The organism is Marichromatium sp. AB31 (assembly GCF_003718685.1).
Classification (GTDB): domain Bacteria; phylum Pseudomonadota; class Gammaproteobacteria; order Chromatiales; family Chromatiaceae; genus Marichromatium; species Marichromatium gracile.
This window is the reverse complement of record NZ_RHFI01000024.1, coordinates 1-50,861: the sequence shown is the minus strand read 5'-3', so window position 1 is coordinate 50,861 and position 50,861 is coordinate 1. Positions and strand designations below refer to the sequence as shown.

The following is a 50,861-nucleotide window of genomic DNA, read 5'->3' as shown; positions in this document are numbered from 1 at the left end:
ATCTCCGAGGCGTCGATCGGGCGATCCTCGCGCCCCAGGACCTCCGTTGCCCCGACCCCGGTCGGCGGCGTGCGGACCTCAGGATATTCCGGCGCCCCGGCGCCGTTGCGGTTTCGAAAATCTATGGCTAAAGGCATCGAAATAAGAACATCGCCGCACCTCAAGAAGGTGTTGACGGTTGATCAGATCATGCGCTCGGTGGTGCTCGCGCTGCTGCCGGTGAGCGCCTTCGCCGTTTATCAGTTCGGCCTCAGCGTGCTGCTGCTGCTCATCACCACCACGGTGGTCGCGGTGGCCACCGAGTGGCTGTTTGCGCGTCTCTCGGGGCAGGGCAACACCGTCTCCGACTGGTCGGCGGTGATCACCGGGCTGCTGCTCGGTCTCACCCTGCCGCCGGGCTTCCCGTTGTGGATGGCCGCGGTTGCCGCCTTCGTCGGCATCGCCCTCGGCAAGGCGCTGTTCGGCGGACTCGGCTACAACGTGATGAATCCGGCGCTGGTCGGGCGTGCCTTCGTGCAGGCCGCCTTTCCGGTGGCGATCACCACCTGGACCCCGGCCTTCGCCCCGGAGCGTTTCGCCGAGCTGATCCCCTCGACCCTGACCCTGCCGTTCATGCAGCCGGTGCCGATCGACGACTGGGTCGCCGGGCTCGGGCTCGACGCCTGGAGCGGGGCGACGCCGCTGGCGTTGCAGAAGTTCCAGCAGATCGAGCTGCCGCTCAGCGACGTGTTCTCCGGCACCATCGCCGGTTCCGCGGGCGAGACCTCGGCGATCCTGATCCTGGTCTGCGGGCTGTGGCTGGCGTGGCGGCGGATGCTCGACTGGCGCATCCCGGCCTCGGTGATGGCCGGCGCCGTGCTCACCGCGCTGCCCTTCTGGCTGCTCGATCCCACGCTCTATCCCTCGCCCTGGTTCGTGCTCTGCTCGGGCGGGTTGATGCTCGGCGCCTGGTTCATGGCCAGCGACATGGTCGCCTCGCCGGTGACCGCGCGCGGGGCCATCATCTACGGCCTGTTCATCGGCGTGCTGACGGTGATCATCCGGCTCTTTGGCGGCCTCGTCGAAGGGGTGATGTACGCCATCCTGCTCGCCAATGCCCTCGGTCCGCTGATCTCGGGCTGGACCCAGCCGCGCGTCTACGGCGCCGGCTCGCGGCCCAAGGCATGAATCGCCGGCTCCAACCTCTATCGGGCATTGACTCATGACGATCGAACAACAGATCCAAACCCCGGCGCCGAGCACCCCGGCCTGGGCGATGCTGCGCACCCTCGGCGGCATCGCCATGCTTTCCGGGTTGCTGGTGGTGCTGGTCTATCAGTTCACCCTGCCGATCATCGCCGAGAACCAGCGGCGGATGACCGAGAAGGCGGTGTTCCACGTCCTCGACGGTGCGGTGGCCAAGCGCGACTTCGTGCTCACCGCCGAGGATGCGCTGGTGCCGGCGGGCGAGGGCGCCGAGGGCGTCCATCTCTATGCCGGCTACGATGATGACGGCGCGCTGGTGGGCGTGGCCTTCCCGGGTGCCGCGCGCGGCTACCAGGACGTCATCCAGTTCCTCTTCGGCTACGACCCCGCCTGCCAGTGCGTGATCGGCAGCAAGGTGCTGAAGTCGACCGAGACCCCGGGGCTCGGCGACAAGATCTCCACCGACGCCGAGTATCTGAAGAACTTCGAGGCGCTCGATGCGCGGCTTGACGCCACCGGGACGGCGCTCGCCAACCCCATCGTCCCGGTCAAGCACGGCACCAAGACCCAACCCTGGCAGGTCGATGCCATCTCCGGTGCGACCATCACCTCCAACGCCATGGCGCGCGCGGTCAACGACGCCGCCCAGCGGGTGGTGCCGGTGCTGCAGCGCGAGCTGGCGCTCCTCTCCGAACCGAACCGTAGCGAGGGCCGATGAATGGCTGAACTGCCCAACCAACAAGAGAGCCTGTCGCTCGACACCTTCGTGCGCGGGCTGTGGGAAGAGAACCCGGTGTTCGTGATGCTGCTGGGCATGTGCCCGGTGCTGGCGGTGACCAACACCACGGTCAACGCCATCGCCATGGGCCTGGCCACCACCTTCGTGCTGGTGTGCTCGAGCCTGCTGGTGTCGCTGCTGCGCAACTGGATCCCCAAGCAGGTGCGCATCGCCAGCTACATCGTCATCATCGCCACCTTCGTCACCATCGTCGACTACGCCATCCAGGCCATCAGCCTCGAGCTCTATGCCGCGCTCGGCGCCTTCATCCAGCTGATCGTGGCCAACTGCGTGATCCTCGGTCGCGCCGAGGCCTACGCCTCCAAGCAACGCCTGCACACCACCCTGATCAACAGTCTCGGCATGGGCGCGGGCTTCACCCTGGCGCTGCTCAGCCTCGGCACGGTGCGCGAGGTCCTCGGCAGCGGCACCATCCTCGGCATCCCGCTGTTCGGTGCCGACTTCCAGCCCTGGGTGGTGATGATCCTGCCCCCGGGTGGCTTCTTCGTCCTCGGTGCCTGGCTGTTGTTGTTCAACTGGCTGCGGTTGCGCAAGGAGCGCAGACTGCAGGCCGCCGCCGCGGAGAGCGCATATGCACGCTGAACCCCTGTCGCTGATCTTCCTCAACGCCGCGGTCGTCAACAACTTCGTACTGGCGCTGTTTCTCGGCATCTGTCCCTTCCTCGGCGTCTCGGCGAAGAAGGAGACGGCCTGGAACATGGGCCTGGCGACCATGTTCGTGATGCTGGTGAGCTCGGCCGCGGCCTATGGCATCAACTGGGTGCTCGGCGAGCTGCAGCTCGAGTTCCTGCGCCTGATCTGCTACATCGCGGTGATCGCCTCGGCGGTGCAGCTGGTGGAGATGTTCGTCAAGCGTTTCAGCCCGGCGCTGTTCCGCTCGCTCGGCATCTTCCTGCCGCTGATCACCACCAACTGCGCGATCCTCGGTCTGGCGCTGTTCCAGACCGCCAAGGAGTACGACTTCGTGCAGAGCCTGGTCTATGCCGTCGGCGCCGGCACCGGCTTCACCCTGGCGCTGATGCTGATGGCCGGGCTGCGCGAGAAGCTCGCCCTGGCGCGGGTGCCCCGGGTCAGCGAGGGCGCGGCGATGAGCCTGATGCTCGCCGGGCTGCTCTCGCTCGCCTTCATGGGTTTCGCCGGGTTGGGTGGCAGCCATGGCTAGGCTGTTGCTGGTCCCGGTGATCATCTTCGTCGTGCTCGCCGGCTGGGTCGGGGTCCAGCAGCTGTACGCACGCTTCGCGCGGCGTCATCCGCAGCTCGGCCCCTACCGCCCCGAGGGCGGTGGCTGCTCCTGTGGTAGCGGTCACTGCGAGGTCGAGGTGGCCGTGCCCGGTCCCGTGCACGGCGAGTGCAACGCCGATCGCCACTGATCGGCGTCCCTCTCGCGGCCCCCAGGGGCCGCAGGACAGCGTTTAAGGAGCTGACATGAGTGAATCACAGGCCGCTGGCGGCCCGCAGACCGAGGCCCTGATCAAGGCCTCGCGGCGCATTACCCCGGAGGACACCGAGGAGGTCCGCCACCTCACCCTCGAGGTGCTCGATCCGGCCTTCCAGTTCGTCGAGGGCCAGAGCATCGGGGTGCTGGTGCCGGGTCCGCATCCCTTCGGCAACGCCGTGCACCTGCGTCGCTACTCGATCGCCAACGCCCGCCCCATGCCGCTCGACGAGGGGGTGGTGATCGAGCTGCTGGTGCGTCGTTGCTTCTATCTCGACGAGGTCAGCGGCGAGCGTTATCCGGGCATCGCCTCGAACTATCTGTGCGATGCCCAGCCCGGCGACAAGATCACCATCACCGGCCCCTATGCGAGCGCCTTCCGCATGCCGCTCGACAACCGGGCCAACCTGTTGATGATCGGTACCGGCACCGGGATCGCGCCCTTCCGCGCCTTCGCCCAGCACATCTACGAGCGTCGCGGCGACTGGAACGGTCAGGTGCGCCTGTTCTACGGCGGTCGCACCGGTCTCGACCTGATGTATGCCAACGACGAGACCTCGGATCTCGCCAACTACTACGACGAGAAGACCTTCAAGGCCTTCCGCGCGCTCGGCACCCGGCCGCTGATGCGCTCCTCCGAGGCGCTGGCGCAGGGGCTCGAGGCCCATGCCGAGGAGACCCTGCGGCTGATGCGTGAGCCCAACACCCAGGTGTTCATCTCGGGTCTGCGCAAGACCGCCGAGGCGTTCAACCGGGTGATGGCCGAGCAGGCCGGCGGCGAGGAGGCGTGGGAGACGCTCAAGCAGTCGCTGATCGACGATCAGCGCTGGTCCGAGCTGTTCTACGACTGAGGCCTGTCGTGGTCGGGGCGGGAGGCCCCGATCGACGACAGGCTTGAACCCGACCGCGGCGCTTGTCAGGCTGGCGGTCGGATCCAGCCCCATGTCGTCACCCGGCCAGGAGGCCGACGCCATGTCCGTCGTACCCCCCGTTCCGTCCACGCCTCATCATCTGTGGTCAGTGACGCGCCGTCTCTCGGCGCTGCTGTTGCTGGCGGCGCTGATCCCCTTCCTGCTGCGCTTCCCCGCCATCGCCCCCTGGTTGGCGCTGGGGCTGGCGCTCTACCTGCTGGTGCTGTTGCGCGACCCCGATGCCTGGCTGGTGGTGGTGCCGGTGGCGCTGCCGCTGCTCCAGCTCGCGCCCTGGAGCGGCTGGCTGTTCGTCGACGCCTTCGACGCGCTGCTGCTCTGCACCCTCGCCGCCGGACTGTGGCACGGTGGTGGCGGGGGCAGGGTGCGCCCGAGCGCCGGCGCCCGGTTGCTCCTGCTGCTGCTGCTGGTGCTCGCCGCGATCGGCTGCTGGCGCGGGCTCGGTGGCGCCTGGCCGCAGCTCGATGCCAACGCGCTGGTCTCCTACTACAGCCCGCTCAACGCCCTGCGTCTGACCAAGGGGCTGGTCTGGGCGCTGCTGCTCTATCCGCTGTGGCTGGCCGCGCGCGGTCGCGATCCGGTACGCGCCGAGCGGCGCTTCATCGCCGGGGTGCTGATCGGACTGCTCGGGGTCGCGCTGGTGGTGGTGTGGGAGCGCGGGGTGCTGCACCAGCTGATCTTCTTCGAGGGTCCCTATGCGCTGCTCGGCACCCTGCTCGACTTCTCCACCGCCTATCGCGTCACCGCACTCTTCGCCGACATGCACGTCGGTGGCGGCGCGATCGACGGCTATCTCAGCCTCGCCTGGCCGTTCGCGGTGCTCGCCCTGCTGATGGCGCGTTCGCGCTGGTGGGGGGGGCTGGCCGCCATCGTCCTGCTCGGCGCCTGTTACGCGATGGTGGTGACCTTCTCGCGCGGGGTCTATCTCGGGTTCCTGGCGGTGGTGGCGGCGGCCTTGCTGCTCGGCTACTGGCGCCAGCGTCGGGTGTTGTCGCGCGGGGCGGCGCTGCTCACCCTGGCGGCGCTGGCGGGCTCGGCGGCGATGGCGCTGTGGTCGTTCCGCTCCGGCGGCATGCTGGCGATGAGCTGCGCGCTGCTCGCCCTGGTGGTCGCGGCGCTGCCGGGCTGGCTCGCCGGTCTCGGGGTGTCCGTGCGCCGTCTCGCCTGGCTGAGTGGTGCGGTGGTGCTGGCGCTGGCCGGGCTGGCCGCTCACGGCGCGGCGACCAGCAAGTGGACCAGCCTGCCGCTGCCGCTGGCGATGGCGATCGTCGTCGCCGGCGTGGCGCTGCTGGCGGTGATCGGCTGGCGGCTCGAACGCGACTGGGGCGCGCGGCTGGCGCCGCGCCATCGCATCCTCGCGATGATGCTCTGGTGCGTGGTCCTCGGGGCCTTCATCCCGAGTCTCTTCGGCAGTCGCATGGAGGCGCGCTTCGCCGAGGCCGGGAGCGATCTGCAGGCGCGGCTGACGCACTGGCAGGAGGCGCTCGCGGTCGTGCCGGCGGACTGGCCGGACCGGTTGCTCGGGATCGGCGCCGGGCGTTTCCCCGAACGCTATCTGTGGACGCGGCGCGATCCCCAGGCGTTCGGTACCCTGGGGATCGGCAGCGAGGCGGGCAATCGTTATCTGCGTCTCTCCGGGGCGCGCGGCATGCGGCTCGGACAACGGGTGCGGCTGCGGCCGAATACCGCCTATCGGCTGCGCCTGACGGTGCGTACCGAGGCCCCCGAACTCAAGCTGCAGCTGCGTTTGTGTCACCGTCAGATGATCGCGCCGAGCGAGTGGAACCCACGCTGTGTCACCTTCTCCCCGATGGTGACCGACACCGAGGGCGCCTGGCGAGCGCTGGAGTTCGTCTTCGACAGCGCCAACCTCGGCTCCTTCGAGCAGGCACTGCGCGCGCCGCTGCTGCTGACCCTCGCCAATCGCCGCGAGTACCGCCTGCTCGAGCAGCCGCAGACCCTGGTCGACATCGACGACGTCTCGTTGCAACGGCTCGAAGGCGGACGCGAACTGGTGCGCAACGGCGACTTCGGTGCGGGGATCGACCATTGGCTGAGCTATTCCGACTTCGACCACCAGCGTTGGCACACCGATAACCTCTGGGTCCATCTGCTGGTCGAGCGCGGCCTGCTCGGTCTCGCCGTGCTGCTGCTGTTGTTGCTCGTCGCCAGCCGAGGTCTGCTCGCCGGGCGGGTCGTCTCGCCGGCCTTCGGGGTCACGGTCTGGCTGGCCCTGCTCGGCTTCCTTGCGGTGGGGACCTTCGGCACCCTGCTCGATGCCCCGAGGGTGGCGCTGCTGTTCTATCTGCTGGCCTTGATGGGACTGCCGCTGCAGGTCGAGACGCCGCCGTCACGTCGACGCAGCGTGGCTGTCGAGGGTTGATTCCGCTTGCCTCGGCGGGAGTCGAGCCTCTACCCTAGTTGGCCGAGTCCCACCGACTTGAGGAGTCGTGTTCGCTATGTCGATCGCCACGGAATATTTCGCCTTCCATCGGCAGTTGCAGGAACGCGGGGTGGTGTTCTCCTTCGCCGGTTATCTCTCCGAGGGGATCCTGTTCTCGCTGGGCGAGGCGCTCAAGCAGAAGATGAGTCTGGAGGATGCCGACTCGCGGGTGATCAAGCGGGTGTTCTCGATCTTCGTCGAGCAGGTGCAGAACATCATCCGCTACTCGGCCGAACGGGTCGAGGGCAACCTCGGCAAGCCGGTCGAACTCAGCTCGGGTATGGTCGTGGTCGGTCGCGAGCGCGACCGCTTCTTCGTCGTCTGCGGCAACATGGTGTGTCGTGACGAGGCCGCCGAGCTGCAACGCCGGCTCGAGCAACTCGCGTCGATGGACAAGGACTCGCTCAAGTCCTATTACCGCGAGCGGTTGCGCGCCCCGGTGGAGGACGATAGTCGGGGGGGCAACATCGGTCTGATCGAGATCGCGCGTCGTTCGACCGATCCGATCGAGTTCGGCTTCGTGGAAGTCACCGAGGATCGCTCCTTCTTCTGTCTTAAGGCCTATATCTGAGTGAAGGATGGAGACGTTGGAGACGCTGTATCGCGCACCGACCGAACGCTCGCCGCTGCTTGAGTTCGATTTCGCCAATCGCCGTCTGCGCATCGAGGGTGAGTCCTACCCCGAGGATGCTGCTGCTTTCTTCGGTCCGGTGATCCAGGCGCTCGACGCCTTTCTCGCCACCGACTCGACTCAGCCCCCCGCGCTGCTGGTCGAGCTGCGCATGTCCTACTTCAACAGCAGCAGCGCCAAGGCATTGATGAACATCTTCCAGCGCCTGGAGCGGGCCGCCGGCGCCGGGCGCGGGGTGCGCATCCGCTGGCACTACCATGTCGAGGACGACACCATGCAGGAATTCGGCGAGGACTTCAGCGAGGACTTCGAGCACGCCGTGTTCGAGCTCTGCGAATTCGATGATGACTGACCGGCACCGATCATGAGCGCCGATGAGCCCGAGGAAGAGTTCTCGCTCTATGCCCACGAGCAGGCGGTGATCCGTCAGGCCGAGGCGATGCTCGAGCGTCTCGACGAGGTCGCCGACGGGGTGCGCCAGCTCGCCCGCGCCTATCAGGACGGCTATCACGAGTCGCGTCGGCTGGTGCGCATCAGCGATCGCATGCAGCTCGACCTGCACGACGCCAACCGCACCCTGTCGCTGCAGGCGCGCGAGCTCAACACCCTCAACGCCACCCTGGTCAAGGAGATCGAGCGGCGCGAGCAGCTCGAGCAGGAGCTGCGCCGGATCGCCTCGGTCGACGAGCTGACCGGGCTGCACACCCGTCGTCACCTGCTCGAACTCGGCGAGCACGAGCTCAAGCGCATGGCCCGTCATCGGCGCGGTCTGTCGGTGCTGTTGCTCGACCTCGATCACTTCAAGCGGGTCAACGACGCCCACGGTCATGTCGCCGGCGACCGGGTGCTCGAGCACTTCGGCACCCTGTTTCGCAGCGCGCTGCGCGAGGATGACGTCCCCGGGCGTTTCGGCGGCGAGGAGTTCATGGCGGTGCTCCCGGAGATCCGCCTGGAGGCCGCCGCCGAGGTCGCCGAGCGGCTGCGCGTGCGGGTGGCCGAGGCCGAGACCCAGTGGAAGGGCGCGCGGCTGCGCGTGACCGTCAGTATCGGCGTCGCCGAGGTCGCCATCGACGAGTCGCTGGAACGGGCGATCGCGCGCGCCGACCGGGCGCTCTACGCGGCCAAGCGCAACGGTCGCAACCGCGTCGAGTTGGCCGAGGCCGAGTTGCCCGGTGCGACCGAGCAGGGCGTTCCAGACGCATGATCGCGCGGCTGGTCGCACTGCTGCTGATCCTGCTCCCGGGGGGCGCGCAGGCCGCCGGGGAGCGTTATGTGATCGGGGTCGAGAACATCGACTATCTGCCCTATCACGCCGCGCATACCGGACGCTTCGAGGGGTTCGCCCGCGAGCTGTTCGACGCCTTCGCCGCCGCCGCCGGGATCGAGTTCGACTACAAGCCGCTGCCGGTGCCGCGGATGGTCGTCAGCCTGCTGCGCGACGAGGTCGATTTCATCTATCCCGACGACCCCGACTGGCGCAGTGCGGCGCGCAACGGTGAGCGCTTCCACTTCAGCACTCCGGTGGTCTCCTACACCGACGCCACCCTGGTACGCCCGGACCAGTTGGGTGCGGGCCCCGAACGGGTGCAGCGGCTCGGGATCGTCGTCGGTTTCACCCCCTGTGCCTGGCAGTCGCGCCTGGAGACCGGCACGCCGGTGCTGCGCGAGAATGCCGGCTTTGCCGCGCTGCTCAATCAGCTGCACAGCGGCCGGATCGATGCCGCCTATGCCAATGTCGCGGTCGCCGCCGAGCAGTCGCGCCGGCTGTTCGGTCGCGCCGATGCCCTGGCCTTCGATCCCGGGCTGCCGCTGGCACAGGGTGAGTACCGTCTCTCCACCCGGGCGCACACCGGGTTGCTGGCGCGCTTCGATCGCTGGTTGGCGACCGAGTCGGTACGGGTCGAGGCGATCAGACGCGCCCATGGTGTCGGCACCGTCGCCCTGGAGGCCCATTGAACACGTCCCTGCAACAGGGCGCAGCCCCGCCCGAAATCCCGTTCTGGCGCGGGCTGACCTTCCGCCAGGCGGCCGTCACCCTGGCGGTGGTGTTGCTGCTGGGGATGCTGGTGGGGCTGCTCGAGCTCTTCCTCGACTGGCGCGGGATGCGCGCCGATGTCGAGCGCGACCTGCGCGAGACCCTGACCCTGGTCGAGGGCTCGGCCTCCGAGGCGCTCTATCAGCTCCATCCCGAACTCGGTCGCCAGCTCGTCGACGGACTCTTCGCCCGCGCCTCGATGCGTCGCGCCGAGCTGCGCGACGACTTCGGTCGGGTGCTCGCCGAACGGGTGCGCGAACCGACGGCAAGCGCGCTGGCCGAGGACTGGTCGTGGCTGTTCGCCGATGTCACCCGGATGCGTCTGCCGCTCGACTACGGCTTTGCCGGGGCCGATGCGGAGCCGGTCGGGGTCCTCGAGGTCGAACTCTCGGCGGCGGTGTTGACCCAGCGCTTCCTCGCCCAGGCCGGTCGCGATGCGCTGCTCGGGCTGGCGCGCGCGCTGGTGATCTCGGCGCTGGTCGCGCTGCTCTTCTATCTGATGATCACCCGCCCGCTGGTGCGCCTGGCCGGGGCCATCGCGGCGGTCGACCCGGCGTGTCCGGGGGCGTGGACGCCGCCGCACCTGCCCCATCATCGCGGCGACGAGCTCGGGTTGCTGCGCGCGCGTCTCGGTGAGCTGTTCGCCGCCTCGCAGCGGGGGCTCGATCAGCGCGATCGGGCACAGGCCGAGCTGACCGCGCTCACCCAAGAGCTCGAGGCGCGGGTGCGGTTGCGTACCCGGGAGCTCGAGCAGCAGCGCGATGCCCTCGAGCAGGCCTTCGCCGAGCTCGACGCCGCCCACCAGGAGTTGGGCAAGGCCAATCGCATGGTGCTCGAGAGCATCCAGTACGCGCGGCGCATCCAGACGGCGATGTTGCCCGACAAGGGCGCGCTGGGCGACGGGGTGCGCGAGATCCAGGTGTGCTGGGAGCCGCTGCACCTGGTCGGCGGCGACTGGTTCTGGCTCGAGCGGCTCGACGACGAGCGTTATCTGATCCTGATCGCCGACTGTACCGGGCACGGTGTGCCGGGGGCCTTCATCACCCTGGTGCTGGCCTCGGCGATGGCCGATATCCTGCGCGATCATGCCAGCGCCGACCCGGCGACCATCCTGTGCGCGATCGACGCCGTGGTGCGTACGCGACTGCGTCAGGATCATCCAGAGGCCGAGTCGGACGACGGTCTGGAGGCGGCGGTGGCGATCTGGGAGCCGGCGCGCGCCGAGCTGAGCTTCGCCGGTGCGGGCATCCCGCTGCTGTGCATGGATCCTGCCGGACGGGTGGAGACGATCCGCGGCGCGCGCGCGCATCTCGGCTATCGCAGTCTGCCGAGCCCAGGCGAGATCCCGGTGCACCGCATCGCGGTGGCGCCGGGGGCGCGCTTCTATCTGCTCACCGACGGCATCTCCGATCACATGGGCGGGCAGCCGCGGCGGCTGCTCGGTCGCCGCCGTCTGGCGGGTTGGCTGGAGCGCCACGCCGAACTCGGTCTGGCCGAGCAGCTCGCCGCCGTCGAGCAACTGCTTGAGGACTATCGGGGCGACGAGCCGCGGCGCGATGACATGACCTTGATCGGCTTCCAGCCGCGCTGAGTCGGACGACCCGGTTCAGCGATCCGGTTCAGCGGATGATGTCGGTGATCCGCCACTCGCGCCCCTCGAGTTCGAGACGCACATGGGTCGGCGCCTTGCCGAGTTGGCCGATACGCACCAGGAAGCGGTCGTAGGACTCGAAGAAGGCGTAGTCGATGCCGGCGAGCAGATAGGGCGGGGTCTGCGAGGTGGCGCGCCCGACCGCCTCGCGCAGCGTCTGCCGCGCCCAGGGCAGGGTGATGGCCTGTTCGAGCGCGGCGTCGCCGAGTTCGCCGACGTTCTGGCGCAGCCAGTGCATCCCCCCGCCGGCCTCGCCCGCCGGCAGCATGCCCTCGACGCCCGCGGCGATCCGCGCCTTGTAGTTGGCGCGGATCGCCGGCAGGTCGACCAGGGCCGCCAGCTCGGTGGTGTCCTCCTGGTTGATGGCGTCGTCGAGCTGGTAGACGGCATAGTAGGGCCACAGCCCGTAGCCGAGCAGGGCGAGCAGGATCAGATAGCCGAGAAAACGCATCGTCGCTCCTTCATCAGGTCAGGGCGGGGAATCGATGGGGCATTCTAACCGCAAGCATCGCCCCGATATAATCACCCATCCGAGACCAGCCCGAGGTGACCGTGGACGACCCGACCCCCAATCCGAGCCTGCAACCCGACCCCGCGACCGCCGGGCTCCGTGTCTATCTGGTCGGTGGCGCGGTGCGCGACCGGCTGCTCGGGCGGGTGGTGCGCGAGCGCGACTACGTGGTGGTGGGCGCGCGCGCCGAGACCCTGCGCGCGCGCGGCTTCCAGCAGGTCGGCAAGGACTTCCCGGTGTTCCTGCATCCGCTCACCAAGGACGAGTACGCGCTCGCCCGCACCGAGCGCAAGACCGCCCCCGGCTATCACGGCTTCACCGTGCACGCCGACCCCGAGGTCACCCTCGAGCAGGACCTGTTGCGGCGTGATCTCACCGTCAACGCCCTGGCCGAGGACGCCGAGGGCGGCATCGTCGATCCCTATGGCGGGCTCGCCGATCTCGAGGCGCGGGTGCTGCGTCACGTCTCCCCGGCCTTCGCCGAGGACCCGGTGCGCATCCTCCGCCTGGCGCGCTTCGCCGCGCGCTTCGCCGATCTCGGCTTCACCGTCGCCGCCGAGACCCAGACGCTGATGCGCGAGATGGTCGCCGCCGGCGAGGTCGACGCCCTGGTCCCCGAGCGGGTGTGGCAGGAGCTCTCGCGCGCGCTCTGCGAGCCCCGGCCCTCGCGCTTCTTCGAGGTGTTGCGCGAGTGCGGCGCGCTGGCGCGGCTGCTGCCCGAGCTCGATCGGCTGTGGGGGGTGGCGCAGCCGCTCAAGTGGCACCCCGAGGTCGATACCGGGGTGCACGCGATGCTGGTGCTCGACATGGCCGCGCGGCTCTCGCCGCTGCTCGAGGTGCGCTTCGCCGCGCTCTGTCACGACCTCGGCAAGGGCACCACGCCGGCGGAGATCCTGCCCAGCCACCACGGTCACGAGGCGCGCAGCGTCGAGCTGCTCGAGGCGGTCTGCGACCGCTTCCGGGTGCCCAACCGCTGTCGCGAGCTGGCGCGCATCACCGCCGGGCAGCATGGGTTGGTGCACAAGGTCGAGGAGCTGCGCGACACCACGGTGCTCGATCTGCTCGAGCGCACCGATGCGCTGCGCCGGCCCGAGCGTTTCGAGCAGATGCTGATCGCCTGCGAGGCCGACTTCCGCGGTCGCACCGGCTATGCCGAGCGCGACTACCCGCAGGCGGCGTTGCTGCGCCGATTGCAGGCGGCGGTCGCCGCGCTCGACGTCGGTGCCATCGCCCGCGCCGCCCCCGAACCGCGGTTGATCGCCGGGCGCATCCGCGAGGCGCGACTGGCGGCGATCAGGACGGCGCGACAGGGGTGAGTCCCCTGGTTTGTCCTCGGCGCCGCCTTGGCGCATCATGATGGGTTTCCTTGCGTGTCGACCCCTGACGTATCGAGAATCATGAGCGAGACCATCAGCTATTCCGCCGAGGGCCTGGAGCAGCGCCCACTCAAGGCCTTCACCGAGAAGGCGTATCTGGACTATTCCATGTACGTCATCCTCGATCGCGCCTTGCCCCATGTCGGCGACGGTCTCAAGCCGGTACAGCGGCGCATCCTCTATGCGATGTCCGAGCTGGGGCTGTCGGCGACGGCCAAGTTCAAGAAGTCGGCGCGCACCGTCGGCGACGTGCTCGGCAAGTTCCACCCGCACGGTGACTCGGCCTGCTACGAGGCGATGGTGCTGATGGCGCAGTCCTTCACCTATCGCTATCCGCTGGTCGACGGCCAGGGCAACTGGGGCTCGCCCGACGATCCCAAGTCGTTCGCGGCGATGCGCTATACCGAGTCGCGTCTTGCGCCCTATGCCGAGGTGCTGCTCGACGAGGTGGGGCAGGGCACGGTCGACTGGCAGCCGAACTTCGACGGCACCCTGGAGGAGCCGCGTCTGCTGCCGGCGCGTCTGCCCAACCTGCTGCTCAACGGCGCCACCGGCATCGCCGTCGGCATGGCCACCGACATCCCGCCGCACAACCTCTGTGAGCTGGCGCGCGCCTGCACCCATCTGCTCGAGCACCCCGAGGCCGATGTCGACGCGCTGATGCGTTTCGTCCCCGCGCCCGACTATCCCACCGAGGCCGAGATCGTCACCCCCGCCGCCGACCTGCGCAAGCTCTACCACAGCGGTGGCGGCAGCGTGCGGCTGCGCGCGCGCTACGAGGTCGAGCGCGGCGACATCGTCATCACCGCGCTGCCGCACCTGGTCTCGGGCAGTCGCGTGCTCGAGCAGATCGCCCAGCAGTTCAATGCCAAGAAGCTGCCGATGATCGAGGACTTCCGCGACGAGTCCGATCACGAGTTCCCGACCCGGCTGGTGATCGTGCCGCGCTCCAACCGGGTCGATATCGCGCGGCTGATGTCGCACCTGTTCGCCACCACCGATCTCGAGCGCAGCTATCGCGTCAACATGAACATGATCGCGCTCGACGGTCGCCCGCGGGTGATGAACCTGCGCGAGATCCTCGTCGAGTGGCTCGCCTACCGCACCGAGACGGTCCGCCGCCGCCTCAACCACCGGCTCGACAAGGTGCTCGAGCGCCTGCATCTGCTCGACGGGCTGCTGATCGCCTTCCTCAACCTCGACGAGGTGATCGCCATCATCCGCACCGAGGACGAGCCCAAGGCGGTGCTGATGGCGCGCTTCGCGCTCACCGAGACCCAGGCCGACTACATCCTCAACACCCGACTGCGCCAGCTCGCGCGGCTCGAGGAGATGAAGATCCGCGCCGATCAGGAGACGCTGAGTGCCGAGCGCGATGAGTTGCGCGCCATCCTCGACGACCCCGCGGCGCTGCGCCGGCTGCTCGCCGCGGAGTTCGCCGCCGACGCCGAGCGCTACGGCGACGCGCGGCGCTCGCCGCTGGTCGAGCGCGCCGCGGCGAACGCCATCGACGAGACCGAGCTGGCGCCGAGCGAGCCGGTGACCGTGGTGCTCTCGGAGAAGGGCTGGGCGCGCGCGGCCAAGGGGCACGACGTCGATCCGGCCGGGTTCAACTATCGCTCGGGGGATCGCTTCCTCGCCGCGGCGCGCGCGCGCAGCAATCAGGCGGTGGCCTTCCTCGACTCGCGTGGACGCAGCTACAGCCTGCAGGCCCACACCCTGCCTTCGGCACGCGGCCAGGGCGAGCCGCTCACCGGGCGTTTCGACCCGCCCTCGGGGGCGCGTTTCGTGGCGGTGCTGGCCGCCGTCGAGGGGCGCTATCTGCTCGCCTCGGATGCCGGTTACGGCTTCCTCGCCCGCGCCGCCGACCTGGTGGCCAAGCCCAAGGGCGGCAAGGCGGTGCTGACCTTGCCCAAGGGTGCCGAGGTGCTCGACCCGGTGGCGGTCCCGGCGGTCGAGGGCGCGCTGGTGGCGGTGGCCAGTAGCAGCGGTCATCTGCTGCTCTTCCCCCTCGAGGAGCTGCCGGAGATGAGCCGGGGCAAGGGCAACAAGCTGATCGCCATCCCCACTGCCCGCGCCGCCGCGCGCGAGGAGCTGATGGTGGCGATGGCGGTGGTCGCGCCCGAGGGTGTGCTGCGGGTGCGCGCCGGCAAGCGCGAGCTGACGCTCAAGGCGCGTGATCTGGAGGCCTATCGCGGTGATCGCGGTCGTCGCGGTCGGTTGTTGCCGCGCGGCTTCCAGCGGGTCGAGGCGCTGAGCGCCGAGCGCTGATCGCACACGGGGTGCGGCGCACTCGCCGAGTGCGCCGGGCAGGGTGAGGCCCTGCCGGTGATGCGTCGCGTCGAGGCCGGTGGCAGGCAAAAGGAGGTGACGATGCTCGATGGAAACCGCTCGACGATCCTGCTCGTCGATGACTCGCCCGAGAACCTGGTGGTGCTCAGCGAGCTGCTGCAGCCGGAGTTCCGGGTGCGCGTGGCCATCTCCGGCGAGAAGGCGTTGCGCGTGGTCAGTCGCGCGCCGCTCCCCGATCTGGTGCTGCTCGATGTGATGATGCCGGACATGGACGGCTATGCGGTGTTCGAGCGGCTGCGCGCCGATCCGCTGACCGCCGACACCCCGGTGATCTTCGTCACCGCGATGGACAGCGACGAGGCCGAGACCCGCGGACTCGACGTCGGTGCGGTCGACTATATCGCCAAGCCGGTCAATCCGCGCATCCTGCTCGCCCGTGTCCGTACCCAGCTCGAACTCAAGCGCGCGCGTGATCTGTTGCGTGACCACAACGCCCAGCTCGAGCTGGAGATCAGGCGGCGGATGCGCGACAACGTGCTGACCGAGCAGGTCAGCATCCTCGCCCTAGCGCACCTGGCCGAGATCCGCGATCCCGAGACCGGTAACCATCTGCGCCGCACCCAGCGCTATGTCCACGCCCTGGCCAGGCAGCTACGCGAACACCCGCGTTTCGAGACCTTCCTCGCCGGGCGTACCATCGAGGAGCTGGCGCGCTCGGCACCGCTGCACGATATCGGCAAGGTCGGTATCCCCGATCACATCCTGCGCAAACCCGGTCGTCTGTCGGCCGATGAGTGGGAGGTGATGAAGACCCATGCCAAACTCGGCAGCCTCGCCATCGAGCAGGCCGAGCGCGATGCCGAGCGTCCGGTCGAGTTTCTCGCACTCGCCAAGGACATCGCCCACTATCATCATGAGAAGTGGGACGGCAGCGGTTATCCCGAGGGGCTCGCCGGGGATGCCATCCCGATCGCCGCGCGACTGATGGCGCTCGCCGATGTCTTCGACGCCCTGATCTCGCGCCGGGTCTACAAGGCGCCGATGGGATTTGCGGAGGCGCGCGACATCATCCTCGCCGGTCGGGGCACGCACTTCGACCCGGATGTCACCGATGCCTTCATGGCGCGCTTCGATGAGTTCTGCGAGATCGCCACGCGATTCGGCGAGATCGAGGCATGAGTCCGCGACAGTCGTGACGGCGGGTCAGTGATTCGCGGCGCCCGCTCCAGTGCAGCCCAATCAAGCATTCAGATGGAGGTGAAGGCGATGGCGCGATCATGGGATAGCGGCTCCGCAGCGGGTCATCACGCCAGGGCTTTCCGGGTGAACGCCCGTCGATGAAGACCGATCAGGGGCGCGCCACCGCCGGGGGGCAGGGACATGCCGGGCGCCGGTGGCCGATCGGATATGTCATCGTCGCCGGGTTGTGGGTGCTGTTCTCCGACCTGTTGCTGGTTGCGCTGGGTGGTGGGCCGCCCTGGCTGGTGATGGCGAGCGTGCTCTCCGGCGCCCTGCTGGTCGCCGCCAGCGCGCTGCTGTTGCTCGTCGCCGCGGACCGGGCGCTGGAACCGGCTCCACCGTCCAGGTTGCCGCGTGCGCAATGGCCGCCGGTGCTGTTGATGCTCACGGCGATCGTGTCGCTGGCGATCACCGGGGGCTGGTTCTCCTACGAGCACCAGCGCACGACACTCGCCGAGACCCTGCAGACCATCGCCGAGCTCAAGGTGCGCCAGGTCGAGCACTGGCTCGACGAGCGCCTCGGTGACGCGCGGATGATCCAGACCAGCCGGCTGTATGCCGGGCTCTATCGCGACTGGCGGGCCGGTGACGCCGCCGTGGGCGAGGTGTTGTGCGCACGGATCCTCGAGTATGCCCGTTTCAACAATTTCGGCGAGGCGCGCTTGGTCGGCCCCGAGGGTGATCAACTCTGTGGTGCCGGCGGTCCCGGGGCACCGCTGCCAGGGTTGCTCAGCGAGGCGGTGGCTCAGGCCGTCGCCGTGCGGCAGGTCGTGGTGCAGGGGCCCTATCGCGATGCCGGCGACCGTCTTCATGTCGACTTCCTGGTGCCGCTGCCGCTCGATCAGCAGGAGTCGCCGCCGGTGGCGGTGCTGCACAACGATCCCACCGAGAACCTCTATCCGCTGCTCTCCTTCTGGCCGCTGCCGAACTCCTCGGGCGAATCGCTGCTGTTTCGGCGCGAGGGCGATGCCGTGGTGTCGCTCAACGCCTTTCGCTATCGCCCGGACAGCGCCGCGCGGTCGCGGACCCCGCTGACTGCCGAGCGGGTGATCGCAGTGCAGGCGATGCTCGCCCCGGAATTGCTCGGCACCCTGGTCGAGGGGGTGGATTATCGCGGGGTGCCCTCGCTCGGCGTGGTGCTGTCGGTTCCCGGGGTGGACTGGTTCCTGGTCGCCAAGGTCGATCGTCGCGAGCTGTGGGCCGGGGTGGTGCGCGATGTGCGTTGGATCGTGCTGGCGGCGCTGCTGGCGGCGCTGATGGTCCTGGCCGGCGCGGCGCTGTTGCGCCAGCGTCAGCGCCTGCTCTATGCCGAGCGGCTGCGTCATTCGCACGACGAGCGGTTACGCGCGCTGAACCTGCTCGGGGCGATCGCCGAGGCCTCGCCCGATGCCATCTTCGCCAAGGATCTCGAAGGGCGTTATCTGCTCTTCAATCGCGCCGCCACCACCCTGGTGGGATATCGCGCCGAAGAGGTGCTGGGTCAGGACGACCGGCTGCTGTTCCCGCCCGATCAGGCCGCTCAGGTCATGGCCAGGGACCATGACACCGTCGCCCGCGGGGTCAACACGACCTTTCTCGAACACCTGAGCTGCGCCGCCGGCGAGCGCATCATGCAGACCACCAAGGGGCCGCTGCGCAACGGGGATGGCGAGGTCATCGGGGTGTTCGGGATCGCGCGCGACATCACCGAGATCCACCGTGCCGAGCAGGCCCAGGCCGACGAGGCGCTGATGCGCAAGATCCTGATCGAGCAGTCGCGCGATGCGATCGTGATACTCGACCAGGACGGCGGTGTGCTCGAGGCCAACGAGAGCTTTGCCGGGATGCTCGGCTGTTCGCTCGAGGCGGCGCTGCAGCTGCGGCTCTGGGAGTGGGATCCGGACTGGTCGCGTGAGCGGACGCTGGAGGTGCTGCAGCGCTTCGAACTCGGCTCGGGCATCCTCGAGACCAAGTGGCGGCGCAGCGATGGCCAATGCATCGATGTCGAGGTCGCCTTCAATCAGATCGAGCATCGCGAGGTCCGGCTGGTGTTCTGTGTCTGTCGCGACATCACCGTACGCAAGCGTGCCCAGGAGGAGGTGACACGGCTCTCGCGGGTGATCGAGCAGACCCAGGAGAGCATCGTCATCACCAACCTCGAGGGTCGTATCGAGTTCGTCAACGACTCCTTCCTGCGGACCTCGGGCTACACCGAGGCGGAGGTGCTCGGCAAGAACCCGCGGCTGCTGCGCTCGGGCAAGACCTCGCACGAGACCTATGTCGAGCTGTGGCGGACGATCACCGGCGGGCGTTCGTGGAGCGGTGAGTTCGTCAATCGACGCAAGGACGGCGAGGAGTTCATCGAGTTCGCCATCATCAGCCCGATCCGCCAGCCCGACGGCCGCATCAGCCATTACGCGGCGATCAAGACCGATGTCACCGAGCGGCGCCATATCGAGCGCGAGCTCGCCGAGCACCGCGATCATCTCGAGGAGCTGGTGGCCGACCGGACGGTGGAACTCGAACGCGCGCGCGAGAGCGCCGAGGCGGCCACCCGTGCCAAGAGTGCCTTCCTCGCCAACATGAGCCACGAGATCCGCACCCCGATGAACGCCATCCTCGGGCTCACCTATCTGCTCCAGCGCGACGAGCTGGCTCCCTCGCAGAGCGAACGGCTCGACAAGATCAGCGGCGCGGCACGTCACCTGCTGTCGATCATCGACGACATCCTCGATCTCTCCAAGATCGAGGCCGGACGGATGGAGCTGCACCAGCTCGACTTCTCGCTGCTCGCGATCCTCGATCACGTACGCTCGCTGATCGCCGATCAGGCGCGGGTCAAGGGGCTGGCCGTGGAGATCGATTGCGACGATGTGCCGCACTGGCTGTACGGCGATCCGACGCGGCTGCGCCAGGCGCTGCTCAACTATGCCGCCAATGCCGTCAAGTTCACCGAGCACGGTCGCATCGCGCTGCGTGCGCGGCTGCTCGAGCAGCATGCCGATGAGGTACTGGTGCGTTTCGAGGTCAGTGATACCGGTATCGGCATTACGCCGGAGCAGCGCGTGCGCCTGTTCACCGCCTTCGAGCAGGCCGACGCCTCCACGACCCGTCGTCACGGTGGGACCGGGTTGGGGCTGGCGATCACCCGACGTCTGGCCGAGCTGATGGGCGGCGCGGTCGGGGTCGATAGTCAGCCCGGTCACGGTAGCACCTTCTGGTTCACCGCCCGGTTGCAGCGCGGGCGTGGCAAGGTGCCGCCGCAGCTCGATGTCGTCGCGCCGTCCCAGGAGGCGGAGCTGCGCGAGCGCTTCTCCGGGACCCGCTTGCTGCTGGTCGAGGACAATGTGGTCAATCGCGAGGTGGCGCTCGACCTGCTGCAGTCGGTCGGGCTCCGGGTCGATATCGCAAACAATGGCGCCGAGGCGGTGGCCAAGGTCGGGGTGGAACGTTATGCGCTGGTGTTGATGGATGTGCAGATGCCGGAGATGGACGGTCTGGAGGCGACCCGCCGGATCCGCGCCCTGGAGCTGGAGCAGCAGCCGGCGATCCTGGCGATGAGCGCCAATGTCTTCGACGAGGACCGGCAGCAGTGTCTGCGGGCCGGCATGAACGACTTCGTCGCCAAGCCGGTCGATCCCGACACCCTCTACGGCATCCTGCTCAAGTGGCTCTCGAATGGTGCGCCGTCCATCGAGTCGGCCCGCCCCCCGCTGCCCGAGATCGTGCCCGACGATACCGCGTTGGCCGCACGGCTGGCGGCGCTTCCGGGCATCGACGGGCTGCGCGGGTTGAGCGCGGTGCGCGGCCGCACCCAGTCCTACCTGCGGCTGTTGCGGCTCTTCCTGCGTGATCATGGCCGGGAGCCGGAGCGCATCGCCGAGGCCTTGGCCCGTGATCAGCTGGCTCACGCCCGTCAATTGGTGCATGCCTGCAAGGGTGCCGCCGCGACGGTGGCCGTCGATGCCGTGACCGAACCGCTGATCCGGCTGCTCCCGCTGATCGAGCGCGACAGCGAAAAGACGCGCCAGCGGCGTGCCGAGCTGCTGGTCGAACTCGAACGGGGGCTGCGCCTGGTCGAGCGTGGGCTGGATGAACTGGCGGCCGAAGGGCAGGATGAGCGCGTTGCGATCGATGATGCGGTTGACCCCGGTCACTTCACCTCGACCCTCGACGAACTCGAACGCCTGCTGCGTGAGGATGACGCCGCCGCGTTGCACTTGCTCGAGGAGGCCGAGCCCTTGTTGCGTGCGGCGTTGGGGGATCGATTGCGCGCGCTCGCCCACGAGATCGAGCGCTTCGACTTCGATGCGGCCCTGGTGACGCTGGGTGCGGCGCGCGCTCGGATGACCCCGGGGGAGCGCTGAGTCTCGGGATGCGCCGGCGCCGGGCGGGGAGGGGGCTCGATGGAGGCTGACTCCAAGGGGGCAATGGGGCGGATGATTCAAATGGGCTTGACACGATCGGACTGAAGCCTTAAAGTTCCAGTCCTCGCCAGGGAGCGAAGGGCCAGGTCCCATCATCCCGACCCTCATGCCGAGGTGGCGGAATTGGTAGACGCGCATGGTTCAGGTCCATGTGGGCGAAAGCTCGTGGAGGTTCAAGTCCTCTCCTCGGCACCATATTCCAAGCTCATGTCCCAGTGACGTGACTGAAGCGAAAGAAGCAAACCGACCCAATGGTCGGTTTTTTCGTTTCTGCGTCCCGGCAAGGCGCTCCAGCGATCGCATTCATCGTCTCGGTGAGGCGTGGTCGACGCGCGATCGGTATGATGGGCGCACCGTTGCGCCGCCGTCGGCGCGCATGTCCGATCATCCCGCCGTCACGGCCTCAGCGCTCTGGACCCATGACCCGTATCGACTTCTACACCCTTGCCGCGGACAGCAGCGGCGACCGCTTCATCTTCACCTGTCGCCTGCTCGAGCGCATCCGTGCCGAAGGGTTGCGCGTGCTGGTGTATTGTCCGGAGAGCGAGTGGGCGCGCCATCTCGACCGGCTGCTGTGGACCTTCCGCGAGGACGGTTTTCTGCCTCATGGGCTGGTCGGGCAGGTCGATGCCGAGTTCACCCCGGTGCTGATCGGCGCCGATCCGCGCCCGCCGGTGCCGACCGATGTGCTGGTCAATCTTGCGCTGACGCCGCCGGACGACCTCTCGCCCTTCGCGCGGGTCTGCGAGCCGCTCGACCAGACGCCGAGCGTGCTCGAGGCGGGGCGGGCGCGCTATCGTCACTACCGCCAGCTCGGTCATCCGCTGGAGCATCATCAGGTGCGGCTCTGACGGGTTGCGGCGCGGCGCGACCCTGTAGTGGCGCGCGCAAAACCGTCGTCTCGACCGATCCTGGCGATGAGGCTCGGACAGCTCGCAAGCGAAGCGGCGACTTTTCGGCTAACATAGGGGTGCGACTCGATCGCTGCAGCGTCATTGGAATGACTCTGTGGTCGAGCGACTCGACGGATGCGATCGGGGAAGGGGGATCTCGGAGAGGAGATGGTGCCGAGGAGAGGACTTGAACCTCCACGAGCTTTCGCCCACATGGACCTGAACCATGCGCGTCTACCAATTCCGCCACCTCGGCATGAGGGTCGGGATGATGGGCCTTGGCCCGTCGCTCCCTAGCGAGGCGGCAAATAATAGTGAGACAAGCCGACCCTGTCAACGCTAAACTGGATTTTTTTCCGACAGACTGGATTCACGTGCCAAAAAGAAGACCCTCATCGACCGCGCGACACGCGGACCCGCATCGCCAGCGCGAGGCGAAGAAGTACGCAAACCCCATCCCCAGCCGCGAGTTCATCCTCAAACGCATGGAGGAAGCGGGCGCGCCGCAGTCCTTCGAGGAGCTTACCGGCGTGCTCGGGCTCGACGACGAGCAGGACCTGATCGCGCTCGAGCGCCGTCTCGGCGCCATGGTGCGCGACGGTCAGCTGGTGCGTAACCGCAACGACGCCTTCTGTCTGGTCAACAAGCGTGACCTGATCGCCGGACGGGTGATCGGCCATCCCGACGGGTTCGGCTTCCTGCGTCCCGACGCCGGTGGCGACGACCTCTATCTCTACAACAAGGAGATGCGCACGCTGTTCCACGGCGACCGCGCGGTGGTCCGGGTCAGCGGCCGGGATCGTCGCGGGCGGCTCGAGGGCGCGGTGGTCGAGATCCTCGAGCGCAACACCCGCTCGGTGGTGGGGCGGCTCTACAAGGAGAGCGGTGTCGGTTTCGTGATGCCCGACAACAAGCGTCTGGCCCACGACGTCATCATCCCCAGCGACCGCTATGCCGGCGCCGACCAGGGGCAGATCGTGGTCGCCGAGATCACCGACCAGCCGACCCGTCGCACTCAGCCGATCGGTCGTGTCGTCGAGGTGCTCGGCGACAACATGGCCGCCGGGATGGAGACCGACATCGCCATCCGTACCCACGACCTGCCGGTGGAGTGGCCGGTCGAGGTCGAGGCCGAGATCGCCGGGCTCTCCGCGGAGGTGCCGCAAGAGGCGAAGGCGGGGCGTGTCGACCTGCGCAAGCTGCCGCTGGTGACCATCGACGGGGCCGACGCGCGCGACTTCGACGACGCCGTCTACTGCCAGCGCACCCCCAAGGGCTGGAAGCTGCTGGTCTGTATCGCCGACGTCTCGAGCTATGTCCGCCCCGGCACCGCGCTCGACAAGGAGGCCTATGCCCGCGGCAACTCGGTCTATTTCCCCGACCGGGTGATCCCGATGCTCCCGGAGGTGCTCTCCAACGGGCTGTGCTCGCTCAACCCCCACGTCGATCGGCTGTGCATGACCGCCGAGCTCTATCTCAACGACGAGGGCAAGATGATCCGCAGCCGCTTCTACGAGGCGGTGATGCGCTCGCACGCGCGTCTGACCTACGATGAGGTCTGGGCGATGCTCGACGCCGGCGATGCCGAGCTCTGTGAGCAGCATGCCGAGGTGCTGCCCCATCTCCACGAGCTCTACCAGCTCTTTCTGGTGCTGCAGCGCTCGCGCGCCGAGCGCGGTGCGATCGACTTCGACACCACCGAGAGCAAGTTCGAGTTCAACGACCAGGGCCGCATCTCCGGCGTGGTCCCGGTGATCCGCAACGATGCCCATCGCATCATCGAGGAGTGCATGCTCGCGGCCAACGTCGCCGCCGCACGCTTCTTCGAGCGTCGCCGCATCCCGGCGATCTTCCGTATCCACGACACCCCCAGCGAGGAGAAGCTCAGCGACCTGCGCGAGTTCCTCGGTCAGCTCGGGCTGCGTCTGCCCGGCGGCGCCAAGCCGACTGCGGCCGACTACGCCGAGCTGCTCGACTACGTCAAGGACCGCCCCGATCGCCACCTGATCCAGACCGTGCTGCTGCGCTCGATGCAGCAGGCGATGTACAGCTCCGACAACGCCGGGCACTTCGGCCTCGCCTTCGACGCCTATACCCACTTCACCTCGCCGATCCGCCGTTACCCCGACCTCATCGTCCATCGCATCATCAAGCAGGTGCTGGCAGGCGCCACCGCGGCCGATCTCGACTACTCCAAGACCGAGCTGCAGCAGGCCGGCGAGCACTGCTCGGGCACCGAGCGGCGCGCCGACGAGGCCACCCGCGACGCCTCCGACTGGCTCAAGTGCGAGTTCATGCGCGACAAGCTCGGTCAGGAGTTCGACGGCACCATCACCAGCGTCAACTCCTTCGGCCTGTTCGTCGAGCTCGACGAGGTCCATATCGACGGTCTGGTGCACATCACCGCGCTCGACAACGACTTCTACCACTTCGATCCCATCGGGCACCGGCTCGACGGCGAGCGCACCGGCACCGTCTACCGGCTCGGCGATCGGCTGCGGGTGCAGCTCGCGGCGGTCAACCTCGACGATCGCAAGATCGACTTCGTGCTCGCCGAGTCGACGCGTCCCAAGCGCGCGCCCAAGCCCGGTGCCTCGCGCAACAGCCGCAAGCGCAACGGTCGCAGCCGCAAGCAGCGCGCCGAGGGTCAACCGCAGCAGCCGATCGAGTCGGTCGAGCAGCCGGTCGTCGAACACTCGCCCGCGCCCGAGCTCGCCGCCGAGGAGACGCCGAAGCCGCGCAAGTCGCGCCGCAAGCCCAAGGGCGCGCGCCAACCCGCCGCGTCCGAGCAGACGCAGCAGGTGCAGCAGGTGCAGCAGGTGCAGCCGGAGCCCGCGGCCGAGCCCGCTCCCCAGGGTGAGCAGGGCGGGGATGCCCCCACGCCGGCGAAGAAGCGTCCGCGCAAGCGCAAGCCGAAGAAGACGACGCCCGAGTCCGTCGCCGCACCCGTGCAGCAGCCGGTGGCGCCGTCGGGTGACGAGGCCCCGAAGGCTGAGACCAAGGCGCGCAAGCCGCGCTCGCGCAACCGGCGCAAGCGCAACAAGAGCGGCAACGGTAACGGCAATGGCAACGGGGCCCCGCAGGCATGAAGGACTGTGCCGCAGTCGCCGGGATCCACAGCGCCCGCGCGGCGCTGAAGTTCGGCGCCGAGGGGGTCGGCGCGCTCTGGCTCGAGCGCAGCCGGCGCGACCGTCGTCTCGGTGAGCTCGCCGAGCTGGCGCGCGCCGCCGGCGTCGAGGTCCGTCAGGTCGACCGCGACACCCTGGAGCGCGCCGCCGAGGGCGCCAACCACCAGGGCGCGGTGGCCTGGGTGCGGGTGCCCGCGGCGCGCGCCGAGGCCGATCTCGATCGTCTGCTCGATGCCCTCGAGGTGCCGCCGCTGCTGTTGTTGCTCGACGGCGTGCAGGACCCGCACAACCTCGGCGCCTGTCTGCGCAGCGCCGACGCCGTCGGCGTGCATGCGGTGGTCGCGCCCAAGGACAACGCCGTCGGGCTGACCCCGGTGGCGTGCAAGGTCGCCAGCGGAGCTGCCGAGACCGTGCCCTATGTCCAGGTCACCAACCTCGCACGCACCATGGACCGGCTCAAGGATCGCGGCATCTGGCTGATCGGCACCGCCGGCGAGACCGATGCCGAGCTCTATGGCGCCGATCTGCGCGGCCCGCTGGGGCTGGTGATGGGCCGCGAGGGCAGCGGGCTGCGCCGCCTCACCCGGGAGCGCTGCGACGCCCTGGTGCGGCTGCCGATGCTCGGTCAGGTCGAGAGCCTCAACGTCTCGGTCGCTGCCGGGGTCTGTCTCTACGAAGCGCTGCGCCAACGGCGCGGCTGAACCCATCGATGCGCCGCTCCGCCCCGTCACCCGTCCTCAGTCGGCGGGCTCCGGGGCGTAGGCGCGCAACAACACCTCCACCCCCTGCTCGATCCGGCGCGCCAGCGTCGCCGCGTCCGCGCGCGGACAGCCGCCGCTGAACAGCCCGGTGGTCTGCAACCCCTGCCACATCCCCAACAGCTGCTCGGCGGCCAGGGTGCAGTCGTGTGCCCGCAGATCGCCGCGGCGCACCGCCTCGGCGAGGATATCGGCGAGCTTGTCGCGGGTTGCCGTCGGACCCTCGCGATAGATCAGCGGTCCCAGCCAGGGCTGCTGGCTCGCCTGGCTCGCCACCATCCGGTGCATGGTGACGAAGTCCTCGCTGGAGAGGAACTCCATCAACACCCCGCCGAACTCGATCAGGGTGCGGCGCAGCCCCGGCGCGTCGGTCGGCAGCTGGTCGAGGATCGCGGTCATCTCCGCGCGCTGGGCGAGCACGGTGGCGCGGACCAGGCCCGGCAGGTCGCCGAAGTGGGCATAGACGGTGACCTTGGACACCCCGGCGGCGCGGGCGATGCCCTCGATGCTCAAGGCCTTGGTCGAGCCGGCGAAGAACAGCGCGCGGGTGGCGTCGATGATCGCCTGGTGCTTGGCGGGATCGGGTGGCCGACCGCGGCGGGGCGTGGTGGCGGCGTCTGGCTTGGTCGTGGTCTTTTGCATTTACTAAACGCTTTCGTACATTAATAATGGATAGGTCCCGTCACGGGGGCCGTCCAGACCATAACCGAATCCCGTTCAGCGACGAACGGGTGGAGTCCCGCGAGTGCGTTACCTGATCCTTCCGCTGGCGCTGCTGCTCGGCGCCTGTCAGCCCGAATCCTCCGGGAGCGAAGCCGTCGCCGAGGCCCCGCCCTGGGTGCTGGCGACCACCCTCGAACCCGCCGCGGGCACCGTCTGGCGACTCACCGGAAGCGTCCATGCCCGTCACGAGATCCCGTTGGCCTTTCGCATCGGCGGGGCGATCGTCGGCCGTGCGGTCGATGCCGGCGAGCGGGTCGAGGCCGGTGCTGCGCTCTTCACCCTCGATCCGGCCGATGTCGAACAGCAGCGGGTGGCGGCCGAGGCCACGGTGGCCAGCGCCCGCGCCGAGACCGAGAACGCCGAGCGCGAGCGCGAGCGTCTCGCCGACATGCTCGAGCGTCGCCTGGCCAGCCAGCAGGAGTACGATCGCGCCGAGACCGCCGCGCGTGCCGCGCGCGAGCGACTGGTGGCCGCCGAGGCGAGCCTCGAGCAGGCGCGCAACGCGGTCGGCTATGCCACCCTGCGCGCGCCCACCAGCGGCGTGCTGATCGCCGTCTCCGGTCAGCCGGGACAGGTGGTGGCCGCCGGCGAACAGATCGCGGTGCTCGCCGAGGACGGCGCGCGCGAGGCCGAGGTCGAGGTCCCCGAGGACCGGCTCGAGGCGCTGCCCGAGCACGCCGCGGCGCGACTGCTCGGCGTGAGCGCGGGCTTCGATGCCGAGTTGCGCGAACTGGCCGGGGCGGCCGACGCCGCCACCCGGACCTGGCGCGCCCGCTATCGACTGATCGAGGGCGCCGCGGCACCGCTCGGCGCCACCGTCACCCTGCGCTTCACCAGCCCGCTCGACGCTGCCGCGGGCCTGGTGGCGCGGGTGCCCCTGGGCGCCGTGCTCGAACGCGGTCGCGGCGCCCAGGTGTTCCGGATCGACGGCGAGCAGGTAGTGGCCGAGCCGGTGCGGGTGCTGGGGCTGTTCGACAGCGGGGTGGAGATCCACACCCGGCTCGCCCCCGGGACCCCGATCGTCGCACTCGGGGTCGATCGGCTCGAACCCGGTCAGCGGGTGCGGGTGCGGCCATGAGCGAGGGACGTTTCAACCTCTCCGCGCTCGCGGTGCGCGAGCGCTCCGTCACCCTGTTCTTCATCCTGCTCACCGCGCTGGTCGGGCTGATGGCCTTCCTCCAGCTCGGTCGCGCCGAGGATCCCGCCTTCACCGTGCGGGTGATGGTGGTCTCGGCGCAGTGGCCGGGGGCGAGCGCGCAACAGATGCAGGATCTGGTCGCCGAGCCGCTGGAGAAGCGCATCCAGGAGGTCGCCTACTTCTACAAGGTCGAGACCACCGCGCGCCCCGGGCGCGTCGACCTGCTCGTCGAGTTCCAGGACTACACCCCCTCGGAGGAGATCCCGGAGCTCTACTACCAGGTACGCAAGCGGATGCAGGACGCCGCCCCGAGCCTGCCCGCCGGGGTGCGCGGCCCCTTCGTCAACGACGAGTTCTCCGACGTCTACTTCGCCCTCTATGCGCTCGCGGCGCCGGGGCTCGAGCCGCGCCTGCTGGTGCGCGAGGCCGAGCGCGTGCGCGACCGTCTGGCGCGGGTCGAGGGGGTGCAGAAGGCGCGGCTGCTCGGCGAGCGTCCGCAGCGCTTCTTCGTCGAGTTCGATCACGCCCGGCTGGCCAACCTGCAGCTCACCCCGCAGGCGGTGATGGACGCGCTGCAGGCACAGAACCAGCTGCTGCCGGCCGGTTTCGTCGAGACCGAGGGGCCGCGTCTGGCGCTGCGCCTGGATGTCGGGCTGCGCGACCCGGAGGAGATCCGCCGGGTGCCGCTGCGCGTCGGTGGCCAGCTGGTCAGTCTCGGCGAGGTCGCCGAGGTGCGCCGCGGCTACGAGGACCCGCCCGAGTACCTGGTCCGCGCCGGTGGCGAGGACGCGGTGCTGCTCGGGGTGGTGATGCGTCGCGGCGAGAACGGGCTGGAGCTGGGCGCGCGGCTCGATGACTTCGTCGCGCGTCTGGAGGCGGAGCTGCCGCTCGGCATCACCCTGACCCGGCTGACCGACCAGGCCGACGCCATCGCTCACGCCGTCGACCTGTTCCAGATCAAGTTCCTGGTCGCCGTCGGGGTGGTGATGCTGGTGAGCTTCGTCGCCCTCGGTTGGCGCGCCGGACTGGTGGTCGGCATCGCCATCCCGCTGACCCTGGGGCTGACCTTCCTGCTGATGCTGATCCGCGGCATCGATCTCGACCGGGTCTCGCTCGGCGCGCTGATCATCGCCCTCGGGCTGCTGGTCGATGACGCCATCATCGCCATCGAGATGATGCTGGTGAAGATGGAGGCCGGCTGGGACCGATTGCGCGCCGCCGCCCACGCCTGGACGGTGACCGCCGCGCCCATGCTCAGCGGCACCCTGGTGACGGCGATCGGCTTCGTGCCGATCGGCTTCGCCCGCTCCGGGGTGGGGGAGTACGCCGGCAACATCTTCTGGGTGCTGGCCTTCGCGCTGCTCGTCTCCTGGCTGGTGGCGGTGACCTTCACCCCCTATCTGGGCTCGCTGCTGCTCGCCGACCCCAGGCCCGGCAAGGATCACGGCGAGGGCTACGACGGCCCGCTCTACCAGCGGCTGCGCGCGCTGATCCGCCGCTGCGTGGGCCACAAGCGGCTGGTGGTCGGCTTCACCTTCGCGCTGCTGGCGCTGGCCGTCGCCGGGCTCGCCGGTCCGGTGCAGAAGCAGTTCTTCCCCAGCTCGGACCGCCCCGAGGTGCTGGTCGACATCTATCTCCCCGAGGGCAGCAGCATCGGCGCGACCGACGCGGTGACCCGTCGTGTCGAGTCGGTCCTGGCCGAGGCCCCGGGGATCGCCTCGGTGTCGAGCTATGTCGGCGCCGGCGCGCCGCGCTTCTTCCTCGCGCTCAACCCCGAGCTGCCCAACCCGGCCTTCGCCAAGCTGATCGTGGTGGCCGAGGACGTCGCCGCGCGCGATGCGCTGATCGCGCGGCTGGAGTCGCACATCGCCGCCGGCGACTTCCCCGAGGCGCGGGTGCGGGTGCACCGGCTGCTCTACGGCCCGCCGGTGATCTGGCCGGTGACCTTCCGCGTCGTCGGTCCCGACCCGTTGCAGCTGCGCGCCTTGGCCGACCGGGTGCGCGCCCTGGTCGCGTCCGATCCGCACACCCGCGGCGCCCATCTCGACTGGGACGAGCGGGTGCCGGTGGTGCGTCTCGCGCTCGACCCCGACCGGCTGCGACTGATCGGGCTGACCCCGCGCGAGATCGCCCAGCAGATGCAGTACGCGCTCACCGGCATCGTCGCCACCGAGATCCGCGAGGACATCCGCAACGTCTCGCTGGTGCTGCGCGGCAGCCAGGACCAGGCGGTGCGGGCCGAGGCGCTCGCCGACCTCACCCTGAAGACGCTCGACGGGCGCACCGTGCCGCTGGCCCAGGCCGGCAGCCTCAGCATCGGCTTCGAGGACCCGGTGCTCAAACGCTATAACCGCGAGCCCTTCATCGCGGTGCAGGCCGAGGTGAGCGGTGCCCAGCCGCCGGACGTCACCATGGCGATCTGGTCGCGACTGGCCGAGCTGCGCGCGACCCTGCCGCCGGGCTATCGCATCGACATCGGCGGCGCGGTCGAGCAGTCGGCCAAGGCCGACGCCTCGATCCAGCGGGTACAGCCGATCATGCTGGCGTTGCTGTTGATCGTGGTGATGCTGCAGATGCGCAGCTTCTCCGGCACCCTGATGGTGGTGGCGACCGCGCCGCTGGGGGTGATCGGCGCGACCCTGGCGCTGCTGGTCGGCGATCGTCCGTTCGGTTTCGTCGCCCTGCTGGGGATGCTCGGGCTGGCCGGTATCCTGATGCGCAACACCCTGATCCTCGCCCAGCAGATCGAGGTCAACCTCGCCGCGGGCATGGCCCGCGCCGACGCGCTGATCGAGGCCACGGTGCGCCGCACCCGACCGGTGGTGCTCACCGCCGTCGCCGCCATCCTCGCCTTCCTGCCGCTGGCCACCGACACCTTCTGGGGACCGCTGGCCTATGTGCTGATCGGCGGCATCCTGGTCGGCACCGCCATCACCCTGCTGTTCCTGCCGGCGCTCTACGCCCTCTGGTTCCGCGTGCGGCTGGAGGGGTGAGGGAGGTCGCCAGCGACCAGCCGTCAGTGGGTGCGGACCCGCGCCGCCTGTGGCCGCACGCCGACATCACACATCATTCACTTTGCGCGCTTCGCGGCTTTGCGGTTCAATCCTGGCCGCTGGCCGCTGGCCGCTGGCCGCTGGCCGCTGGCCGCATTGCGTCCGTCCCGCGAGGGCGTAGAATCCCTCATCGATCCCAGTGATTTTCCCGCGCCGGCGTCCGCGTGACGCCGCCACCTCCCTGCCACCCCGACGTCTACGGCGTCGGGGTGGTGTTGTTGAAGCCTGACGGATACCGATCGCTATGACTGCACTGGAATGGTTGCTCATTCCGCTCCTCGCGCTCACCCTGGTGGTGTTGACGCTGTTCTCCGCCAATCTGGCGACCCTGAGTCTGGCGCGCCTGCTCGCGCCCCGGCGAGCGCTCGCCAGCGCCGCACTCGATCCCGAGCGACTGCCCGAGGTGCTGGTGCAGCTGCCGCTCTACAACGAGGGCGAACTGATCGGCCCGTTGCTCGAACACATGGCCGCGCTCGACTGGCCGCGCGAGCGGCTGCACGTACAGGTGCTCGATGACAGCACCGACGACTCGCTGGCGCTCAGCGAGCAGGCGGTGGCCCGCGCCCGTGCCGCCGGGCTGCGCGTCGAGCTGATCCACCGGCGCGAGCGCACCGCCTTCAAGGCCGGCGCCCTGGCCGCCGGACTGGAGTGCTCGGAGGCGCCGCTGGTGGCGATCTTCGACGCCGACTTCGCACCGCCGCCGGACTTCCTGCGTCGCACCGTGGCGGTGCTCGAGGCCGATCCGGGGCTGGCCTATGTGCAGACCCGCTGGGCGCACCGCAACCGTGACCACAGCCTGCTCACCCGGGTGCAGGCGCGGTTGCTCGATGCCCATTTCCGCGTCGAGCAGGAGGCGCGCTGGCGGCTCGGCCTGCCGGTGCCCTTCAACGGCACCGGCGGGGTGTGGCGTCGCGCGGCGATCGAGTCCGCCGGCGGTTGGCACGGCGACACCCTCACCGAGGACCTGGACCTGAGTCTGCGCGCGCACCTGCGCGGCTGGCGCTCGGCCTTCCTCGGCGCGCTGGAGGTGCCGGCGGTGCTGCCGACCTCGACGCGCGCCTGGCGCGCCCAGCAGTTTCGCTGGAGCAAGGGCTTCGCCCAGTGCTTCCTCAAGCTCGCCCCGATGGTCTGGTCGAGCCCGCGCCTGGCGCCGTGGCAGAAGCTGCTGATCGGTCTCGAGCTGGCCCAGCCGCTGGCCTTTCTGCTCGGCTCGCTGTGTCTGCTGATGGGGCTGCCGTTCATCGCCGGGGCGGCGGTCGGCGGCGCGCTGCTGGGCACGGTGGCGATCACCGCCTCGGTGCTCGGGCTGGTCGCGCCGGTCGGCTTCCTGCTGCTCGCCGGTCACGGGGGCGGGGTGCGGGAGACCGCGCGCGAGGTCGCCGGTGCCCTGGTGCTCACCAGCGGCTTGCTGCTCTCCAATGCCCGCGCCGGGGCCGAGGCGCTGCTCGGTCATCGCAGCGAGTTCGTCCGTACCCCGAAGCGTCGGGGTGGTCCCGGTGCGCGCCGCCGCCAGTGGCGCGGCGGTCTGCCGGAACTCGCCGCGGGGCTCGCGCTGCTCGGCTTCGTGCTGTTGCAGCAGCCCGTCGCGGTGATCTATCTGCTGGTGGTGATCGGGGGGCTGCTCGGGGTCGGCGCGCTGCAGCTGCGCGATGCGCTGCTGCTCGACCGACCCGGCGAGCCCGGCGCCTGAGTCGCGCCCCGGGCAACCGACGGTTGGAGCGCCACCCGGGGCGAAAATCGCGTCCCGGGTGGCGATTTTTGGGGCCTTGGTCAAGTATCATGTTCGGTCTTCGCTTGAAACCCGAACCATGAGCACATTGCCAATGCTGGTCCTCCGTGGCGCGCCCGCCCTTTCCGATCTCCGTCTACGCAAGCTCGCCGAGCGGCTGAGCGCGCATACCGCCCGTCCGCTGCGGGTCTATGCCGAATACGTTCATTTCGCCCAGCTCTCGCGCCCGCTGGACTGGTCCGAGCAGCAGGTGCTCGAACGCCTGCTGAGCTATGGCCCGAGCCTGCCCCAGCACGACCCCGAGGGCGGACTGGCGCTGGCGGTGCCGCGCCCCGGCACCATCTCGCCGTGGTCGACCAAGGCCACCGACATCGCCCACAACAGCGGGCTGGCGGCGGTCGAGCGCATCGAGCGCGGCATCGCCTACTACGTCACCCTGGAGGACGGCACGGTGCCCGAGGCGGCGCTGCTGGCGCGCGCCGCCGAGCTGCTCCACGACCGCATGACCCAGGTGGTGCTGGGCGCGCTGGAGGAGGCCGAGCAGCTGTTCGTGCGCGCCGAGGCGCGCGCACTGCGTCGCGTCGATCTGCTCGGCGGCGGGCGCGCGGCGCTGGTCGCGGCCAATACCGAGTTGGGGCTCGCGCTCTCCGAGGACGAGATCGACTATCTCGCCGAGAGCTTCGGCGCGCTCGGGCGCAACCCCAGCGACGTCGAGCTGATGATGTTCGCCCAGGCCAACTCCGAGCACTGTCGTCACAAGATCTTCAACGCCGACTGGACCATCGACGGCGAGGCGCAGCAGCGCTCGCTGTTTGCGATGATCCGCAACACCACCCAGTGCGCGCCCGAGGGCGTGCTCTCGGCCTACAGCGACAACGCGGCGGTGATCGAGGGCAGCATGGGGCAGCGCTTCCTCGCCGACCCCGACAGCGGCGTCTACGGCGCGCACGCCGAGCCGATCCACGTGCTGATGAAGGTCGAGACCCACAACCACCCGACCGCCATCGCCCCCGATCCCGGCGCGGCCACCGGCTCCGGCGGCGAGATCCGCGACGAGGGCGCCACCGGCCAGGGCTCCAAGCCCAAGGCCGGGCTGTGCGGCTTCTCGGTCTCCAACCTGCGCATCCCCGGCTTCGAGCAGCCCTGGGAGGTCGACCACGGCAAGCCCGGGCGCATCGTCTCGGCGCTCGACATCATGCTCGAGGGGCCGATCGGCGCGGCGGCCTTCAACAACGAGTTCGGCCGGCCCAATCTCGCCGGCTACTTCCGCACCTACGAGCAGAGCGTCCCCGGTCTCGCCGAGGGCGAGGACGAGCTGCGCGGCTATCACAAGCCGATCATGATCGCCGGCGGGCTCGGCAACATCCGCGCCGAGCACGTCAACAAGCAGTCCTTCCCCGCCGGCACCCCGCTGATCGTGCTCGGCGGTCCGGCGATGCTGATCGGGCTCGGCGGCGGCGCGGCCTCGAGCATGGCCACCGGCGCCTCGGCCGAGGACCTGGACTTCGCCTCGGTACAGCGCGCCAACCCCGAGATGCAACGCCGCTGTCAGGAGGTCATCGACCGCTGCTGGGCGCTCGGCGAGGACAACCCGATCCTCTTCATCCACGACGTCGGCGCCGGCGGGCTGTCCAACGCGCTGCCCGAGCTGGTGCACGACGGCGAGCGCGGCGGGCGCTTCGAGCTGCGCGAGGTGCCCAACGCCGATCCCGGCATGTCGCCGATGGAGATCTGGTGCAACGAGGCCCAGGAGCGCTACGTGCTGGCGGTCGACGCCGCGCGGCTCGAGCGCTTCCGCGCCATCTGCGAGCGTGAGCGCTGCCCCTACGCGGTGGTCGGCGAGGCGACCGAGTCCGAGGAACTCAAGCTCGGCGATCGTCAGCTCGACGACACCCCGATCGACATGCCGATGTCGCTGCTCTTCGGCAAGCCGCCGAAGATGCACCGCGAGGTCAGTCACGTCAGCCCGCGCCGTGCGCCGCTCGACACCGCCGCGATCACCCTCGACGAGGCCGTCGAGCGGGTGCTCGGTCTGCCCACGGTGGCCGACAAGAGCTTCCTCATCACCATCGGGGACCGCAGCATCACCGGTCAGGTGGCGCGCGATCAGATGGTCGGTCCCTGGCAGGTGCCGGTGGCCGACTGCGCGGTGACCCTGAGCGACTACCAGGGCTACACCGGTGAGGCGATGGCGATGGGCGAGCGCACCCCGCTGGCGCTGCTCGACGCCCCGGCCTCGGGGCGGATGGCGGTCGGCGAGGCGCTGACCAACATCGCCGCGGCCGACATCGCCCGTATCGGCGACATCAAGCTCTCGGCCAACTGGATGGCCGCCGCCGGTCATCCCGGCGAGGACGCGCGGCTCTACGACACGGTGCGCGCCGTGGGCCTGGAGCTGTGTCCGGCGCTCGGCATCGCCATCCCGGTCGGCAAGGACTCGATGAGCATGAAGACGGTGTGGCAGGGGCCCGAGGGCGAGCGGCGCGAGATGACCGCGCCGCTGTCGCTGATCGTCTCGGCCTTCGCCCCGGTGCGTGACGCGCGCACCACCCTGACCCCGCAGCTGCGCACCGACCTCGGCGACACCGAGCTGCTGCTCGTCGATCTCGGGCGGGGCGCCAACCGGCTCGGCGGCTCCTGTCTGGCGCAGGTCTACGGCCAGCTCGGCGAGGTCGCGCCCGATCTCGACGACCCGGCGCTGCTCAGCGGCTTCTTCGCCGCGATCCAGACGCTGCGCGCCCAGGGCCACCTGATCGCCTATCACGACCGCTCCGACGGCGGTCTGCTCGCCACCCTCGCCGAGATGGCCTTCGCCGGTCGTTGCGGGCTCGACATCGATCTCGCGCCGCTCGCCGGCGACGACCTGGCGGTGCTGTTCAACGAGGAGCTGGGCGCGGTGGTGCAGGTGCCGAGCGCGGCGCTCGCCGCGGTGCTGGCCGAGTTCGAGTCGGTTGGTCTGGGCGATTGCGTGACCCGTCTCGGCGCGCCCTCGGTCGATGGTCGGGTGCGCATCCGGCGCGGTGAGCAGACCCTGTTCGCCGCCACCCGTGCCGAGCTGCAGCGCACCTGGTCGGCGACCAGCCATCGCATGCAGACGCTGCGCGACGACCCGGAGTGCGCCGATGAGGCCTATGCGCGCATCGCCGATGCCGCCGATCCCGGGCTCAACGCCAGCCTCGGCTTCGATCCGGCCGAGGACCTCAGCGCGCCCTATATCGCCCGTGGCGCGCGCCCGCCGATGGCGATCCTGCGCGAGCAGGGCGTCAACGGTCAGGTGGAGATGGCCGCGGCCTTCCACGCCGCCGGGTTCGAGTGCGTCGACGTGCATCTCTCCGACGTCGTTGCCGGTCGCGCCGAGCTGAGCCGCTTCCGCGGTCTGGTCGCCTGCGGCGGCTTCTCCTACGGCGACGTGCTCGGCGCCGGCGAGGGCTGGGCCAAGACCATCCTCTTCAACGCCCGCGCCCGCGATCAGTTCCAGGCCTTCTTCGAGCGCACCGACACCTTCGCCCTGGGCGTGTGCAACGGCTGTCAGATGCTCTCCAACCTGCACGAGCTGATCCCCGGCGCCGGCCACTGGCCGCGCTTCGTGCGCAACCGCTCCGAGCAGTTCGAGGCCCGTACCCTGATGCTCGAGGTGGCCGACACCCGCTCGCTGCTGCTCGCCGGCATGGCCGGCTCGCGGATGCCGGTGGCGGTGGCCCACGGCGAGGGACGCGCCGAGTTCCGCGACGAGGCCCATCTCGCCGCGGCGCGCGCGGCGGTGGCGGTGCGCTATGTCGAGAACGACGGTCATGTCGCCGAGCAGTATCCGGCCAACCCCAACGGCTCGCCCGAGGGCATCGCCGGTCTGACCACCGACGACGGTCGGGTGACCATCATGATGCCGCACCCCGAGCGGGTCTTCCGCACCGTGCAGCACAGCTGGCACCCGGATGGCTGGGGCGCGGATGCGCCCTGGATGCGGCTGTTCCGCAACGCCCGGGTCTGGGTCGACTGATCCCCGCGATCGCGCCCGCGCCCGCCGCCGGCGGGCGCGGCGTATCATGGCGTCTGGATGACGCGGCGCGTCGGCGCGCCCGTCGATGTCTTCGCCCCTGTTCGATGGATCGGGGGGAGGGAGGCGGGAGACACGCCCCGGCCAATCGTCGGGCGCGTCTCCCTGGATCGTGATCACATTGAGGTGATGCCCCATGGAAGTCTCCAGACTGACCCTGTGCGCCCTGCTCGTCGCCACCGCGCTCGCGCCCCATGTTGCCAGCGCCGACGACTGGCGGCGGATCGATGCCGCCGCGCCCTTCGTCGACACCGACGGGGTGTTTCGCACCCCCGCCTGCTCCGGCTCGCCGCGGCTGGAGGAGGGTGAGGTGGTGGCCACCGACACCGACTACGCCTTCTTCGTCCGCGACGGTGATCCCGAGCGGTTGCTGTTGTTCTTCGACGGCGGTGGCGCCTGCTGGGACGCTGGCACCTGTATCGACGCCGCGCTCGACGGCGACGTGCTCTATTACCCCGAGGTCGACGAGACCCCCGCGGAGCTGGCAGGCTTCGGCGGGGTGTTCGACATCGATCGCGACGACAACCCGTTGCGCGACCATCTCCAGGTCTATCTGCCGTACTGCACCGGCGACCTGCACCTGGGCGCGCGCGACACCAGCTATCCGCTGCCCGACGGCGGCGACTGGACCATCTATCATCGCGGGCACGACAACGTCATCGCGGTGCTCGAGTACCTCGCCGACTATTACGCCAACGAGGTCGGTGAGCCGCCCGAGGAGATCGTCCTGGTCGGCGCCAGCGCCGGCGGTTACGGCGTGCTCTACAACTATCCCGCGCTCGCCCGGCGCTTCCCCGGGGTCGAGCGGGTGCGGGTCCTGGTCGACTCCTCCAACGGGGTGATCTCCGAGGACCTGTTCGAGCGCGCGCTCGAGGCCGACGGGGTGTGGGGCGCACAGGAGAACCTCGACCCCGAGATCGCCTCGGCCTTCGACGACGGCGCCGGCCAGCTGGTGCCGGGGCTGTTCAACACCCTCGGCTGGCAGTACCCGGACGCCCGTTTCGGTCAGTACACCCGCGCCTATGACGCCGTGCAGGTGCTCTTCTTCAACGTCTCCTCCAACCTCGGCAATCCCGAGCGCTGGTTCGATCCGGTCCATCTGCTGCTCTCCGGGCTGGAGTGGACCACCCGCGCGCGCGCCTCGATGTGGGGCACCGCCTTCACCACCTGGAACTATCGCTTCTACCTCGCCCAGGGGCAGACCCACATGGTCTCCTTCTACGACGACTTCTTCAGCGAGGACAGCGCCGGCGGTATCGAACTGGTCGACTGGTTCAGCGACATGATCGAACGCCGCTGGACCTTCGGCAGCGACTGGCGCAACGCCAGCTGCGTCCCCGCCTGTCTGCCGCCCGAGGGGCTCGACCTGTCCACGCTCTAGCCTGATTGTCCCCGGCGCCGCGAGGCGTCGGGGACGATCGGGTACATCTCTTGCCGTTCAGGGCGTTGCCGTCGTCTTGTCACAGGCCGCCGCGCGCTGGCGGCGCGTCTCCGCCGTGTCCTCGATCAGCACCGAGATGATCGCCAGCTTGCACGCCTCGGTCTCGACGGACTCGGGGTGGCTCCAGTCGATGCTGCTCCGGGTACTGGGCTGGTCGACAGTGGCTCGGACGTGCTGGGAGCGCGGTGTGGGTGTCGGGGCAGGCGCGGGCGCGACGAGCCGCTCCGGGGCGGTAACCGGCATGCGCCAGGGCTGGGTGAGCGACTGCCAGCCGAGTATCGTCAGCGCGAGGCCGATGAGTCCGAGCAGGGAGATGACGCGACGGCGCAGGCGTCCGGTCGTGCGGCCATGACGGGCGGTGAGCTGGTCGAGGTGCGCGCGACGGGTGCTTTTGTCGTCACGGGTGGCATCGAGCAGATCCTCCCAGGCGAGCTGTAGCGCGATGGGGGCACTCTGGCCGGCTGATGCGCCCAGGACCTCGGGCAGCTCGGCCAGCGTGGTCACGCCCGCCGGTCTCCCGCGGGCAAAGCTGGCGCGTCCACTGAACACCACCAGTCCGCGTGGTTGGTGTGCGTCACCGAGTCGTGCCCGGACCGCCTGCAGGTGGGCGTGGTTCTGGCGCAACGGATTCTGGAAATCATGCTGGTTGCGTCCGCAGCGCTGGGTCCAGCGCGCCTCGTGCGCGCGCCCGAGGATGTGGCAGCCGAAGTGCTTGGTCTCGATCACCCAGATCGTCTCGGCGGTGAGGGCGAGACGGTCGATCTGTGTCCAGCCGCCGCGCCCGTCCGCCAGTAGCCGGTCGTGACAGGTCGCCAGGCAGTGACGATCGAGCACGCGCGCCACCCGGCGCTCGCCGCTCCAGCCGCGCAGGCGGGGCCGAAGCGCGGCGAGCAGGCGGGGGAGCACGGTGGTGAGCAGTAACAGCCCCAGGAGCATCGGGCCGACCTGGATGACCAGGGGCCGGAGCTGGGTGAAGAGCTGGTTGGCGATCTCCCCGATCAGGGGGCGGAGTCCGTCCATGGGTGCGGCCCTGTCCGTGTCGGTGAGGGCCGAGTCTACCCCGCCGCCGCTCCCTCAGGGCGTGACTGGGTGCGACATCCTGCAACGCCGCTCCAGCCGTCGGTCCTGGTGGTAGTCGAGCCCGAGGCGCAGCGCGATCTCGGCCGCTCGATGTCCAGGTTCACCGTGACCAGCCGTCCCGCGATCGCCACCCCAGGTAGCGCCGTGAGCGGTTCGAGTGGCGGCCGGTCGGAGAGCGTGCACAGGGCCACCGGCGCCGTGGCATCGCCGACCAGGTAGTCGCCCGGTAGCGGCGGCCAGCCGGGCAGCCTCGATACCGATTGCCGCCGACGTGCTCCCGCGCTGAATCGGTCACGCCCTCACTGGGGTGATGGCGGGCGGTGACGGCCAGGCGGTTGTCGCCATCGGTGCCTCGGGTCATCAGTTGCGCCAGCGCGTGCATGACACTGGATCGGTGGGCAGCCAAACTACGATGCCCAGCACCCAGCACCCAGCACCCAGCACCCAGCACCCAGCACCCAGCCCCCAGCCCCCAGCACCCAGTGGGGAGGATTGGCGCCCATAATGGCGCCAGAGGCTGATGTCTTGCGTCAACGGCGGGAGGAAGCGCGCCCAGTGGCGGCTGATAGCTTTTCCTTCGCGGTTCAATCTCCCCGGCCGGGCGCGTTCAGCCGGTATTGGAGACGGCTCGGAGGCTTGCCGGCAGGTGTTCGATCAAGTAGTCGATCAGGCTGCGCACCGAGGGCAGCATGCCGCGTGGGCTGTGATAGAGCAGATAGATGTGGTGCGTGGTGCCGGTCCACTGTGGCAGGATCTGCATCAGCGTGCCGGCTCGGATCGCCGTGGCGACGACGGGCTCGGGCAACAGCCCGATCCCGAGCCCGCGGCAGACGACCTCTTGCAGCAACCGCATGTCGTTGGTCTCGACGCGCGGGGAGAGTTGGAGCGTCATGCGCTGCCCCTTCGGTCCGGTGAGTCGCCAGCGTGTCTGGCCGTCGGTCGATTCCTCGGAGCGACAGATGACGTCGTGGGCCGATAGTTTCTCTGGTCCCGTGGGTTGTCCTCGCCGTTTGAGATAGACGGGACTGGCGACCAGGATACGGTGCGCGTCGGCCAGCGGCCGGGCCACCAGATCGAGCGCCTCGTCGATGCGGGCGCTTGGGCGCAGCGCCAAGTCGAAGCGTCCGTCGAACAGGTCGACCACGCGATCGGTGGCCTCCACCATCAGGTCAACCTTGGGGTACTCGGTCAGATAGTTCGCGAGGATAGGGGCCAGATAGCTCTCCGCCATCACCTGGGGACAGGTCAAGCGCACGGTGCCGGCGGGCTCGCGGCGCAGGTCGGCGACGCTCTCGTAGGCGCTCCGCGCGCCTTCCACCGCCGCCCGGCAGTGGGCGTAGAACCGTTCTCCGGCCTCGGTCAGCGCGATGCGCCGCGTCGAGCGGTGCAGCAGCCTCACCCCGAGGCGCGACTCCAGCGCCGCGATCCGTCGGCTCAGTCGGGTCTTCTCGACCCCGGTGGCGCGGGCGGCGGCGGAGAAGCCATGGTGCTCGACCACGGAGGTGAAATAGACCAGGTCGTTGAAGTCGTCCACGGCTGATTGGTGCTCTGGCGCAACAGTCTTTGGCGATCCCGCATCTTATCACCGGCCCGGCACGACAGTACCCTGGCTCCAGCGTCACCCGGCCCCAGGTCGCCCATCCGATGAGGTTCCCCCGATGACAGATCAGCCGCCCCTCGAACTCCTCGCCTTCACCGACCCGGTCTGTACCTGGTGCTGGGGGAGCGAGCCGGTGCTGCGTGCGCTGCGGATCGGTTATGGCGATCAGTTGCGCATCCGCCCGGTGATGGGCGGGCTGGTCGAGGACATCCGTACCTTTTACGACCGCGCCAACGCCATCGGCGGCGACCCCGAACAGGCCAACGCGGCGATCGCCGCGCACTGGCTGGAGGCCTCGGCGCGTCACGGCATGCCGGTACGGACCGAGGGCTTCCGGCTGTTCGGCGCCGAGACGGTCTCGACCCATCCGCAGAACATCGCCTGCAAGGCCGCCGAGCTGGCCGATCCGCGGCTGGCGCCGCGCTATCTGCGCCGTCTCCGCGAGGCCTCCGCTGCCGAGGCGCGCGAGACCGGACGGCGTGAGGTGCTGATCGAGCTGGCCGCCGAGGTCGGGCTCGATCTCGCGACCTTCATCGGGTGTCTGGAGGACGGCTCCGCCGAGCACGCCTTCCGCGCCGATCTGGCGCTGACCCGTCGAGCCGGGGTGCGCGGCTTCCCGAGCTTCCGGCTCGTCTTCGGCGAGCGCGCGCTGGCGCTGCACGGCTATCAGGGCTTGGCGAACATGCGCGCGGTGATCGAGAGCCTGAGCGAGGGTGCGCTGTGCTGGCGCGCGCCGCGCGGTGGCGCCGAGGGGCTGCTTGAGCTCATCCACACCCTTGGGCGGATGGCCCCGGTCGAGTTGGCCACCATCCTCGAGCTGTCCGCACCGGAGCTGGAGCGCCATCTCGCCGTGCTGGAACGCGCGGGGGCGATCCGGCGCGTGGTCGCGGGCAACGGCTGCTTCTGGGAGGCGGTCGGCGGCGCGGCCGGCTGTGATCCGGCCGCCGGGCTCTGCGTCGCCTGACAGAGGGGGAGGTGGGGGCGGGGTGCGGACTGGCCCTGGTGCTCGCTGCTGTCTCGACCGGGCCGGTTCGGCTCGCACGGGGCGGTGGTCTGCGCCGGTCAGGCCGTCGGTGTCTGCCGCGCCTCTCTGACCGAGGCCATGGCATCGAGCCGCGCGGCCATGTCCGCCTTGCGTGCGATCAGCTTGTCGGCGAGTTTCTGACTGCCGCCGCCCTCGTCGATGACCGCGCGGATGCGCGCGTCCGAGAGCCGCGTCACCACCGCGATGGCCGCCGCGATGGCCTCGGCCCGCATATCGCCGAAGAGCCTGACGGCGTGCGGGTTGCCGGCGTCATCGCGCAGCACGTCGAGCTCATCCACCCGGGTGCCGAAGGCCTTGCCCTTGGGGTCGCCGTGGGCGCGGAACGACAGCGCGCCGCCGAGGTCGAGCGTCAGCACCCGGTCGTCGACCACGCCCTGGTTGTCGCCGTCGAAGCCGGCGGCGTCCCAGTTGGCCGTCCAGGCGTGCACGCCGAACCAGCGTTGGGCCTGTCTGCGCTCGCGCTCGCTGAGGTGGGCCACGCAGCGCTTGTCGAGTTCAAGCCATTCGGTTGCGACCTGATCGGTCCGCATGGTGCGCACATAGGTCAGGGTCGGCGCCCCGGTCAGCGCGTAGAGGCGGGCTGCGAGCATCTCGTTGCGCGCGTGCATCGGCGACTCCAGCGTCTTGACGTAGTAACGCCGTCCGTCCGCGTCCTGGAAGAGACCGGCGGGGTTGGTGCCCAACTGGCCGCCGATGCGCTGCATGGCGTCGGTATCCACGGGTGCTCTGGCGGAGATCATGGCGGCTCCTGGCTCAGTCGATGGGTCGGGTGCGGCGCACCAGGGCGAGTTGCGAGGAGGTTTCGATGGCGCCCTTGCGCGCGCCACGAACCTCGCGGATCGCCGTCTCGGGGTCCATGCCCAGCTCGACGAGCAGACGGGCGGCGATCATGCCCGCGCGGCCCAGCCCTCCCCGGCAGTGCACCAGCACGGCCTTGCCATCGCGGAGCCGCTGGCGGATCTCGGGGCCCTGGGTGAGCCACTGGGTCTCGAAGGCCGGGCTCGGCACCGAGTAGTCGGCAATCGGCAGGTGACGCCAGTCGATGCCCCGGCGCCGCACCGCCTCGCCCAGCTCGGGGACCTTGAGCGTCACCAGCTCGGCGGGTTCCACCAGGGTAAGCACCAGGGTTGCGCCCCAGGTGGCGATGACATCGAGATCGGCGGCGAGGTCGCGCCGCCAGGCGCCGGTGTGGGCGAAGGGGTCCTGCTTGCCCGGGCAGAAGGTGATCCCGATCCGGCCGTGCGACGGGCTCGCTCGGACCTCGGCGATCTGCAAGGGATGCGTCTGGCTGGTCCGGGCCGCTGACATAACACCACTCGATGTGGGGTGAAGGACATGGGCATGGGAGTTTAGCAAAGCGTCGGGGCGGACTCCTCCCGCGGTCGCGTGCCGCGATGGCGGCGCTCCCACTGGGGCGGCGGGCGGCGCGTCCGCTCCTGGTGGAGCGAGCGCACCAGTCATGGGTTGATTGGTGCATCAGTGCAACAGTCCTTGGCGATTCTGCCGTCTTATCAGAGCAAGGGAGTCGGGATAGGCTGGTCCCAGGTTCGAGGTCCCCTGGCCGGTCCCTGGCGTGCGGTCGTTGCCGGGGGAGGGCAGGGTCTCCATCCTCGCCATAGGTCCCGGAGATCGGCGCGGGCAACCAGCCGATCCCGTGACAGCGACGAAACGTTTAGAGAGTGTTCCTGATGATCGTTTCCACCCAGCAGAGGCTCGAGATGCTGCGCACCATGCTCCTGGCGCGGCGTTTCGAGGAAACCCTGACCGAGCTGTGCCAGCAGCCCGACAAGATCCACGGCATGATGATCCTGGCGACGGGGCAGGAGGCGGTCGGCTCGGGGGCCTGCGCCGCGCTGTCGCCGGCGGATGTCATCGTCACCAATCATCGCAGTCATCACCACCTGCTCGCTCGCGGGGCGGATCCGAAGGCGCTGATGGCCGAGATCTTCGGTCGGCGCACCGGTTGCAACAAGGGTAAGAGCGGCACGCTGCATCTGGCGGTGCCCGAGGTCAACGCGCTCTGCACCACCACGGTGGTCGGCGGCGGCTTCCCCATCGCCACCGGGCTGGGCTTCGCGCAGCAGTATCGTGGCGAGGCGGCGGTGACGCTGTGCTTCTTCGGCGATGGGGCGACCAGCGAGGGCTCCTTCCACGAGGCGCTCAACCTCGCCGGGCTCTGGCGCCTGCCGGTGGTCTTCGTGTGCGAGAACAACCGCTATGCCGCCGCGCAGGGCTATGACGAGCACACCCCGATCGAGTCGCTGGCGACCCGCGCCGATGCCTACGGCATGCCGGGCGAGCAGGTCGACGGCAACGATGCGCCGGCGGTGTTCGAGGCCACCCGGCGCGCCCGCGAGCGCGCTCTGGCCGGCGAGGGACCGACGCTGATCGAGTGCATGACCTACCGCTGGCGCGGTCACGGCGAGGGTGATCCACAGCGCTACCAGCCTGCCGAGGAGATCGCCGCCTGGAAGGCGCGCTGTCCCATCGAGCGGTTGAGTGGGGCGCTGTGTGAACGCGGCGAGCTGTCCGCCGCAGTGCTTGGCGAGATGCGCGCCGAAGCGGCCGAGGTCGTCGCCGAGGCGGTGCGCTTTGCCGAGGAGAGCCCGTGGCCCGAGCCGCACGAGGCGCTCGACGATGTCTGGGTCGCGTGAGGGGGAGATGACGATGCAAACACTCGGAATGGGCCAGGCGGTCAATCAGGCGCTGCGCGAGGAGATGGCGCGCGATTCACGGATCTTCCTCGCCGGCGAGGGCATCGGGGTCGGTATCCACGACAGCCCGATGATGCCGACCGCGGGGCTGCTCGAGGCCTTCGGTCCCGAGCGGGTGAAGGACACCCCGGTGTCGGAGGCGGCGATCGCCGGGCTCGCGGTCGGTGCCGCCGCCGGTGGGCTGCGCCCGGTGGTGGAGGTGATGTTCAACCCCTTCTTCACCCTGGCCTCGGACATGATCATCAACCACGCCGCCAAGCTGCGCTATCTCTCCGGCGGCAAGACCCGCTTCCCGCTGGTGGTGCGGATCAAGAGCGGGGCCGGTTTCGGCGCCGGCTGCCAGCACTCGCACAACCTCGAGGCCTGGGTCGCACACTGTCCGGGGCTGAAGGTGGTAATGCCGGCCACCCCGGCCGACGCCAAGGGGCTGTTGAAGTCCGCCATCCGCGACGACAACCCGGTCATCTTCATCGAGGACATGGGGCTCTACTTCGCCCCGGACGCGGTGCCGGAGGACGATTACACCATCCCCATCGGCAAGGCCGACATCAAGCGCGCCGGCACCGATGTCACCGTCGTCACCTGGTCGAAGATGCTCGGTGTCGCCATGCAGGCGGCCGAACAGCTGGCCGGCGAGGGCGTCGATGTCGAGGTCGTCGACCTGCGAACCCTGACCCCATTGGACAGCGAGACCATCCTCGCCTCGGTACGCAAGACCGGACGTCTGGTGGTGCTGCACGAAGCGACCCGCACCGGCGGTTTCGCCGGCGAGATCGCCGCCGTGGTCATGGAGCAGGCCTTCGCCGACCTCAAGGCCCCGCTGCGCCGGGTCACCGGCCCGGACATCCCGGTCCCGGCCAGCCCGCCGCTGGAGCAGTTCTACATCCCCGACGCGGGGCAGGTGGTCGCGGCGATCCGCGAGATCGTCTGACCCCGACCCCGGAGGCGCTCCGTCGTCTCCGGGTGTCGTTAGCTCCCGTCCATGGGTGCCCGTATACGCATGCGCCGCGCCGTCGACGACCGAGATCGTCGACGGCGCGGCGCTTCGTCCTGCTGCCTCAGTCCTGCCACTTCTGGATCTCGATGATGTTGCCTTCGGGATCCTTGGCGTAGATCAGATGGATGGCGCCGAGGCCACCGACATCGCCATGGACGGTCTCGCCGACGGTTGATCCGCCGTGATCGAGCACCTTCTGCAGACAGGCGTCGACATCGTCGACGGCGAAGGCGATGTGGCCGAAGCCGAAGGTGTTGATGGCTTTCCTCGCCTGCGTGTCCTGTTGATCGTATTGGAAGATCTCCAGTGTCGGACCGGTGTCGTCGAAGCCCGGCAGCAGGAGGTGGATTCCCCGTATGTGAACGGAGTCAATGGCCGTCAGGCGGTCGAGCCAGTCGCCCGCCAGATCGCGTTCGGGTGGTTTTGGCGTGCAGCCGAAGACGTTGGTGTAGAAGGTCGCGAGCCGCTTCCAGTCCTGGGCGACGATGTTGGTGTGGCTGAAGGAGATACGCATGTCTCGTCGGCGGCTCCGGTGAGGAATGGCTGGGTTCGTGGGCGGGCGCGTCGCATGACGGCCCAAGCCCTGAGCTTTCTTGCCCGGGGCGTCGCTGTCAACAGACGAGAGCGCCATGACGCGCCCTGCGCCGTTCAGGTCCACGGCTCCAGCCGCCAGCCCTCGGCGCCGCCGACCAGGCGCGCGGTCAGGTCCAGCGCGTCCAGAAAGGCGTCGTCGTGGGAGACCACCTCCAGCGCCCCCTGGTAGTCGCGCAACAGCTGCTCCAGCGCGAGCAGCGAGGGCCGGTCGAGATGGTTGCTCGGCTCGTCGAGGGTCGGCAAGTCCGCCGCCGAGAGCATGGCGCCGATCAGCGCGATGCGTATCGACCCGCCGTCGCCGCTGAGGGGCGCCGGCGTGGGTTCAGCGTGTCCGAACCTTGAAGGTCGCGATCAGCCGCTCGAGTTGGGCGGCTTGCTCGGTGAGGGTGTGCGCGGCCATCGAGGACTGTTCTGCGCTGTTGCTGTTGTGATTGATGACCTCGTCGATCTGCGAGATGGCATCGCTCAACTGCTCGACTCCGCTGGCCTGTTCGTTGGCCGCGAGTGCGATATCCCCCACCAGAGAGGATGTCTCGGAGGAGCCGGAGACGATCGTCTGCAGGGCGCTGGCGGTCTCATCGGTGAGCTCCAGACCCTTGGTGGTGCGAGTCGCCGTGCTTTGGATCAGTTGGGCGGTCTGCTGGGCGGCCTCGGCGCTGCGCGCCGCCAGCTGACGCACCTCGTCGGCGACCACCGCGAAGCCGCGACCGTGCTCACCGGCGCGTGCCGCCTCGATGGCCGCGTTCAGGGCGAGCAGGTTGGTTTGGGCTGCGATCTCTTCGATCACCTGGGTAATCTTGGTGATGTCCTGACCCGATTGCTCGATTTGCTGCATCGCAGTGCGCAGCTCTTCCATCAGCCGGTCTCCGTCGCGCGCCGACGCTTCGGCATTCTTCGAGAGGGCGTTTGCGCGCTCCGCCTTGTCGGCGCTTTGACGAATCTGGTCTGCCATCTGGCCGATGGTGGCGCTGATCTGGGTGACAGAGGCGGCCGATTGAGTGGCGCCGCTGGCGAAATCCTGGCTCAGGCCCGATACCGTCTGTGCCTTTTCGGTGATCAGTGAAGCGCCGGATTGTACTTGGGACACCAGGTTGTTGAGGTTATCGACCATACGCTTGAGGGCGATGCCGAGCTGATCCTGCTCGGATGCCAGTGCGACATCCAGGTCAAGGTTGCCGCGCGAGATCTGCTCGGCGAGTTCGGCACGGTCCTGCAGGCTATCGGCCATGGTGTCGAGGCTGCGGGCAAGCTGCCCGATCTCGTCCTGTGAGGTATGGGTAAGACGTTGCGAGAGGTCCCCGGTCTGGATGGCATGTGCGAGCCCCGCTGCGCGGCGGATCGGCCCGGCGATCGAGCGCGCAGCGAACCAAAGCACGGCCATCGCCAGCAGTGCGACCAGGACGCTGACGAGGACCTGCATCAGGGTGCCGCGCTGTCCCTGGGTGGCCATGTCGTCTCGCAGGGCATAGGCCTTGGCAAGGACCAGGCGGGCGTCGACGCTGAGCATGACCGACCAGGTGGTCCCGGTGCGGCCGAGCTTGATCGGGAAGAAGACCTCGATCATCCCGCTCTCATCGTCGACGCGTGCGAGCGCCTTCTCCTGCTTGATGATCTCGAGGCTTTGCTGCCAGCCCTGGGGATCGATCGCCTTGAGGGGCTGTCCGATGTGCTCGGGATGCGCGCTGGCGGCGATCACCAGCCCTTGCTCGCTGACGATGGCGACGTCACCTTCGCCATCGTAGATGTTCTGGGAGATCTGCCGGCTGATGCGCTGGACGAAATCGAGGTCATAGTCGGTGCCGGCCACGCCCTGAAATCGGCCATTGACCATGATCGGTACCGAGAGCGTCGCCAGCCAGACCTGCTTGCCCTGCACGACATAGGGCAGGGGAGCGAGGATACTTTCCCGCCCCGTCCGCTTCGGGTTGATGTACCAGCCGCCCTTCATCACGCCGTTTGGGTGGCGTTCCTCGGAGTCGTACTCGACCAGCGCCTGGACGTCGATCTTGCCGCTGGGGTCGCGTGTCCAGTAGGGGGTGAAGCGGCCGGTCTGATCGTTGTTGCCATCGCCTGTGCCACGGAATGCGGCATCACGACCGTCGATGGTGTTGGGCTCCCAGCAGGAGTAGGTGCCGTTGAATTCGGGGTTTTCCTCCAGAACCTTCAAAAGGATGGCGTTGACGTGACTGCGTTCGAGGTCGAGGTCGGCGCCGGACTGGGCTACGGCGAAGACGTTGGCCATGGTCCTGGCAGTGTCGAGGGCGGTGTCGAACTTGGCCCGAATGTCGCCTGCGTATTTTCCGGCGAGGATTTCGAGTTCTTCGAGTGCCGCTGCCTCGGCCTGGGATTCGACGCGTTCGGAGACGAGGCTCTGGGTGGAGTGGGAAGAGTAGACCCCGTAGCCGACGAGGATACCGGCGGTGGCAAGCAAGCAGAGTCCACCGATGAGTGCGATCTTCTGCTGAATCGATTTGACGACCATTTTCCCTCCATATGCATGGATATATCGGGGGTATCCTGCGTCGACTACCAAGATCTGTGCATGGGTCGGGCGGCGGCGGTTTTCAACGCTTTGTGTTTTTGCTCGCTCCTTGTCGCGCCGACTCGCGGAGGGGCGTATCGGTTGGCAGGGCTGCATGCCTTCCGTGAGCGTCGGGCGCGGTCGAGTCGCTCCAACCAGGGGGTGGTCGTGATCGAAGGCGAGGGCCCGGGATGGCTGAATCGGCGAAGAGTTCTCTGGACAAGGGGGCGGCCCTCGCCAGCACGGAACCCCCTCGCTATGCGCTCAGCGCTCACGCTGAGTGATTGGCTCAACGCGCTGGCGGTCCGCTGAAACGAGGAAGCTCGTCCAGGTTCTGACGGGTCCAAGCCGCCTGGTTCTCCACATAAATCTTCGCGTCCGGGCGTCTGCCGACGACTGAGTCCAGACAGCCTGCTGGTACGACAAGCGGGGCGTCAGGTGTCGATCGTGTCGGCAGTGCCGATCCGCAGTGTATGCAGAAGCTCTTTTCGTGCAGGGTGTTGGGCAACTGGAAGGTCTTGACGTGCGCCTTGCCTTCGATCCAATGAAGCCGCGCGGATTGTGAGAACAGATTGGCGGCGTGAGCCGACCCCGTGTCCTTTTGGCAATACGTGCAATAGCACAGATAGAAGCTGTCGAAATCACCCTCGATCTCGAAGCGGACTCGACCACACAGACAGGATCCGTGGTGTCTTCCTTTCATTGAATGCTGCATGCGTGTTGCTCCTGTCGTGGCGGAGAGAAGAGCAACCGGGCTCTTCTCTGACCTCGAAGATAGCGACACTCCCGCCGCGCGGCGAGCGCGATCAGGCGCTCTGGCGCGCCGATCGCGGCGCCAAACCCCTTGAGCAGGAAACCGGCGTGCTCGACGAAACGCTCCGGCGCGATGCCGAGTCGGGAGAGGATGTCGGGCAGATCCGCCGGGATCGCCCCGCGCTTGCGTGGATGCAGGGCGCGACCGAGCGAGTCGACCAGGGTCAGATAGCCGTCGAAGGTGAAGGGGATCGCTGCGGGGACCTCGGCGGGGTTGCCGAAGGGCAGTAGTGGGGCAGGGGGCAGGCGACCGAGGACGGTCTCCCAGAGATTGGTGCTGCGAGCGTCTGGCGAGCTGTCGGCGTGATCGGTCACGGCAGGTGAGGGCGGGTGCGTGGCTGGCGGGGCGTCATCCGTCTCGGACGTCGCGGTCTCCTGGGCAGCACGCGCGCGTTGCGAGCCGGGATGGACGTCTGGCGGTGCTCGTCTTGCCGTATCGGGTGACGGCGCCACGACGAGATGCCGCCCGTTCGCCGCGCCATCATCGCCCGCACGCAAGGCGGCGATCCGTGCCGCAATCCCGGTATGCGCACTCTCCTCCGGTGTCTCCGCGATCCCCGCCCGAATCGGGTTGAGATCGACATAGGCCATCACCGCCAACAGCGCCGTCTCATCGAGGATCGCCTGCGAGCGAAAGCGCCCCTCCCAGAACCGCCCGCGCACCCCGTCCTCCCGATTCGCCGCCCGCGCGATCGACTCGTTGAGCACCCGCATGAACCAGGAGAGATCCGCCAGCCGCGCCCGATAGGTCGCGACCAACCCCGCGACCACCTCCAGCTCCGCCTCGGTCATCCCCGCCCGCGTCGCAGGCGACAGGAACCGCTCCACCACCACCGGCCCCCGGAACAGACACCGCCAGCGCCGCAACACCTCGGCATCCGACCACCCCGCCGCTCGATCGGCATCCACCCGCACCACCAGATGCACGTGATTGCTCATCACCGCATAGGCCGCGACATCGATCGCGAACACCCCCGCGAGCTGACGCAACCGCAACTCCACCCAGCCGCGCCGATGCTCGAAACTCCGCCCGGTCAGCCGATCGAAGCCGGGTAGTGCCCTGACTGATAGGATTTTGAATCGCTCGATGTTTTTGAGCTTTCCCGCAATGAATCACACGCACATCGTAGCGTTGTAGTGATGAATGAAGTTCCAGAGTGCACCCAGATGGTTTTCCTGGTTCTTCGAGAACGCAAGCGACTTTCTCACCAAGCGGGAGATACGCTGCCGGAGTGTACCGTTGGGTAGTGCCCTGACCGATAGGATTTTGAATCGCTCAATGTGTTTGGCTCACCTGCAGTGAGTCAAGCGCACATCGTTTCGTTGTAGTGATGAATGAAGTGCCAGAGTGCACCCAGATGGTTTTCCTGGTTTTTCGAAAATGCGAGCGACTTTCTCACCAAGCGGGAGATACGCTGCCGGAGTGTACCGTTAAACCGTTCGATATGGTTGGTTTCCCCTTGTGACTTCGCACTGGGATAATGTCGGTGTGCCGGGATGATCCGCGCATAGGCGCTCCAAAAATCTGTGTAGACGGGAGCGGAAGTCTGATATTGCGCTGGGATGGAATCCCACAGAGCCTGTGCGGAGCGCTCCGTACGATCGCCAACATGGACCCCGACGATACGCCGGGTCAGGCGATCCATGG

At 68.9% G+C, this 50,861-nt stretch carries 39 protein-coding genes, 2 tRNA genes and 1 pseudogene; 28 read left to right on the top strand and 14 right to left on the bottom strand.

Translation table 11 applies throughout. The features are described 5' to 3' along the window. Positions 1-123: 123 nt before the first annotated feature. The 12 genes from EBL84_RS14185 (at position 124) to EBL84_RS14130 (ending at position 11,048) form a co-directional block, all read left to right on the top strand. Positions 124-1,167 carry an RnfABCDGE type electron transport complex subunit D gene (locus EBL84_RS14185; RefSeq protein ID WP_123141409.1) on the top strand — a complete coding sequence of 348 codons (1,044 nt, stop codon included), beginning with the start codon at positions 124-126 and terminating at the stop codon, positions 1,165-1,167. 34 nt (positions 1,168-1,201) lie between these two features. Continuing rightward, positions 1,202-1,903, top strand: coding sequence for an FMN-binding protein (locus EBL84_RS14180; protein WP_123141408.1), 702 nt, complete (start codon positions 1,202-1,204; stop codon positions 1,901-1,903). Continuing rightward, on the top strand, positions 1,904-2,566 hold the full coding sequence (rsxE, locus tag EBL84_RS14175) for an electron transport complex subunit RsxE (protein WP_062272823.1): 663 nt from the start codon (positions 1,904-1,906) through the stop codon (positions 2,564-2,566). After that, positions 2,556-3,146, top strand: a complete 591-nt coding sequence (locus EBL84_RS14170; protein WP_062272825.1) for an electron transport complex protein RnfA — start codon at positions 2,556-2,558, stop codon at positions 3,144-3,146. The genes rsxE and EBL84_RS14170 overlap by 11 nt, the downstream gene beginning before the upstream one ends. Next, on the top strand, positions 3,139-3,354 hold the full coding sequence (locus EBL84_RS14165; RefSeq protein WP_123141407.1) for a hypothetical protein: 216 nt from the start codon (positions 3,139-3,141) through the stop codon (positions 3,352-3,354). The genes EBL84_RS14170 and EBL84_RS14165 overlap by 8 nt, the downstream gene beginning before the upstream one ends. Before the next feature lie 55 nt (positions 3,355-3,409). Next, positions 3,410-4,270, top strand: coding sequence for an oxidoreductase (locus EBL84_RS14160; RefSeq protein WP_062272829.1), 861 nt, complete (start codon positions 3,410-3,412; stop codon positions 4,268-4,270). A 121-nt stretch (positions 4,271-4,391) separates the two neighbouring features. Further along, positions 4,392-6,731 carry a hypothetical protein gene (locus tag EBL84_RS14155; protein ID WP_148040303.1) on the top strand — a complete coding sequence of 780 codons (2,340 nt, stop codon included), beginning with the start codon at positions 4,392-4,394 and terminating at the stop codon, positions 6,729-6,731. A 76-nt stretch (positions 6,732-6,807) separates the two neighbouring features. Next, positions 6,808-7,362: a SiaB family protein kinase gene (locus EBL84_RS14150; RefSeq protein ID WP_123141405.1), complete on the top strand. Its 555-nt coding sequence runs from the start codon at positions 6,808-6,810 to the stop codon at positions 7,360-7,362. A 7-nt stretch (positions 7,363-7,369) separates the two neighbouring features. Beyond that, positions 7,370-7,774, top strand: coding sequence for a DUF1987 domain-containing protein (locus EBL84_RS14145; protein ID WP_123141404.1), 405 nt, complete (start codon positions 7,370-7,372; stop codon positions 7,772-7,774). 12 nt (positions 7,775-7,786) lie between these two features. After that, positions 7,787-8,626: a GGDEF domain-containing protein gene (locus EBL84_RS14140; RefSeq protein WP_123141403.1), complete on the top strand. Its 840-nt coding sequence runs from the start codon at positions 7,787-7,789 to the stop codon at positions 8,624-8,626. Next, positions 8,623-9,378, top strand: a complete 756-nt coding sequence (locus tag EBL84_RS14135; RefSeq protein WP_123141402.1) for a transporter substrate-binding domain-containing protein — start codon at positions 8,623-8,625, stop codon at positions 9,376-9,378. Before EBL84_RS14140 ends, EBL84_RS14135 begins: the two co-directional genes overlap by 4 nt. Further along, positions 9,375-11,048, top strand: a complete 1,674-nt coding sequence (locus EBL84_RS14130) for a SpoIIE family protein phosphatase (RefSeq protein WP_223807026.1) — start codon at positions 9,375-9,377, stop codon at positions 11,046-11,048. Before EBL84_RS14135 ends, EBL84_RS14130 begins: the two co-directional genes overlap by 4 nt. A 28-nt stretch (positions 11,049-11,076) precedes the next feature. Here the strand turns inward: EBL84_RS14130 and EBL84_RS14125 are convergent, their stop codons facing one another. Beyond that, entirely contained in the window at positions 11,077-11,559 is a 483-nt protein-coding gene (locus EBL84_RS14125; RefSeq protein WP_123141401.1) for a DUF2939 domain-containing protein, read from the bottom strand. Positions 11,560-11,660: 101 nt separating this feature from the next. Here EBL84_RS14125 and EBL84_RS14120 point away from each other — a divergent pair, with 101 nt between their 5' ends. From EBL84_RS14120 to EBL84_RS14095, 6 genes are all read left to right on the top strand, one after another. After that, a complete protein-coding gene (locus tag EBL84_RS14120; RefSeq protein WP_223807025.1) occupies positions 11,661-12,935 on the top strand; it encodes a multifunctional CCA addition/repair protein in 1,275 nt (424 codons plus the stop codon). A gap of 81 nt (positions 12,936-13,016) precedes the next feature. Beyond that, on the top strand, positions 13,017-15,266 hold the full coding sequence (gene parC, locus EBL84_RS14115; RefSeq protein WP_123141400.1) for a DNA topoisomerase IV subunit A: 2,250 nt from the start codon (positions 13,017-13,019) through the stop codon (positions 15,264-15,266). A gap of 102 nt (positions 15,267-15,368) precedes the next feature. Beyond that, positions 15,369-16,466, top strand: a complete 1,098-nt coding sequence (locus EBL84_RS14110) for a two-component system response regulator (protein WP_123141399.1) — start codon at positions 15,369-15,371, stop codon at positions 16,464-16,466. A gap of 158 nt (positions 16,467-16,624) precedes the next feature. After that, on the top strand, positions 16,625-20,872 hold the full coding sequence (locus EBL84_RS14105; RefSeq protein ID WP_123141398.1) for a PAS domain-containing hybrid sensor histidine kinase/response regulator: 4,248 nt from the start codon (positions 16,625-16,627) through the stop codon (positions 20,870-20,872). A 168-nt stretch (positions 20,873-21,040) separates the two neighbouring features. After that, positions 21,041-21,127 (top strand) — tRNA-Leu (locus EBL84_RS14100). A 224-nt stretch (positions 21,128-21,351) separates the two neighbouring features. Further along, on the top strand, positions 21,352-21,783 hold the full coding sequence (locus EBL84_RS14095) for a DNA polymerase III subunit chi (RefSeq protein WP_123141397.1): 432 nt from the start codon (positions 21,352-21,354) through the stop codon (positions 21,781-21,783). Positions 21,784-21,994: 211 nt separating this feature from the next. On the opposite strand, the gene EBL84_RS14090 is transcribed toward EBL84_RS14095, so the two are convergent. Next, positions 21,995-22,081: transfer RNA gene (locus EBL84_RS14090), tRNA-Leu, on the bottom strand. Positions 22,082-22,199: 118 nt separating this feature from the next. Between EBL84_RS14090 and rnr the strand changes: the two genes are divergently transcribed. Then, positions 22,200-24,914: a ribonuclease R gene (gene rnr / locus EBL84_RS14085; RefSeq protein WP_123141396.1), complete on the top strand. Its 2,715-nt coding sequence runs from the start codon at positions 22,200-22,202 to the stop codon at positions 24,912-24,914. Further along, positions 24,911-25,654 carry a 23S rRNA (guanosine(2251)-2'-O)-methyltransferase RlmB gene (gene rlmB, locus EBL84_RS14080; protein ID WP_123141395.1) on the top strand — a complete coding sequence of 248 codons (744 nt, stop codon included), beginning with the start codon at positions 24,911-24,913 and terminating at the stop codon, positions 25,652-25,654. The genes rnr and rlmB overlap by 4 nt, the downstream gene beginning before the upstream one ends. Positions 25,655-25,690: 36 nt before the next feature. Here the strand turns inward: rlmB and EBL84_RS14075 are convergent, their stop codons facing one another. Next, positions 25,691-26,353 (bottom strand): TetR/AcrR family transcriptional regulator, encoded by a 663-nt coding sequence (locus tag EBL84_RS14075; protein WP_123141394.1) that lies wholly within the window; start codon positions 26,351-26,353, stop codon positions 25,691-25,693. A 103-nt stretch (positions 26,354-26,456) separates the two neighbouring features. Between EBL84_RS14075 and EBL84_RS14070 the strand changes: the two genes are divergently transcribed. The 5 genes from EBL84_RS14070 (at position 26,457) to EBL84_RS14050 (ending at position 37,789) form a co-directional block, all read left to right on the top strand. Then, positions 26,457-27,512, top strand: a complete 1,056-nt coding sequence (locus tag EBL84_RS14070; RefSeq protein WP_123141393.1) for an efflux RND transporter periplasmic adaptor subunit — start codon at positions 26,457-26,459, stop codon at positions 27,510-27,512. Further along, positions 27,509-30,565 (top strand): efflux RND transporter permease subunit, encoded by a 3,057-nt coding sequence (locus EBL84_RS14065; protein WP_123141392.1) that lies wholly within the window; start codon positions 27,509-27,511, stop codon positions 30,563-30,565. The genes EBL84_RS14070 and EBL84_RS14065 overlap by 4 nt, the downstream gene beginning before the upstream one ends. A gap of 304 nt (positions 30,566-30,869) precedes the next feature. Further along, complete coding sequence (locus EBL84_RS14060) at positions 30,870-32,315, top strand: glycosyltransferase (protein WP_123141391.1); 1,446 nt, start codon at positions 30,870-30,872, stop codon at positions 32,313-32,315. A 133-nt stretch (positions 32,316-32,448) separates the two neighbouring features. After that, complete coding sequence (gene purL, locus EBL84_RS14055) at positions 32,449-36,351, top strand: phosphoribosylformylglycinamidine synthase (protein WP_123141390.1); 3,903 nt, start codon at positions 32,449-32,451, stop codon at positions 36,349-36,351. 193 nt (positions 36,352-36,544) lie between these two features. After that, positions 36,545-37,789 carry a pectin acetylesterase-family hydrolase gene (locus EBL84_RS14050; RefSeq protein ID WP_123141389.1) on the top strand — a complete coding sequence of 415 codons (1,245 nt, stop codon included), beginning with the start codon at positions 36,545-36,547 and terminating at the stop codon, positions 37,787-37,789. 57 nt (positions 37,790-37,846) lie between these two features. Here the strand turns inward: EBL84_RS14050 and EBL84_RS14045 are convergent, their stop codons facing one another. From EBL84_RS14045 to EBL84_RS14035, 3 genes are all read right to left on the bottom strand, one after another. Continuing rightward, complete coding sequence (locus EBL84_RS14045; protein ID WP_123141388.1) at positions 37,847-38,869, bottom strand: nuclease-related domain-containing protein; 1,023 nt, start codon at positions 38,867-38,869, stop codon at positions 37,847-37,849. Positions 38,870-38,904: 35 nt separating this feature from the next. Next, positions 38,905-39,177, bottom strand: coding sequence for a hypothetical protein (locus EBL84_RS17600; RefSeq protein ID WP_123141387.1), 273 nt, complete (start codon positions 39,175-39,177; stop codon positions 38,905-38,907). Between the two features lie 359 nt (positions 39,178-39,536). After that, entirely contained in the window at positions 39,537-40,463 is a 927-nt protein-coding gene (locus EBL84_RS14035; protein ID WP_123141386.1) for a LysR substrate-binding domain-containing protein, read from the bottom strand. A 124-nt stretch (positions 40,464-40,587) separates the two neighbouring features. On the opposite strand from EBL84_RS14035, the gene EBL84_RS14030 reads away from it, so the two are divergent. After that, the gene (locus tag EBL84_RS14030) at positions 40,588-41,493 is read left to right on the top strand and encodes a DsbA family protein (RefSeq protein ID WP_123141385.1); all 906 of its coding nucleotides are present in this window, start codon (positions 40,588-40,590) and stop codon (positions 41,491-41,493) included. Positions 41,494-41,591: 98 nt separating this feature from the next. On the opposite strand, the gene EBL84_RS14025 is transcribed toward EBL84_RS14030, so the two are convergent. Beyond that, a complete protein-coding gene (locus tag EBL84_RS14025; protein ID WP_123141384.1) occupies positions 41,592-42,314 on the bottom strand; it encodes a hypothetical protein in 723 nt (240 codons plus the stop codon). A 13-nt stretch (positions 42,315-42,327) separates the two neighbouring features. Next, positions 42,328-42,882 carry a cyclin-dependent kinase inhibitor 3 family protein gene (locus EBL84_RS14020; RefSeq protein ID WP_123141383.1) on the bottom strand — a complete coding sequence of 185 codons (555 nt, stop codon included), beginning with the start codon at positions 42,880-42,882 and terminating at the stop codon, positions 42,328-42,330. A gap of 380 nt (positions 42,883-43,262) precedes the next feature. Between EBL84_RS14020 and EBL84_RS14015 the strand changes: the two genes are divergently transcribed. Continuing rightward, a complete protein-coding gene (locus EBL84_RS14015) occupies positions 43,263-44,228 on the top strand; it encodes a thiamine pyrophosphate-dependent dehydrogenase E1 component subunit alpha (protein ID WP_123141411.1) in 966 nt (321 codons plus the stop codon). Positions 44,229-44,235: 7 nt separating this feature from the next. Continuing rightward, positions 44,236-45,219 carry an alpha-ketoacid dehydrogenase subunit beta gene (locus EBL84_RS14010; RefSeq protein WP_369958009.1) on the top strand — a complete coding sequence of 328 codons (984 nt, stop codon included), beginning with the start codon at positions 44,236-44,238 and terminating at the stop codon, positions 45,217-45,219. Between the two features lie 127 nt (positions 45,220-45,346). Here the strand turns inward: EBL84_RS14010 and EBL84_RS14005 are convergent, their stop codons facing one another. The 6 genes and pseudogenes from EBL84_RS14005 to EBL84_RS13975 form a co-directional block, all read right to left on the bottom strand. Further along, on the bottom strand, positions 45,347-45,799 hold the full coding sequence (locus tag EBL84_RS14005) for a VOC family protein (RefSeq protein ID WP_123141382.1): 453 nt from the start codon (positions 45,797-45,799) through the stop codon (positions 45,347-45,349). A 134-nt stretch (positions 45,800-45,933) separates the two neighbouring features. Continuing rightward, on the bottom strand, positions 45,934-46,140 hold the full coding sequence (locus EBL84_RS14000; protein ID WP_190287977.1) for a hypothetical protein: 207 nt from the start codon (positions 46,138-46,140) through the stop codon (positions 45,934-45,936). A gap of 61 nt (positions 46,141-46,201) precedes the next feature. Continuing rightward, positions 46,202-48,361, bottom strand: coding sequence for a methyl-accepting chemotaxis protein (locus EBL84_RS13995; RefSeq protein ID WP_123141381.1), 2,160 nt, complete (start codon positions 48,359-48,361; stop codon positions 46,202-46,204). Positions 48,362-48,689: 328 nt separating this feature from the next. After that, complete coding sequence (locus tag EBL84_RS13990; RefSeq protein ID WP_123141380.1) at positions 48,690-49,115, bottom strand: GFA family protein; 426 nt, start codon at positions 49,113-49,115, stop codon at positions 48,690-48,692. Further along, positions 49,100-50,269, bottom strand: a pseudogene (locus EBL84_RS13985) (transposase); the annotation flags it as partial. The pseudogene EBL84_RS13985 and the gene EBL84_RS13990, both read right to left, overlap by 16 nt. A 248-nt stretch (positions 50,270-50,517) precedes the next feature. Continuing rightward, the gene (locus tag EBL84_RS13975) at positions 50,518-50,859 is read right to left on the bottom strand and encodes an IS1 family transposase (RefSeq protein ID WP_123141379.1); all 342 of its coding nucleotides are present in this window, start codon (positions 50,857-50,859) and stop codon (positions 50,518-50,520) included. Positions 50,860-50,861 lie beyond the last annotated feature (2 nt).

Coding starts and splice junctions, on each gene's coding strand:
- EBL84_RS14015 (WP_123141411.1), top strand. CDS start 43,263: ATGATCGTTTCCACCCAGCAGAGGCTCGAGATGCTGCGCACCATGCTC.
- EBL84_RS14065 (WP_123141392.1), top strand. CDS start 27,509: ATGAGCGAGGGACGTTTCAACCTCTCCGCGCTCGCGGTGCGCGAGCGC.
- EBL84_RS14145 (WP_123141404.1), top strand. CDS start 7,370: ATGGAGACGTTGGAGACGCTGTATCGCGCACCGACCGAACGCTCGCCG.
- EBL84_RS14075 (WP_123141394.1), bottom strand. CDS start 26,353: ATGCAAAAGACCACGACCAAGCCAGACGCCGCCACCACGCCCCGCCGC.
- EBL84_RS14010 (WP_369958009.1), top strand. CDS start 44,236: ATGACGATGCAAACACTCGGAATGGGCCAGGCGGTCAATCAGGCGCTG.
- EBL84_RS14095 (WP_123141397.1), top strand. CDS start 21,352: ATGACCCGTATCGACTTCTACACCCTTGCCGCGGACAGCAGCGGCGAC.
- EBL84_RS14150 (WP_123141405.1), top strand. CDS start 6,808: ATGTCGATCGCCACGGAATATTTCGCCTTCCATCGGCAGTTGCAGGAA.
- EBL84_RS14025 (WP_123141384.1), bottom strand. CDS start 42,314: ATGATCTCCGCCAGAGCACCCGTGGATACCGACGCCATGCAGCGCATC.
- rlmB (WP_123141395.1), top strand. CDS start 24,911: ATGAAGGACTGTGCCGCAGTCGCCGGGATCCACAGCGCCCGCGCGGCG.
- EBL84_RS14160 (WP_062272829.1), top strand. CDS start 3,410: ATGAGTGAATCACAGGCCGCTGGCGGCCCGCAGACCGAGGCCCTGATC.
- EBL84_RS14000 (WP_190287977.1), bottom strand. CDS start 46,140: ATGCTCTCGGCGGCGGACTTGCCGACCCTCGACGAGCCGAGCAACCAT.
- rsxE (WP_062272823.1), top strand. CDS start 1,904: ATGGCTGAACTGCCCAACCAACAAGAGAGCCTGTCGCTCGACACCTTC.
- EBL84_RS14030 (WP_123141385.1), top strand. CDS start 40,588: ATGACAGATCAGCCGCCCCTCGAACTCCTCGCCTTCACCGACCCGGTC.
- EBL84_RS13975 (WP_123141379.1), bottom strand. CDS start 50,859: ATGGATCGCCTGACCCGGCGTATCGTCGGGGTCCATGTTGGCGATCGT.
- EBL84_RS14110 (WP_123141399.1), top strand. CDS start 15,369: ATGCTCGATGGAAACCGCTCGACGATCCTGCTCGTCGATGACTCGCCC.
- EBL84_RS14060 (WP_123141391.1), top strand. CDS start 30,870: ATGACTGCACTGGAATGGTTGCTCATTCCGCTCCTCGCGCTCACCCTG.
- EBL84_RS14050 (WP_123141389.1), top strand. CDS start 36,545: ATGGAAGTCTCCAGACTGACCCTGTGCGCCCTGCTCGTCGCCACCGCG.
- EBL84_RS13995 (WP_123141381.1), bottom strand. CDS start 48,361: ATGGTCGTCAAATCGATTCAGCAGAAGATCGCACTCATCGGTGGACTC.
- EBL84_RS14170 (WP_062272825.1), top strand. CDS start 2,556: ATGCACGCTGAACCCCTGTCGCTGATCTTCCTCAACGCCGCGGTCGTC.
- EBL84_RS14020 (WP_123141383.1), bottom strand. CDS start 42,882: ATGTCAGCGGCCCGGACCAGCCAGACGCATCCCTTGCAGATCGCCGAG.
- EBL84_RS14180 (WP_123141408.1), top strand. CDS start 1,202: ATGACGATCGAACAACAGATCCAAACCCCGGCGCCGAGCACCCCGGCC.
- EBL84_RS14140 (WP_123141403.1), top strand. CDS start 7,787: ATGAGCGCCGATGAGCCCGAGGAAGAGTTCTCGCTCTATGCCCACGAG.
- parC (WP_123141400.1), top strand. CDS start 13,017: ATGAGCGAGACCATCAGCTATTCCGCCGAGGGCCTGGAGCAGCGCCCA.
- purL (WP_123141390.1), top strand. CDS start 32,449: ATGCTGGTCCTCCGTGGCGCGCCCGCCCTTTCCGATCTCCGTCTACGC.
- EBL84_RS14165 (WP_123141407.1), top strand. CDS start 3,139: ATGGCTAGGCTGTTGCTGGTCCCGGTGATCATCTTCGTCGTGCTCGCC.
- EBL84_RS14125 (WP_123141401.1), bottom strand. CDS start 11,559: ATGCGTTTTCTCGGCTATCTGATCCTGCTCGCCCTGCTCGGCTACGGG.
- EBL84_RS14135 (WP_123141402.1), top strand. CDS start 8,623: ATGATCGCGCGGCTGGTCGCACTGCTGCTGATCCTGCTCCCGGGGGGC.
- EBL84_RS14105 (WP_123141398.1), top strand. CDS start 16,625: ATGAAGACCGATCAGGGGCGCGCCACCGCCGGGGGGCAGGGACATGCC.
- EBL84_RS13990 (WP_123141380.1), bottom strand. CDS start 49,115: ATGCAGCATTCAATGAAAGGAAGACACCACGGATCCTGTCTGTGTGGT.
- EBL84_RS14005 (WP_123141382.1), bottom strand. CDS start 45,799: ATGCGTATCTCCTTCAGCCACACCAACATCGTCGCCCAGGACTGGAAG.
- EBL84_RS14185 (WP_123141409.1), top strand. CDS start 124: ATGGCTAAAGGCATCGAAATAAGAACATCGCCGCACCTCAAGAAGGTG.
- EBL84_RS14155 (WP_148040303.1), top strand. CDS start 4,392: ATGTCCGTCGTACCCCCCGTTCCGTCCACGCCTCATCATCTGTGGTCA.
- EBL84_RS14045 (WP_123141388.1), bottom strand. CDS start 38,869: ATGGACGGACTCCGCCCCCTGATCGGGGAGATCGCCAACCAGCTCTTC.